Origin of the sequence: Serratia sp. 22264 (genome assembly GCF_052045345.1) — a bacterium.
Lineage (GTDB): Bacteria > Pseudomonadota > Gammaproteobacteria > Enterobacterales > Enterobacteriaceae > Serratia > Serratia plymuthica.
Map to the genome: position 1 here is coordinate 2,269,543 of NZ_JBQEOY010000001.1, position 57,118 is coordinate 2,326,660.

Below are 57,118 nucleotides of genomic sequence, written 5' to 3' on the forward strand. Positions count from 1 at the left end.
GGTGGTCAACAAGCCACCCGGCGTATCCCAGGCCGGCCAGGCTTTGGGGGTAGATTGCGCCAGCACGCTGCCGTTATTGGCCAGCGGCGCACGCAGGTTGTGGCGGCTCATCAACAGCACCTGTTCCAGTTGATAGTCGTTGGTGTCCGCCAGGGCATTCCCGGTCAATAATAAGGGCAAGCACAGCAATAACGTTTTTCTTCTCATCCGCAGAGGCTCCAGGAAAGTGATTATTTTGAATATGTTAGCTTTCGCCTCGCTATGATGGAGAGGTTATCCGGTGAAGTGTGTGACGAGTATCACGGGGAGAGGATCCGGCAAGCGGCCATCGAGAGATGGCCGCAGGCAACTCAATACCACAAACGCAGGATAGGCCAGCCGATCAACAGCAGCGCGGCGATATACACCACGCCGAGAATGCCGCCCATCCGCCAGTAATCTTTCGATTTCACGTAGCCGCAGCCGTAGATAATCACCCCCGGCCCGGTGGCGTACGGCGTCAGTACGCCCATGATGCCGATCGACAACACCAGCAGCATCGAAAGTTGCTCTAACGGCACGCCAGGCAGCCCTTTGCCGACCGCCAGGATCACCGGCAGCAGGGTGGCGGTATGCGCCGACAGGCTGGCGAACAGGTAGTGGGCGAAGTAGAACACCAGCACCAGCGCCACCACCGTCATGTTCGGCGAAAAGCCGTTCAGGTGGGTGCTCATGGTCTGGGCGAACCAGTCGATAAAGCCGGAGCGCGTCAGGCCGTTGGCCATCACCACCAACGTCGCCAGGTTAACCAGCGTGTTCCAGGCGCTGGAGTATTTGGTGATATCCTTCCACGACACCACGTGCAGCGCCAGCATCAGCGAAACCGCCAGCAGGCAGACCGTGGTGGCGTCCAGCCACTTGCCGCCGAACACCCACAGGCTCAGGCTGAACAGCACCAGGCCAATCAGGGTGCGCTCTTTGCGTGTCAGTTGGCCCATTTCACCCAGCGCGGTGTTGGCCCAGGCAGCCACTTCGCTGCTGTGGGTCACGCCCGGTTTGTACAGGTAATAGGAAATCAACGGCGCGACAATCAGCAGCAACAGCCCGACCGGCAGGAAGGCCAGGAACCACTGCATCCAACTGATGTGCACCCCGGCGATTTTGCCGACAAACTCAATCCCCAACACGTTGGGTGCCGCGCCGGTGACGAACATCGACGAACTGATGCTGGTGCCGACCACCATCATCCACATCAGGTAGCCGCCAATACGCCGCGACGAAGGGTCGTTGGGGAAGGAGTCAAACAGCGGCGGCAGGTTTTTCACCACCGGAAACACCGTGCCGCCGGTGCGTGCGGTGTTGGACGGGGTAAACGGCGCCAGCAGGATATCGATGATCACCACCGCGTAGCCGAGCGTCAGGGTACGCTTGCCCATAAACTTCACCAGGAACAACGCGATACGCCGCCCAAGCCCGGTGGCCTCGTAGCCCAGCGCAAAGATGAACGCGCCGAATACCAGCCAGACGGTGGTGCTGGAGAAGCCCGCCAGCCCCCATTTCAACGCCTCTTTACCGGCCTTGAAACCCGGTTCCGCCAGTTCCTGCGCACCAAACAGCACCCAGTTGGCGCTGAGCACGCTGAGAGTCACGGCGATAAAGCTGATGGCGGTAGCCGGGATCGGCTCCAGGATCATGCCGACAATCATCGCCACAAAGATGGCGAAATAGCGCCAGGCCTGCGGCGGCATGCCGTCGGGCGTGGGTATCAACAGCAGGATCGCGAGCACCAGCAACGGCACTATCGCTTTCCAGATTTTTTCCTGGGTTTGAGACATAAGACTCTCCTGATGAAGGGTTATTGTTTTTAGTTCGGTAATTGCGCCAGCAGCCAGGTGACGATCAACAGATCGGCGCTGCCGCCAGGGCTGAGGTGGCGAAGGATGCAGTCGGCGTCGAACTGCCGCAGGCGTTGCCTGCCCCGTGCGCCCTGCGCCCCGCCCTGCGCCAACAGCCCATCGGCACGCCGCTGCAACCAGCGCAACCCGGCCAGGCCGCCGCGCGAGGCGACGTTGGTGTCCTGGTTGTGGGCCATCAGCCACAGCAGGCTGTCCATCAGCGCCGTCTGCTCATCGCAGCCCGCCTTCAGCCGTTGTCGGTAGAACGGCAGCGCGCCGTTGATCACTCGCTCAAAGCCGGACTCCGCCTCGCCGCGTGCGCCGCTCAGGCCATGTTCGGCAAACAACCGCTGGCCGGCGGTCTGCAATGCGTTGCGGGTTTGCAGCTCGCGGGCCACCAGCCCACGACACATGGCCGCCACCTCGGCGCACAGCGTTGCGGCATCGATCTTCTTTTGCTGCTGATAACGGCGGCCAAAAGCGGCGCACAGCAGGCCGAGGGAAAACACGCTGCCTTTATGGGTGTTGACGCCGCCGGTGGCCCGGAACATATGGTTTTCGCAGGCCAGGCCCAGCGGGCGCAGCCGCAACAGCTGTTCGTCGGCCGGGCGCGCCGCATCGTCGCAACCCTGTTGGATAAAACGCGGCAGCCAGATGCCGATGGCGCGGGCGCTGCGATAAAAGTGACCGAGGTTCATATCGCGGTGAGCGCCGTTGTTATGGCGATCCACCAGCCCCGGTTTGGGCGTGAGGTTCACTTCCACCAGCAGTGCGCGGTAGGCGGTCCGGGCGAAATCCTGTACCGCCGTTTGCGGCGCACGCCTGGCAAGGTTAACGGGCTGAGAGCGCATCGTTGAGCATCCTTTCCATTTGCTGCAGCAGCTGTTCGCTGCCGTGTCGCCGTTGGCGGGCGCACACTTTGGCCGGCTGGCCGCACAACAGGCAGCGACGTTCCGCCAGCCCCAGATCGCGCCGCGACAAAATACGCCCCTGGGTGTCCAGCACGTCGATATCCCACAGCCGGCCAATCGGCTGTTGCACCTCTAACTGCATGGCGCAGTCCTTCACCCGCCGGGCATCGGCCTGCAACGCCAGAAAGCCTTCGCAGCCGGTGGCGAGCGCCAGCGTTTCGGCCTGCAGACAGCGCCAACCTTGCTCGCGCCATAGCTGTTGCAGCGCCTGCCAGCCGAGGTTGAAGATGTTGCGCGTCAACGCGCTGTCTTTTCGCGCACCGGGCACCACCAGCGTCAACACCAACAGCGTGGATTGATGGCGCGCCAGCCATGCCTGTTGGCGCGCCTGACGGCAATCGCGACTGGTGAGCAGTTCCGGCAGGCTTACGGCGCGGTTGGCGGCCAGTTCGGGGGCAACGTAAGCCATAGGGTTACTCCGCCACCTGATGCACCACGTCGATCACCGAACCGTCGCGGTAACGCACCACCGCCACCACCTTATCGGTAAAGGCGATCGGCTCAGGCTCGCCGGTCAGCAGCAAAGCGCGGCGGCGCAGCCAGTCGATACCGACCACCGGCAAACCGGCCTCCTGCAACCGCTGCGCCAGCTCCGGGCGTGTCGGGTTGACGGCAATACCGTGATCGGTAACCAAAATGTCGATGCTGAAACCCGGGGTCACGCAGGTAGTTACCTGCTCCACCAACGTCGGAATGCGCCCGCGCACCAGCGGCGCCACGATGATCGCCAGCCGCGCCGCCGCCGCGGTGTCGCAGTGGCCGCCGGAAGCGCCGCGCAGCACGCCATCGGAGCCGGTCAGTACGTTGACGTTAAAATCGGTGTCGATTTCCAGCGCGCTCAGCACCACCACGTCGAGCCTGTCGACCGTGGCCCCCTTCGAGCTGAAGTTGGCGTACTGGTTGGCGCTGATCTCAATGTGGTGGGGATTGCGCGCCAAAGACATCGCCGCCACGCGGTCAAAGCTCTGCACGTCCATCAGCCGGCCGATCAGCCCTTTTTCATGCAGATCCACCATGGTCGAGGTGATGCCGCCGAGGGCGAAACCGGCGCGAATGCCGCGTGCCCGCATTTTGTCTTCCAGAAAACGCGTCACCGCCAACGAAGCGCCGCCGGTGCCGGTTTGCAGCGAGAAACCGTCGGTAAAATAGCCGGACCCGGCAATCACCTCGGCGGCGCGGCGGGCAATCAGCAGCTCACGCGGGTTGGAGGTCATGCGCGTGGCGTCGGCGCCAATCTTGTCGGCGTCCCCCACCCGCGGCAGTTGTACGATCAGATCCACCCGATCCTGCGCCAGGCTGGCCGGATGGTGCGGATAAGGCACTATCGATTCGGTTAACAACACCACGGTGCCCGCTGCGTCGGCATCCACTTTGGCATAGCCGAGCGAGCCGCAGCAGGCTTCGCCGCTGTAACCGTTGGCATTGCCGAAATCATCGCAGGCCGGTACGCCGAGGAAGGCAACGTCAATCTTCAACTCGCCGGACTCGATCAGGTTGACCCGGCCACCGTGGGAATGGATTTGTACCGGTTCGGCCAGCAGGCCGCGCGAGATCGCTTCCGCCAACGGACCGCGCAGGCCCGAAGTGTAGAGGCGGCTCACGACCCCGTGACGAATGTGGTCGACCAGCGGCGCATGGCATTCGCTTAGCGAGCTTGAAGCCAGCGTCAGGTTGCGGAACCCCATCGCCGCCAGCGTCTCCATGACCTGATTCAGCGCCAGGTCACCGCCGCGAAACGCATGGTGGAAGGAGATGGTCATGCCGTCCTGTAACCCACTGCGGTGCACCGCCTGTTCCAGCGAGTCACAGCGTTTAGCATCACGCGATTTGCGGGCCTGTTGATTGGCCTTGGAGGCATCCTGATAGCAACGCAGGTCCGCCAGGATGTTCAAGGGCATCAGTCGTTGTTGACGTTTCATTATGCTTCTTCTCCCTGCTGAACCGGCTCTTCGCGGATGCCGGAAAGCGCTGCGCGTTGCAAGACCAGCCGGGCGCGTTCAATCACCGGGCTGTCGACCATTTTGCCGTTGAGCGACACCACCCCGCGCCCTTCCTGCTCTGCCGCTGCGGCGGCGTCCACCACGCGCTGGGCATGGGCCACCTCTTTGGCGGTCGGCGCATACAGGTTGTGCAGCAGTTCGATCTGCCGGGGATTGATCAGGGATTTGCCGTCGAAACCGAGCTGTTTGATCAGCGCCGCTTCCTGGAGGAATCCGGCTTCGTTGTTGGCGTCGGAATACACGGTATCGAACGCCTGAATGCCGGCGGCCCGCGCCGCCTGCAACAGCGAGCAGCGTGCAAACAGCAGTTCGATGCCCTCCGGCGAACGCTCGGTGCGCAGGTTGCGCACGTAGTCCTCCGCGCCCAGAGCAATGCCGATCAGGCGAGGCGAGGCATGGGCAATCGCCACCGCGTGGGTGATGCCCGCCGCCGATTCAATCGCCGCCAGCAGGCCGGTGCTGCCGACCGGGCGGCCGCAGTCGGCTTCGATGGCGGCTATCTCGCGTTCCATATCCACCACGTCCTGCGCGCTGTCGGTTTTCGGCAGGCGCACGATATCCGCCCCGCCGCGCACCACCGCCTGGAGATCCGCCAGCCCGTAGGCGGAATCCAGCGCGTTGACCCGCACTATGGTTTCCACTTCCCGGTACAAAGGATGTTGCAGCGCGTGGTACACCAACCGCCGCGCCGCGTCTTTTTCACGCAGGATCACCGAGTCTTCCAGATCGAACATCAGTGCATCGGCCTGATAGATAAAGGCGTTGCTCACCATGGCCGCATTGGCACCGGGAACGAACAGCATGCTGCGGCGCACGCGGTGTTTATTCAGCGTTTTCATCGCAGGCCCCCCACGGCAACTGGCCATTGTCGCTGGCGCGCATCAGTGCGGTTTCCAGCCGGGCGCGCAGCACGCAGTCGAGCGCGCCTTTGTCGTCCACCATCACCTGCACCGGCTCCACTTGATAACGCTGCAGCACCTCGAGCAGCGTGTGGCGGATGGCTTGGCCGAACTGTTTTTCCACGCTGCTGGCGATCAGTAGATCGTGCTCCGGCCCCTCGGCGGGTGCGATGCGCACCATGACATCGCTGGATTCCAGCGTGCCGGCCATTGCTTCTCGGATAATTTTCATCGTTCACCTGATTGTGCGGATACAAAGGGTTTGGCCGCCGGTTTGGCCCGGCGCTGCGTTTGCAAATCTTGCAGGTAATAAAGGGTGTCTGGCGGTACCAACGGCGCGGCGGCGTGGAAATCACCCGCCGCCAGCAGCTTGCGCACCCAGGAGGCGGAGATCGCCGTGCCCTGATATTGCAAACGCTCAATTTCCACCAGGGCGATCGGCGGGCTGGGCAGCTCCGGCGTTTCCAGCCAATAGCGCATATCGCGGTTGTACTTGGCCGTGACCGCGCAGAACGGCTCGTTGCCGACAAAACGGTGGGTAATGCCCAGCGCGGGCGCCAGATACTGCCGAAAGATCTTCAGATCGATCTCGGTGTAACAGTCATCGGCAATACCCTGATCTTTAATGAAATAACAAGGGAAGGTGGCGCGGGATATGACGTATTGCGATCCTTCGTGCACCTTCAGGTTGGCGATATCGGCAGTGCCCGCCAGCACCAGCCGCCGCCGGTCTTCATAGCTGAAACGCGAGGTGTCTTCTTTCACCAGAAACAGGTGCAGCCAGTCGCATTTCGCCGCCGCCTGGCGCACCAGATATTGATGGCCGCGGGTAAAAGGATTGGCATTCATCACGATACTGCCGATGCGCTTGCCTGGCCGCCGCTGGCCCGCCAACTGGGCCGCGTAGCGTTTCAGGCGGCATGGGCTGTTTTCCATCAGCACCACGATGCCCGGCACGCGGGCTATCGGATAGAAACCACACTGGCGGAACAACGGCTCATTTTGCAGTTTGGTGTAGATAAACAGTTGGGTGTAATGACGTTCATAGGCCAGGTTCACCAGTTCGGTCGCCAGCGTAAGCGCCAACCCTTCGCCACGCATTTGCGGGCTGATGGCGACGCATTTGATAATATTCTCTGCGATGCCGCCGCAGGCGACCAACTTATCGTCCTGGGTCACGGTAATAAAAACCTCTACCGTAGTATCAATATTCAGATCGTTGCTGCGCAGAAAAGCATTAATCTGCGCAATGTCTTTATGATCTGATCTTTTCACCCGATTAAATACGGCGCCGCCCAACATAATTGTCTCTCTGGAATAACCAATAAATAACAAAAAACCATTTTAATTAACATTAACAAGCGGAGATAAAACCTTTAAAACCATAAAGTTGAAATTAAAAATGGCGATAAATTCATTTAATGAAGCTATGGTAAACAGAAAAAAAACGCGAATTATTGACCTATTTCACAAACACTCATCCGGGAATAAGTTATTTAATGTTTTTTATTTACTTAATTATTTTTATGGTGTTTATTCATAAGGCGACGTTTATTTTAAGTCACGATTAACTTACATTGATTTTGCATCTTTATTGCAAGTATGGGTTTAATTATGGAATGGCTAAATATTCTTATCGTCGAAGATGAAACGCCGCTGGCGGAGATGCATGCGGAGTTCATCAAGCAGAACGGTGGCGGCCGGCAAATCTGGTTGGCCGGCACGCTGGGGCAGGCGCGCATGATGGTGGAGCGGTTCAGACCGGATCTGATCCTGCTGGACAACTTCCTGCCCGACGGCCAGGGCATTGAACTGTTGCGCGAGTTGACCCTGAGCGGCTACACGGGCGGTATCGTGTTTATCACCGCCGCCAGCGATAGGGATACGGTAGCCGAAGCGCTACGTTGCGGGGTGTTCGATTACCTGATCAAACCCCTGGCCTACGATAGGTTGGCCGCTACCCTGCAGCGCTTCAGCCAGCGGCGCCAGGCGCTGAAAGATAACGCGCGCCTTAACCAGCGCCGTATTGACGAGATGTTCAATACCTATTCGCGCGGTGAACGACAGGCGGCCTTGCCGGCGGGTATCGATGAGCTCACGCTGGAAAAAGTACACGCCCTGTTCGCCCAACCTTTGGCCAGCCACACCGCCGAAAGCGTGGCGAAAATCATGGGGTTAAGCCGCACCACCGCGCGCCGTTATCTGGAGTTTTCCACCGCCGCCCGGCAGCTCCGCGCCGAGATCCTTTACGGCAAGGTTGGCCGCCCACAGCGGGTTTACCGCGCCAAAACCGAGGATTAAGCGGTTATTCGGCTCATCGTGCAAGATTGAAGGCAACCCATTCATTTCTCTGCACCCGCCATCGATTTGGGGCATGAACGCAGAGGCAGCCTGAGGTATGACCGGATAAATCTGCCAAAAGCTCAACGGGTTGCGCATTCTGTAAGCAAACAGTCACAGAATGTGTAATCCGCCTTTGACATGCCGCCGACACCCCGTTAAGATTGCGGCCGTTCACACAATTCCTCTGTAGTTCAGTCGGTAGAACGGCGGACTGTTAATCCGTATGTCACTGGTTCGAGTCCAGTCAGAGGAGCCAAATTAGAAAAGCCCGCTCAGGGAAACCTGAGCGGGCTTTTTGCTTTTCAGCTCTATTTATCCTTTCGCAAAGTTCGCCTGAATGCGCTGTTGCAGATAGTCTTCGGCGCTGATGGCCGGATATTTCGCCTGCGGCCCCAGAATTTCGACGTCTTTGTTAGCCTGGCAGAAAAATGCCAGGCTGTAGCGCGCTCCCTGATATTCGCCGGGCAGAGGGCTTCTGACACGATGGAAATTTGACGGCAGCCGATCGTCGCTCCAGCGCATCAGCATGTCGCCGATATTGCAGGTGATCACGTCTTCACGCGGTTCGATGCTGGTCCACTGCTGGCTTTCGCGATCCTTACCCGGACAAACCTGCAATCCGCCCTGGCCTGGACGCTGGAAAAGCAGCGTCAGGCAGTCGAAATCCGTATGCGCACCCGCGCGCCACATCCCCTGCGCCGACTGTTCAGTGGCATAGTAGTGCAGCATGCGCAGCGTACTCTGGTAGGTTTGCTGGTCCGGATTATGTGCCTGTTCGAAAAAGTGCTCAGGGAAGCCCAGTTTGAGCGCAAAACAGGAAAGCAATTTCATGCCCAACTGCCAGCACTGGGATTCAAAGCCCAGCATGGTCTGTTTAAACGCCGGCAGTTCCTGTTCACTCGGCCACAGCGACTGCATCAGCGGACGGGTGATCTGGTAAGACTCTTTCTGGTCCGGCGTTCTGGTTGACGGACGCACCTGAGACTTATTCTCCCAGCCGGCGTTACGAGCCAGCGGATATTGCGCTTTTACCTCGTCGGGCAGCGAGAAGAAATCTTCTGTCATGCTGAAGGCCTGGCGGATATCGTTTAGCGCAATGCCGTGATTGCTGACCTGGAAGAAGCCAATTTCCACGGCTGCACTCCAGAGCTCGTCGGCAATCTCACTTTTACGGTTTTCGAAATCTGACAAGTCTATGCAACGAACTTCACGGGCAAACGTCTCTTCACCCATTGCGCCCATTTCCGCTTCTTTTTCCAGCTCCTGCAATGCATAGCCTTCTGTTTGTGTAGATTGAGTCATTTTTCTTATCCTTCTTAACCCATAGGGTTAGCGCGCAGCTCGTTGTTGCAGGGTACGGACGGCGGACATCGCCTCATGGCGCATGGTGTCAAGGTCGAGACCGGGGATGACATCGTTTTCGACGATAACGCGCCCCTTGACCATCAGCGCCTTCAGCGACGCGCGCCCCCCGCAGGCCACCGGGCCGATCGCCATGTCATGCAGACCGAAGTAGCGCGGGTCATCCAGCCGGTAAATGGCGATATCTGCCAGCATGCCCACCTGCACGGTGCCGCTTTGTTGCAGTCCGAGGATCTGCGCCCCGCCTGCGCTGCCCCAACGCACCACGTCTTCGATGGATGCTGCATCGCCGCCGCCTTCAAAAGTGCCGCCGTCATAGTGCGGTTTCGCCAGCATGCCTTTTCGGGCGCGCTGCAAAAGCCATGCGGCATGCGCTTCACTTTGCATATCAGCGGCTTCGTTCGATGCCGCACCGTCTACGCCCAGTGAAACCGGCACACCCGCCTGTTCCAGCGCCAGCAAGTCGGCGATACCGCTGCCCAGACGCCCGTTACTTTGCGGACAGTGCGCAATGCCGGTGCGGGTTTGGCCCAGCATCGCGATTTCCTGCGGCAGCAGTTTCACCAGATGCGCAAACCATACGTCGTCCCCCAACCAGTCGTGTTCCGCGCAAAACTGCACCGGCGTCATGTCAAATTTGGCGCGGGCCGCATCGAGATAATCCACCGTTTCCGACAGATGGCTGTGCAGCCGGATGCCCAAACTGCGCGCCAGTTTCGCCATTTCGCGCAACTGCGCACCGGGCGCAGAATGCAGCAAGGTGGTCGGTGCCATTACCACGCGGCGCAGCGACGTCGGTTTCGGATCGTGATAACGGCCAACCAACCGCTCCATATCCGCCATGTAATCATCGTAGTTTTCCGGGCGCAGTGCCTGCGGCACATCTTTCTCAATCGTCCGCCCCTGCGTTGCACCGCCCCGGCACAGCACAATGCGCATTCCCAGCGCTTCCCCTTCGCTGAAAAGGATTTCCGAGGTATCGAACGGCATATCCGGCCAGTAAAGGTAGTTGTGATCCGCCACCGTAGCGCAGCCGGAACGCAGCAGTTCGGTCAGACCGATACGCACCGCGAGGCGAAAGGTGGATGCATCGAACGTGGCGCGAAAGCGATAAGGCGTGGCACTTAACCACGCGGTCAGGCTTTTGTTCAGCCCCTGAGGTTCACCTTTTAACAATGACTGAAACAGATGATGGTGCGTATTAACCCAGGCGGGATAGACCACGCAATCGCGGGCATCGATCAGCCGCTCGTCGGGTCTTGCCGTCAGGGAACCTATCGCCTCAATGACCCCCTCACGCACACGAATGTCCGGCCCGGCGTGGCGCGCCGCGTCTCCCGGCAAGCCGGTCAGGATCGCGTGCGCATTTTTAATCAGTAAAGAGTCAGATGACATCGCACACTCCTCAGGGTTTAACCTGCATTTGGTCGACAAATTCGGTGGTATACGCCTGCTTCCAGTCGGTATCCGCGTTCAGCAGTTTGGCATTCACCATGAAATCACGGGTTTTCTGCCAGCGGGCTTCCGTCATGGTGCCCCAACCCTTCGTCGCCGCATCGCCGCCGTCGATCAGGTGATGCTCTTTGATTTGCTGAACGCCCCAGGCCAACAGGTCGTCCGTCATTTTCGGATTGTCCTTTTTGATCAGCACGTTGCCTGCCGCCGGATTTTGCAGATAACTCACCCAGCCTTCCATCGACGCCTGTACAAACTTAGCCATCGCCTCGTTCCGGCTGCTGATAAGGTCCGGACGGGTGATCAGAATTCCGCCGTAAGGGGGATAGCCGTGCTCCGAAAAGAGGAAGAAATTCGATTTCACCCCGGCCTTTTGCGCCTGAAAAACTTCAGAACTGACATAGGCTTGCTGCGCCACATTGTCGTCAGCCACAAAGGGCTGGATGTTGAAGGTGTAAGGACGAACCTGCGAATCGCTGAGCTGATAGCGTGCCTTCAGCCACGGCCACCAGGTCGATTGCCCGGAGCTGGAGACTAAAATGGTTTTGTTTTTCAGACCGTCGAGGGAAGTGACTGAATCATGCGTCAGCAAACCCTGAGGATCAAACTGGAAAGGGGCTGCGATGGCTTTGGCCTGAAAACCGCGTTGCACTGATTCGAGTAGCTGGAGATCATAACCGATAATCACGTCGGCGCGCTTTGCCAGCAGCAACTGCATGCCATTGACCTGCGGGCCGCCGGATTGAATGCTGACATCCAGCCCATAACGTTTGTAAATGCCTGTCGCCAGCGCCTGATAATATCCGCCCTGCTCCGCCTGCGCGTACCAGGATGTCAACAATGCAATTTTCTCATCAGCATGTACTGCCAGTGAAAAGGCTGCTGGAATCAGCGCGCTCAGCACGCAGCAAGACAGGGGAATGCGGGAAATAGACTTCATTGCTCCTCTCCTAATCATCGCCGGAGGGAGGATGAGCGAATGCGGCTCAGCCCCCTGACCGGCTCAAAATGAACCGCGAAATGGTTGCTGAGCAATGTCCCGCGCAGCTGCCTGCACTGACCGCTTCTACTCACTCTTGGCTATACAAGAAAGATGCCAACTTCACGGATGCGCTTTCCATGCGCTTTATCGGGGAATTTATCGCCTCACGCTCTGCAACCTTTGATTCATGACAGAGCATTAAGCACCAGAAGAGTGCAAATCAGTGCCGGTCATGCCCCGGCGTCTGGATCTGGCTGAACAACATCTCCAGCTGTTTGAGCATCATCGAGGCGGCCAGTGAAAGCTGTCTTGCAGGGGCGACGCACAACGAGAGCGTGAAGGTTTTTAACTGCGGATCGGTCAGCGGAATAAATTGCAGCTCATCGCTTTCCACCTCATCCATGATGTCGAGCCAGCATAGAATACCGATGCCCATTTTCTCTTTTATCAGCGAGCGGATCATGTGGATGTTATTGGATACCGCAACCTCGTTAATCATGTCGCCGTTGATATTCATCAGCGCCTGGACGGGTTCGGCCAGCATCAGCGGCGCAGCGGGCAGGATAAACGGATATTCCATGCACTGGTTAAAACGCACGCCGCTTCTGCCGCCGAGCGGATGCCCTTTCGGCACCACAATCCCCAGCTCGATTTCTGCAAAAGCGCGCACCTGCAACTCACGCGAACTTTGCGGATTCAGCATCAGCCCGAAATCGGCATCGCCGGACATTAGCGCCTGCTGAATATCCACGTTGTTCATGGTGGTCAACGTGAAGGAGATATTCGGGTAGTCGGCATGCACCTTCCTGAGCATCGCCGAGAAAAACTGCCGGTTGATGGCGTCGATGGTGGCAATCCGCACGTGCCCGCGCCGCAAACCGCGCAGGTCGTCGAGCTGCTCGCAGACGCGGGAGAAATCCTTTTTCCAGTTGTTGGCCGAGTGCAATAACAGTTCGCCCGCTGCGGTCAGCCGCAGCCCGGTGGGGTGCCGTTCAAACAGCGGCATCGCCAGTTCTTTTTCCACCCGCAGGATCTGCCGGTCAATCGACGAAGCGGCGACATGCAGGGTTTCGGACGCCTTGCGAAACGAACCCTGGCGGGCAACCTCAGTGAAGTACAGCAGAAACCGGGAAAATGCGAACATGATGGAGTGCTCTCTTTTATGCAACGGGATGTGCGAATCAAAGCGCTGGACGCAACAGTTTTATAACAATAACGTAGCTTTCATTGCAACGGGAACAATCGTTTCATCGCTCCTAAAGCCCGCCCAGCGCTGTTTCAGGCCGGATGACAACGGGTTATGCGGTGAATAGATGCCCCTTTTTATGAATGACTCATCAAAATGAATACGGTAAATGACGATGAAAGATGCCGGATTAATTCCTGTCACGATCAAGGCGATCGGTGAAAATGGTAAAGGGAATATTTCACTGCAACTTATTGCGCAGCAAGGCGGATTATTACCTGCCTATTTACCCGGTGCGCACATTGACGTTTTCATTCCAGAACTGGGCCCCCGCCAATATTCTCTCTGCACCGAAAATAACGGCGGGGAATATTATGAGATCTGCGTAAAACTGGCGGAAAACTCCAGTGGCGGATCGCACTTTATTCATCATCGTTTCAGCGTTGGCGACACGCTAAGCATCTCGATGCCACGTAATCATTTTCCGCTGCCATTTGCCGGTCGTTATCTGCTGTTTGCCGGAGGGATTGGCATCACGCCTCTGCTGGCTATGGCGGAACAAATGGCGCAGCAAGAAATTGATTTTGAACTGCATTACTACATTGCAGACCTGGATAAAGCGGCGTTTACATCGCGTCTGAATGCGCCCGCGCTGGCAAAACACGTCTTTTTGCATGACAGCGGCGCAAACGACTCCCTGCGACACAATACGCCGCTGAGTTTGCGTCAGCCGGATGAAAATACACGGGTGATGGCCTGTGGTCCGGATGGATTTATTCAGCGCCTTGAAGACATTATGCAAACGCACCACTGGCAGAAAAATCAATTATCTTTTGAGCGATTCAGCAATGAAAATATAAACAATAACACCGACGAACAGGAATTTCATATTCAGCTGAACTCCAGCGGAAAATGTTATTTAGTCGGCCCGAACCAGAGCATTGCAGAAGTCTTATTAAGCGCCAAAGTCGATATTATGCTGTCGTGCGAACAGGGTATTTGCGGCTCGTGTATTACTGATGTCATCGACGGTATTCCCGACCACCGGGACTGTGTGCTGACAGAAGAAGAGAAAGCGGAGAACACGCAGATTACGCTGTGCTGTTCGCGCTCCAAAAGTCCCGTTCTGGTCCTCGACCTGTAATGCCAACGCGGAGCCTCAAGATGAACTTTCCCCCCCCCGCCTCACCGCTTAGCGGCATTGCCAACGTTCGCCTCCCCGCGTGGCTGCTTCCTGCCGGGTGGCCTGTGCATACAGACGAACCGGTGACGGCGGATCTGCGCTTTGATGCAGGCAAAATTGCCTCGGTGACGCCTTGTCAGCCAGGACAAGATGATTTGTGGGACGCACAGGGCGCGCTGGCGCTGCCGGGTCTGGCCGAACCTCATGCGCATCTCGATAAAACCTTCACCATCGGCCGCAGCCGTCCGTCAAAGCCCGGTCTGCTGGCCGCTATCGAAACAATGCATCAGGATCGCCGGCACTGGACCACGGCAGATCTTCATCAGCGTGCCAGACAGGGAATGGCATGGGCCGCCGCCAATGGCGTGACCCGTTTGCGCACCCATATTGACTGGTTCGATGTCACCCCGCCGCTGGCCTGGACGGAGCTGGCCAATATCACGCAACCGGGCGTCGCGCTGGAGCGGGTCGCACTGGCCCCGCTAAGCTTCTTCGCGGATGCCGAAGCGGCTGACCGCATCGCCCGGACGGTTGCGCTAAGCGGAAACCACTGCCTGCTGGGCGGATTTATCCACTCGTCAAACTGGGATCCGGCAGCGATGACCAACCTGATGCGCAGCGCCTCGCGCTGGCAACTGAATCTGGATTTGCATATCGACGAGGAGCTTTCGCCGGTGGCACAGGGTCTGAGCTGGCTGGCGCATTACCTTTCAGAAAATAAATTCAGCGGCCACATCTGTTGCAGCCACGGCTGCGCGCTGGCCTCCGGCAGTGAACAACAGGCGCAGGAGGTGCTGGGTTTGCTGGCGGCACAGCGCGTCACGCTGATTGCGCTGCCGATGACCAACCTGCTGTTGCAGGACGCTGTCACCCACCGCACGCCACGCCGGCGGGGGATCACCCTGCTGAAAGAGGCGCAGACGGCGGGCATTCCGGTGCTGCTCGGCTGCGACAACGTGCAGGACGCTTTTTGTCCGGCTGGAAGTTATGACCCGCTGGATACGTTGGCCTGCGCCCTGTTCGCACTTCAGCTGGATAACGTTTTTGATCGGCAGTCGCGACTCATCTGCGATGTCGCCGCGCTGACCGGTGAGGCGCAGTCCGGCCTGCCGCTCGCCCCCGGCAACGATGCCAGTCTGATTCTCTTTCCGGGCAGCGACAGCCTGACCTGGCCTTTAAACAGCGCAGCCCGCCTGGTTTTCCACCACGGCAGGCTGACCCACCAACGCACCTGGAATCGGGAGTTATCCCATGAGTCTTGAAGCCGGAGCGGGTAAACCGCTCGCCAAATATGCCCCCTGGCGTCGTGCCGGTGATTTCGTTTTTCTCTCCGGCATTATTCCCGTCAATCCGCAGAGCGCGACAATTGTGCGCGGTTTTCAGGATATCCCCGCCGAAGCACGTCTGCTGCTGGGCGAAACCGGCGAATTCTCCACCGACGCCAAACAGGGGCCGATCCTCGCCCAAAGCTGGTATGTGCTCGAAAGTATCCGCCACACCATCGAAGAAGCCGGCGGGCAGATGAGCGATGTGATCAAGCTGGTGCAGTACTTTCGCAATCTCGATCACTTCCCGTATTACAGCCGGGTCAGAAAGCTTTTTTATGCCGGGCAACCGCCGGTTTCTACCGTGGTTCAGGTCAGTGAAATGTTGCCCTGCGCCGAGGTGCTGATTGAAGTGGAAGCTACCGCCTGGTTACCGCAATCCCGCTTAACCCAATAATGTCCGACCACGAGGCACAGCATGATTAACGGCTATATTCCCGCAGAACGTTTTCTTCCTTTCCTTAGCTGGACGGCCATCGCTGCCCTGCCCGACAAGGCCAACACCGTGATCGTATTGCCGACCGGCGCGATTGAGCAACACGGCCCGCATCTGCCGTGTTCGGTGGACAGCGTGATCTCCTCCGGCGTGGCGGGTCACGCACTGGCGCGGCTTTCAAAAGACATTCCTGCCTACGGTATTCCCCCTATCACTTACGGCAAATCTGACGAGCATCTGAATTTCCCCGGCACGCTGACCTTAACCGGCGACACGCTGCTGCAAACTGTTTTGGAAATTGCCGAATCCCTGTACCGCGCCGGGTTCCGCAAGCTGCTGATGATCAACGGGCACGGCGGACAACCGCAGGTGCTGCAAATGGCATCGCGGGAAATGCGTCTGCGTCACGGCGACATGATCATGATCCCGCACGACGTGTTCCGCGTGCCTAATGTCGAAAACCAGTTCCTGAGCGCGCAAGAACAAAAAATGGCGATGCACGCCGGTCACAGCGAAACGGCGGTGATGCTGGCACTGGCACCGGAATGCGTTCACATCGAGCACGCAGTCGCCAACTACCCGCCGGAATTCCCATGCCCGACACTGTCATCAAGCCGCCCTGCCGCTGCCTGGGCTTCCTATGATTTTGGTCCGAGTGGCGTCATCGGCGATCCGACCGGCGCGACCGCCGAACAGGGCCACGCGATCCTCGATTCGCTGGCGGCAAGCTGGGCGCAGGCCATCACTGAAATTCACCTCATGGAATGGAAAGTCCGCAGCGAACCGACCTGGGGCAAACACCACTGGAACGGTTTTGTACAAACCAGCTTCACTCCTCCTTCGTCTTCTTTTGTCTCTAAATAAAGGAGTTTTTACGATGAAAATACGGCGTTTACCGACTTACACCCTGCCGGCCCTGCTGCTGGCCGGGGTTTCCACCACCAGCATGGCGCAAGAGAAATTTACCTTCCTGACCAACTGGTACGCGCAGGCGGAGCATGGCGGATTTTACGAAGCACAGGCCAAAGGGTTGTACAAAAACGCCGGTCTGGATGTCAGCATCAAAATGGGCGGCCCGCAGGTTAACGTGATGCAACTGATGGCCGCCGGTCAGGCTGACTGTACGCTCGGCGACAACGGTCAGGCGCTGGAAACCTGGCAGGCTGGCGTGCATGCGGTGACCGTGGCGACGGTGTTCCAGCATTCGCCGACGGTGTTTATCAGCCATGACAAAGTGGAGAAAGGACAGGAGCTGAAAGACAAAACCTTCCTGCTGGCGACCGAGGCTTACACCTCTTTCTGGCCGTGGGCGAAGAGTGAACTGGGGCTGGCGGGCGCCAAAATCCGTCCGTACACCTTCAGCGTGCAGCCGTTCCTCGTGGACAATAATCTGGTGCAGCAGGGTTATGTGACTTCCGAGCCTTTCTCAATCGAAAAAGGCGGCAAACCGTTCTACGTCTACATGCTCAGCGACTGGGGTTACCCGCCGTACGGCAACTCGATTATCTGCATGGCCGACACCGTCAAAAAACGCCCGGTGGCGGTGACGGCGTTCGTGAAAGCGTCCATGCAGGGCTGGAAAGAATATTTGCAAGATCCGACCGCAGGCAATGCGCTGATCACCAAAGACAATCCGCGTATGGGCGCCGACCAGATTGCCTTCGGCATCGCGCAGATGAAGAAGTATGAACTGGTGACCGGCGGCGACGCGCAAACAGGGGGTATCGGCATCATCACTGAACCGCGACTGAAAAAGACCTGGGACATGCTGGTGAAAAACAAACTGATCGACGCGGAGAAAGTGCCGTTTGAGCAGACGTATACCCTCGATATGATCAAAGACGCGAAGGTCATGCCATGAATTCAGCCCCGAAACTGACCGTGATGAGCGAGGTCCGCTCAGCCAATCCTCCGCCGGTTCCGGCTATCGAAGTGTTGTCGGCGGAGAAAATTTACAGCAACGGCACCCGCGCCCTTCTGCCGGTCAATCTGACCATCAATCAGGGTGAGTTCGTCACCCTGCTCGGCCCGTCGGGCTGTGGCAAAAGTACGCTGTTAAAAATGGTCGCCGGTCTGGTGGAACCCAGCGACGGCAAGCTGGTGCTGTGGCGGCGCGACCGTCGCGAAAAGGCGCAGGTGCCGCTGTCTTTTGTGTTTCAGGAGGCCACGCTGATGCCGTGGAGCAATGTGCAAAATAACGTCCGTCTGCCGCTGGATCTGGCGGGCGTACCGCGTGCCGAAGCCAATACCCGCGTCAGTGAGGCGCTGGAACTGGTGGGGCTTGGCAAATTTGCCAACGTCCTGCCGCGCGAACTGTCAGGCGGCATGCAGATGCGCGTTTCTATTGCCCGCGGGCTGGTGACGCGCCCGAAGCTGTTGCTGATGGATGAACCTTTCGGCGCGCTCGACGAAATCACCCGCAACAAACTCGACAGCGATCTGCTGCGCCTGTGGCGGGAACAGGGGCTGACGGTGGTGTTCGTCACCCACTCGATCCACGAAGCGGTATTTCTGTCGCAGCGGGTGATCATGATGGCCGCACGTCCGGGGCGGGTGGTGGAAGATATCGCCATCACCGAACCCTTCCCGCGCAGCGAAGATTTCCGCGTCAGTCCGGCATTTTCACGCTATGCGAAGCAGTTGCAGGACAGCCTGCTGCAAGCCAGCCAATCGGGTATGGAGTAACGGTATGCAAACTCAAAAAGCTTCTCCGTGGATCAATAACCCCACGTTTCGCAAAGTGCTTTATCCGGCCGTGGTCGCGGTGGTGGTGATCCTGCTCTGGCAGGGATCGGTGAGCTATTTCAACATCCCCCAGTTTCTGGTGCCGTCGCCGGTGGTGATGCTGCAAAGTCTGTGGACCCATTTCGGTTCGCTGACGATGTCGCTGCTGTTCACGCTGAAAATCACTCTGATCTCATTTTTACTGTCGATTGTCATCGGTGCAGCCGTGGCGTTCGTGCTGGTGCAGAATCGCTTTGTTGAAACCGCGCTGTTCCCGTACATCGTGTTCCTGCAAGTGACGCCGATTGTAGCCATCGCGCCGCTGATCATCATCTGGGTCAAAGACACCACGCTGTCGCTGGTGGTCTGTTCTACGCTGATGGCGGTGTTCCCGATTATTTCCAATACCACGCAGGGGCTTCGCAGCGTGTCGCCGGGCCTGCTGAGCTATTTTCAACTGAACCACGCCAGCCGCCTGCAGATTCTCATCCGCCTGCGTATTCCTTCTGCCCTGCCGTATTTTTTCGGCGCGCTGCGCATTTCCAGCGGCCTGTCGCTGATAGGTGCCGTGGTCGCTGAATTTGTTGCCGGTACCGGCGGCAATAATACCGGTCTGGCCTACCAGATATTGCAGGCAGGATACCAGTTGGACATCCCTCTGATGTTTGCCGCTCTGCTGCTCATTTCACTCACCGGTATTGCGCTGTTTGGCGTGATGTCGTGGATGTCGAGACGCGTCCTGAGCGCCTGGCATGAAAGCGAAGCCGCGCCATCTCATTAACTTCAACTTCATTGATCTTTAGGCAGGAAGAATATGGACAGTGAACAACGTCAGCACGCGCTTGCCCTGATACAGCAGGCGCTTCCCGACCTCGACTGGACCTTGCAGGCAACCAAGGTCAAACGCCTTTCACGCGATTTTCACTGGTTCAGTCCGGTGCTCAAACAGCAGTTGGAAGATAAACAGGCTGATGCCGTGGTCAGGCCGCGCAACGAAGAAGAGCTGAGTCTGGTGGTTAAAGCCTGCGTTCGGCACCAGTTACCGCTGATCCTGCGCGGCGGCGCGACCGGCAACTACGGCCAGTTGGTGCCGCTGGAAGGCGGAATTCTGGTCGATATGACCGGATTCAATCAGGTATGTGAACTGGGTAACGGCGTGGTACGAGCGCAGGCGGGGATCCGGCTGGCCGAAATTGAAACGCTAACCCGACCCACAGGATGGGAACTGCGCTGCATGCCTTCCACCTACCGGCTCGCCAGTCTGGGCGGCCTTTACGGCGGCGGCTTTGGTGGCATTGGTTCCATCAACTACGGTCCTCTGGGCGCGCCGGGCAATGTGCTCAGCGTCAAAGTCATGACCATGGAGGCCGAACCGCGCATTTTGCAGGTTCCTGCCCCGCAGGCATTGCTGCTGCATCACGCCTACGGCAGCAACGGCATTGTGCTCGAGGTTGAGCTGGCGCTGGCACCGGTTCATCAGTGGATTGAACGGCTGGACGTGTTCGATGATTTCGCCGACGCGCTGGATTACGCCAACGCCTTTGCCCGTTCGCCAGGGCTGGTAAAACGCCAGCTGGCGCTGTTCGCCGCGCCGATCCCATCCTGGTTCAGCCATCTGAACGGGCATTATCAGGCCAGCCAGCACGCGGTGATAAGCGTGATTGCGCAGGAAAGCGAAGGGTTTTGTCCCCATCTGCTGGAAAAATATCGCGGGCACAGCGCCATACGTCAACCGGCCGACGAAGCACGCGCGGCCAATGCGTCACTGATGGAATATTGCTGGAATCACACCACGCTGCATGCGCTGAAAATCGACAGCTCCCTGACTTATTTACAGACGGCGTTTAATTATACGAGTTATCGTCAGCAGATTATCGACATGGCAAATTTATTCGGCGACGAAGTTATTTCGCATATTGAATTCCTGCGTGACAATGACGGAAACATCACCGCCAGCGGTTTACAATTAGTCCGTTACTCCACCGAAGAAAGATTGAAAGAAATAATGGCCACCTTCAATGATAATGACGTAAAAATAAATAACCCTCATGTCTTTCAGATTGAAGATGGCAAACAAGGGGAAATTAAGCCTGACGTGGTTTCCGTTAAAAAACACCTTGATCCCCATGGGTTACTGAACCCCGGCAAGCTACGCGGCTGGGAAGTACGCGACACACTGGTCTTGGATAACGATCCTCTTTTATTGACTGACAAATAAAAATAATCATTATCCGCCTCGCTTCTTAGCGACAGAAAAAAAGCGAGGCGGCAACCCTTTACGTGTGCCCTCATAAAAACAATTACCGGCAGTTTTACCGCCGGGCAGAATTTATTACATTTTAACAGGATGGTATTAATGAAAAATAATACATTCAGCTTTGCGCTGAAGTTGAGCGCTATTGTCGTTTCACACACATTATTAATCAACCACGCACAGGCGGCCACTCCGGGGGCGAGCGGTTGCTCCGCCGACGTGGCAGATTCTCTCACCGAAATGTTCACCTGCGGGTCGGTCAGCGGCAGCCTGCGCACCCTGTATTATTCCACCCATAATGCGTATTTCGTGCCGGGCTATTCTCAGGACACGGTCAGTTATGGCGGTAGCGTGAAATATGCCACGGCAGAATATTACGGCCTGAGCCTGGGCGTCAGCGGCATTCTCCAGCGCGGTATTTCACACAACGACGACCACCTGATTACCGAGCTGGGCCCGAACGAGACCGGCGTGGGCGAAGCCTATGCAAGCTGGCATTATCAGGACTTCCGCATCACTGCCGGCGATCAGCGCATTAATATTCCGTTCATCGGCGACTATGACTGGCGCATCACGCCCATTCTGTTCCGTGGTATCGACACGAACTATGGCGACGGCGATAACTTCCTGCACGCCACCAAAATCACGCGTTACAAACCATGGGGCGACGACCGGTTCCTCAACACCACGGCCTATACCGACGCCGACGGCACGACCAACGGCATGTGGAGTGCCGGTGGCGGGCGCGCCATCAAGCTGGATAATAAAAAATTGAACGGCCAGCTGTGGTATGAGGATTACGACAACTACACCAAGATGGTGTACGCCGACAGTTTCCTGTCGTGGACAGACAGCCCTTCCCAGCCGAAGATCGGCATTCAGTTTATTCGCGGTGTGAGCGAAGGCAAAGCGCTGGCGGGCAATGTGAACAGCACCAGTTACGGCGCGCAGTTTGCGATGAACTTCACACAGGCATTGAAATGGTCGCTCAATTACAACCATATCGCCGCCAACGGTGATGCTTACGGCAACGGCGCGCTGGTGACGCCTTACGCGCACAACACCTCCTCCGGCCCGTACTTTGCCCAGCCGTTCTTCACCAGTACGCAGGATCTGGGCAGCGGCAACGCCTACTCCACCGATCTGAACTGGAACGCGACCGAAAGCATCTCACTGGGCAGCCGTTACTCGTTTATGGATTTAACGCCGAGCAAAGGTGCATCCAGCAGCAACCAATCTGAATATCTGGTGTACGGCACCTACAACTTTGGCGGCGTACTCAAAGGCCTGAGCATCACCGACTTTGCCGGCGTGCAGACCACCTCGACGTCCGACAAAAGCTTCTGGCAGAACCGTCTGGCACTGGAATATGATTTCTAAATAAACATCAGCTTTCGCATAAAGAAAAGCCCGTCTGAGTTTCCTCAAGCGGGCTTTTTGCTTTCAAACCGTCAGTTCAGATCAGCGTTCGACTCTGTCCAGATTCATCGTCTTGGTCCACGCCGCCACGGACGGTATTTAGGCTTCACACATCCAACCGCCCTCCCAGACAACTCAGATGCCAGCGTTTTCCGTTACTGCGCAGCGTCGTTACGCTTAACGGCAGGATATCGATCAGTTGAAAGGCGCTAACGGGCGCATCGAGCAGTTGAATCACTATCGCCCGAATAACTGCAGAGGAAACAATTGCGCACTGACATTCCCGATCCGCCGCTCGCTGCGGCAACCATGTTCCCGTGCGCGCCATAACGTGCGCCATGCTTTCGCCTCCCGGCGGGGCCTCACCCGAAAGCCAGCGCTGAAATGCCCCCTCATCCTGCTCAATAACCGTTTTAATCGGGATGCCCGCCCAACGGCCGTATCCGGGTTCGGCAAGTTCCCGAACGGGCTCGCCGCGCAGGCCCAATTCAAGTTGCGTCTGCCGTGCTGCCAACGCCGGGGCGGTCCAGATTTTATTGAATGGCCCAACGCATTCCTTTAGCTGATGGGCCTGCTTCAGGGAAGTTTCGGTCAGGGGATCGTCAGAGGGGAACCGCGACTGTCTGTTTGCCAGGGTTTCCCCCTGGCAAATCAGTTGCATGATGGCGGTCATGCCTTCAGCATCCTTCCGCCCGGTAGCTGTGCACCGGCTTTCGCAGCGTTCTTTCCGCAAATGCCCCAAACAGCAGCCCCGTTGCGCACCACATTGTCAGTTGAGTGCCGAAAGCGCTCAGGCGAAAACGCCACAGAACATCGGCAGAAAATCCGTCCGGGATCTCATTCACTTCGGGCATCAGCGTGCAGACGGCAATCAACATCGCCAACCCCGCCACCCCGCCCCACAGCGCAGCATTCCAGCCGCCCAGTCTCGGTCTGAGTTGATGAGCGCTCCAGGCGGCGGTCACCACAATCACCGCTGAAACCAACAACATCGCGAAGTAGAGCGCAGTCCGGTAGCCTATCGTCGAAGGATCGCCCACCGCCGGCGGATTAGGAGGATATTTAAGCGCCGGCATCATGCTCATTATCAAGAATCCGCCCAGCGACAGTGCCAACGCCAGCGCTCTGGCGCCGCCCGGCCCGGTGCGTTGCCAGCACAGCGACCAGACCAGCGCCAAAGCGCCGCCCATGGCCGCACTGAACAGGATCATTCCGCTCAGCAGGCCTGCGCCGGACTGCGTCTTCCGGCTAAACACTTCGCCATCGGCCTCATGATCGTGATGATGAGCGCCCTCTTCACTCACCTGCTTTTGGGAAAGGATTTCTTCAAATGAAATCGCACGCTCGACCTGCGGCTCACCGAAAACGTGGGCAAAGCCGAAGGCGATAATGCCCGCGAGGATCCCGGCTATCATCCCCTGTAACAGAAGTTTTCCCGTCATGGCGCTGTCCTCAGTGGCAGGGGAAGCCCAGCAGATGCCGGGCATCATGGAAATATTCGTGTACCTGGCTGCCGGAAAAAACGGCGGTTGCCCCCTGCTCTGCCCCGATAAAATAGACGGACAGCATCACCATCAGCGTGACGAATGCAAGCCATGGCAATACGGCATTAAGCGGGATAGGCGCCTGTGCGACTTCAACTTCATTAACGGTATGGTCCATTTTTCTTCCTCATCTCTGGCTGCGGATACTATTCAGGGTTTCAGGCTGGCGGATGCCGGGCTGACCGCCACGGGGACACGAAGCGCCGGGTGGTGGTGATCATGTGCCGGTGGGCAGATCGCGCTGGCCAGCACAACCGGCATCCCATGTGGGGTATTCAGATAAGCCTGCCGCCATTCATCGGTACGGCGAGCAATATCCGGCTCCCCGGTCAGTTCCAGCGAGAGGAGCATTTTTTCTGCGGCGGATACCCACTGCCGGTAATAGGCATCGTTGATGCTTTCATGCTCCTGCATCGGGCTGGCTTTGATTTCATCGCTGAAAACATCAACCCACGCCTTCCAAGTGAACTGCCCGGCCTGATGCAGGTAAACGATCAGCGAAAAAACCTGTGCCTGCCACGGATGTTCAAAGGGGGCGTTGTCCGCTGCGGGAGCATCGGGGGTTATGCGGATTTCTGTACTCATAGCGCCTCCAGATAGTCATCCCACAGATCGATGCGCACCGTATCTTTAGGCGGTGCTTTATCGCCCCATAGCTCAGTCGCGGCAAAGCTGACGCTGTAAACATGCTGAGGATGTTCGCCCTGATCATGAGCAGCCGTATCCGGGGTGATGAATACCCCATGATCAATCACAATCGTGCCGATCTTCCCGCGGGCATAGCGCGGCAGGCGAGTATGTCCCAGTGGGTTGATATTTTTTGCTCGGACGCGGTCTCCAGGCCGGAAGCTGGCCGGGACATCGCTAGCCACTCGTGCAGATCCCCCCGTACTGACGACCGCCTGCACCATCTCCTGCCGCAGCACCGGCGTTTCCGGCGAGGCCGGCGCCGGTTTGACCGCACCGGAAAGCTCATCGGCGGTAATAACCCCCCTCTCAAGCAGAAGCGTCTCGAAAGCATGCATCCAGTGTTCGTAGTAGCTTTCTTCAAGGTAATTCGCCGGCTTCATGCGCTCGATGGCATGCCGGAACATATCGACATTGAAGTGACCGCCGACAAACAGAGAGGCAAAAAGCGGGAATGTGCGCCGCTCCCATTCATGATGAAAAGGCGGTTCGTTTTCTTCAGTAATGACGGCCCCCATACCCTGCATGCCGCCCAGATCGTGTATCCCGTTCATTGGATTCTCCCAAAAAAGTTGAATGAAATACCGGTTGTCAGTTACCGCCCGGCTGAAGTGCCACGCCGGTGCCAATCATGGCATCGCGGGTTACCAGCGCGACCAGTTGCTCTTCACTCCAGCCCTCGGTCCCGGTGGGTCTTTCCGGCAGAACCAGATAACGCAACTCGGCGCTGCTGTCCCACACCCGAATTTCCCGCTCCTCACCGATGTTCAGACCAAACTCGGCCAGCACGCTGCGGGGCTCGATAACGATGCGCGATCGGTAGGGCGCCGATTTATACCAGGCCGGCGGAAGGCCGAGCGTGGGCCAGGGATAGCAGGAGCACAGCGTACAGACCGTCACGTTGTGAACCTCGGGGGTATTTTCGACCACCATCATGTCTTCCCCCTGCACGCCAGAAAAACCCAGTTCGGCAATCGCCTCGGTGCCATGCGCCAGAAGACGGGCCTTGTAATCAGGGTCGCTCCAGGCTTTCGCCACGACAAGGGCACCATTACGAGGGCCAATGCGGTGTTCATAGGTGTCGATAAGTTCATCCAGCGCAGCGGGGTCTACCAGGCCTTTTTCCGTCAGCAGAGACTCCAGCGCTTTCACGCGCAGCGCGATCTCCTCAGGCGGTTCGGTATGGTCATGGTGGTGTTCGTGGTCGTGAGCCATGGTATTTCTCCGAAAGATTTCATGTCATTGCCGGTTTTTTCGTCCGGCGGTATCGCCCTGAACGACGGGCAGCTAACGGTTACATCTGCTCCCAGTTTCCGCTCGCTTCAAACGCGGCGGCGGCCTGATAAATCGTGCTTTCGGCGTAGTGGCGCCCTATCAGCATCATGCCGACCGGCAGCCCGTCAACCAGCCCGCAGGGTACGGACATGGCTGGATGGCCGGTCACGTCCAGCGCTGCCGTGTTGCCAATCATCTCGAATGCCCGGGAGATAAACTCGGTGATCGAACAACCGGGTTGCGGCAGCGGCTGAGCGGTCATGGGAACGGTTGGCATCACCAGCAGATCAAAATCGCCGAAGGCGCGGTCATAGTCTGCCCGAGCGCGGCGGGCCAGATTCTGCGCCTTGGCGTAATAACGACCGTTGTAGCGCGTCAGGCCATACTGGCCGATGAGCATGCAGATTTTCAGCGAGGGGGAAAGCGTGTCCGCGCTGTCACGCCAGGCCGCATGTTTGTCCAACAAGGCGACGTCGTAGAGCCCTTCCCAGTTAAACCCCATACCGTTGCCATGCATCATCTGCATGGTGAGGCCTTCACAACCGATGGGCGACCACAACGCGGCGGCAAGCTGATGACCGGGAACTGAGACTTCGCCGACGAGTGCGCCAAGACTTTCCAGCCGGGCAACGGCGCTACGGACCTTTTCGGCCAGCAAAGGCTGGAGATTGGGCAACTGGAATCCTTCCGTTACCACCCCGATTCTCAGGCCCCTGACCCCTTTATCGAGCGCAGAGGTATAGTTTCCGCCACGGGAGGCGTACTGCCGCGGGTCAAGCCCGTCCGGCCCGGCCAACACCTCCAGCATCAGGGCGTTGTCCTTCACGTTCGCGGTAATGGGCCCGGTGTGATCGAGGGTCGCTTCAATCGGCATAATGCCGGTATAGGGAACGAGTCCGTGGGTGGGTTTCATGCCGTACGCGCCGCAAAAAGCGGCCGGAATGCGGATGGAACCGCCCTGGTCACAGCCTAGCGCCATATCCGCTTCCCCGGCAGCAACCAGCGCTGCACTGCCCGATGAAGAACCGCCGGCGCTGTAACCCTGACGCCAGGGGTTATGTACCGGAGCCGGGTCTGAGGTATGGCTGCCTCCCGAGAGGCAGAAATGCTCGCAGGTCGCTTTACCCAGAATGGTGGCACCGGCATCAAGGAGGCGCGTTACCACGGTGGCGTCAAATGCCGGCACATGCCCTTCCAGCGAAGCCGCACCGTTCATCATCGGAACGCCGGCCAGAGCAATATTGTCCTTAAGCACCACGGTTTTCCCTGCGAGTTTGCCCTTTGCCGCCCCTTGCACCCGGCTTTTGTAATACCAGGCATTCAATGCATTCTCTTCGTTCCCGGGGCGGTATCCTTTTTCACGCGGATATTTAATCTGTGGGATTTCATCCGGTAACCCGTCAATCAGATCGTAGGCGTCAAGGTTTGGCTGCATAAGGGCAAGATATTCTGCCGCTTCACTCTCAGAAATCTGCAGGTGAAGCTGGCGGGCAAGTTGCTGGAGTTGACCGGCATCGGGGCGTTCAATAGCCATAATTATTCCTTCATCTGAAAAACGATTGATTACATCCTGACCTGAACATAACGCGACTGCGCAACGATGACCTGGCTTAGCCGGACAGTTATTTGGTCAGGAAAGACAGCGTCAGAAAACGCGTGCATAACGGAGATTCAACCGGAAATTCTCTTCGGCGCCGTTTTCAACGCGCAGATCCCTGCCCAGCTGTATCTGAAACTGATCGCGGGGTGTCACAAATTGGGTTGCGGTAATACGAACGTTGGTGGTCTGTGTCTGGTTATCCTGCTTTACGCCGTCAACGGTGGTTTCACCGCCCCAGCTCTGACCGAAACCCAGCCCGAGCGCCAGGGTAGGATCGGGCATGTAACGTCCCATAATCTGGGCCGTCCATGCGTTATCCTGCTGAAGGCGGGATGACGTGGTGCCATAATCGTTGTTTTCACCGTACCAGATGGCATCGCCGACCACGTCCAGCGCCCACTTTTCGGTAAAATACTTAACCCAGGCGGCCTGCAGGTCGACCTTCCAGCGGTTCTCCCCCAGATTCAGCGCATCGTTGTGGTCATAGTTGCCGCTAGGCACGTAGAGATAAGGCGCGAAGCCAAAAATGTCGCCGCCGCTGTTGAGCTTCACTTTTAAAGGCACGGTCAGGATCAAGTCGCCGGTACCGCTGGCCGAGCCGAGTCCGGAGGCGTCGCCGCCGCCAGATACCCGCCCGAAAGGCAACAGAAACTGCGGGTCCAGCGTTGCTGACTCAGAAATCTGTACGGTATGCAGCAGACGCAACATACCGATATCGGAAGTCAGGTTGTAATCAGAGCTGACTTTGTCACCGCGGGAGTACGCTGAGCCGGTTGAGGCATGCTGATAATAAAGCAGCCCCACAGTGGTGCCGTCAGGAAATTGGCTATAGTCGCCGGGTGCAACCTCGACGGCGAGTGCCGGCACAGAGCAAAGCAGCATGGCGGGCAGAAAAAAGCGTAATGCGTGCATAATGTAATCCCCGGAGAAATGATGAATGGATAAGTTATCGTCGTTTCGTTCAGCGCCGAGCGTCACGCAGCATCCCGGTCATGGGATGGCAGTTGATGTACTCAAAGGTTTGAAAGCGGGCGTCCGAGACGGAAACTTCGTGGTAGAGCCGCAGTTTCTGCAGACCGGTCACCACCCGGAAAAACGTGGTGAATATGCGAAGGTGTGTGGGGTGTGATTCCGCCCAGCGCTCCAGTTTGTCAAGCGAGCGCCAGAAGCCGATATCGTAGGCAATATCCAGCAGATTTCCGTTGATATCCACGTTGCGGACAAAGCGGTTGCTGTAGCAGCCGAGCGCCTGCCCTTCATCCCGAAGAAAATCCATACCGGCCTGCAAAGGGGGGAGCATTTCCGTGAAGTAAAGCTGACGCTCTTGCTCTTCCGCCTCCATCCAGTCCTGCCCGGAGCGGATAAGCGCGATGTTGTCATGGCCCTGCACCACCACTCTGCCCCCGGCATCAGGATCGCCTGAAATAATGCGCAGTTCATCGTCAGGCTGCAGCCAGTCATTCTGAGAAGCGGGAATACGGTCGCGCACGGATCCCCAGTAGCCATGCTCCTGGATCTCGCCGCTGATATTGTCCATCACCGCTCCGACGCCCGGCAGGTCTTCTTTAAAGGCATACAGCGTCTCGAACTGTTCGGCGCGCGGGGCGATAATTTCGCGAAAATAACCGATGCCCTCCTGCAGACGCTCATCGGAAGACCACCAATCGTCGATCTCTGGCTGACGGAGCCAATGGCAGTAAGCAGCCGGATCCCGCCAGTAGCCCACCACAATAAAGTTACCGTAGCCCTGGTTGTCGGTATGGAAAGAGATGTCATGATTGCCCGGCCCGTTGCTCAGGCTGAAGGTCGACACAATGTGCTGCATTGCCCGGACGGCGTCCTCACGGTGTTCTTCATGAAACTGAACGCCCAGATAAGCCATAACGACCTGGGTCAGATCATCACTGGCCCGTCCGGCAAACATCGGGAACGGTGGCTGATAGTCGTCGTGAACCCGCCGGGAAAGCGTGCGGGGGCATTTCAGATGTTTATCGATTGCAGATTCCATAAGGACTCCCAGGTTTATAGTTTTCAGCGATGGGTTAACTCACCACTGATACTAAGGAGAAATCTGCCGAATACCTGGCTCAGTCGGACAATCGTCTGGTTGGAAAGGACACCCCCGATATCGGCAAATCAGAGAGTGAAATGATGAAATCGCACAGTGCAGCACTGCCCTGCAATAGTGCGTATCTTCTCGCTTAACGCCGCTAAAAACTCAAAATATCCAGGAAATCCCTCGCAATACGGTCATGGCGCAAATATTGCTTTCGGTTTGAAACAATCCATCCTGAATTGCAGTTACTGCTATGAGGTGTCGCTGTGAACAGTCATTCAACTCCACGGGAGATCCGTTATTCCACCGAACATGTTTCAGCGTCTCACCGTTTCGAATACTGGAATGATGTCATTCTTCGCCACTGCATTCCTTCGGATGGCAAACCGCTTGCCGACGGCGGGTTCGACGGAGAACTTGCCGTGCGCGAAGTGGGGCTGTTGGATGTGTGCACTCTCACGTCAACGCTTCACCACTGGGAGCGAAAATCACGACATCTGAGAACGGGGCCGGACGACGATTTGTGGCTCGGTTATATGCAGGGTGGATACGGACAGTTGGAACAGGGGGGACGGAAGGCCTGTCTGTCATCCAATAATCTGGTGCTTTACGATGCCGCGCAGACTTTTCGCTTCAGCATCGGTGGCAGCAATAACCACCTCATTCGCATTCCCCGGCATCTGCTCACCGGAAAAGTGCCGGCCAGTGACGTTCTGACCGCCACCGTCCTTGACGATGCTCGCCCAGGCGTTATTCCGCTGCGTGAGATGATTTGCCAGGCGGTTCAGACGCCCGTGCTGGTCAGCAATCCGGATGTAGCCAGCCGCTTTTCACAAACGATGCTGGATCTGCTGATGCTGAGTCTGGAGCTTCAGGAACACAATACCGCGGCTTCAGAACGCGATTTATATGCGAGGATGAGAAACTACATCAGTAGAAATCTTACCAATCCTGAACTGAGCGTAGAGAGTATCGCTTTGGCTCATCACGTCTCAGTACGCACCGTGACCCGGACTTTTGCCCGCAATCAGAAAACGCCGGCAGCCGTTATCTGGCAAGAACGGCTTCAGGCCAGCCGCGACGCACTTGAACAAGGGCGTGTGTGCAGCGTATCCGAGGCTGCACTTGACTATGGGTTTTCTGATTTCACTCACTTCAGCCATGCATTCCGTAAAGCCTTTGGCGTCACGCCAAGCTCGGTCATGAAGCAGCAACGTCAGTTTTTCATACAACCCTGACGTTTAAGGATATTGTCGGCATATCCGTCGCCCTGATAACGGTCAGGCATGCTGATATGAAGGGGTTTTATTTCTATTTAAAATAATTGAAAAAACCTGCCTTTAGTTAAAGGCGGTCATGACATGGCCCCTCGGCGAACAACACCTAATGGAATCGCCGCGCTTGAGCCAACGCTTTGTTCAATGGGCTTATCCCGCCCGGTAAACGACCGTGTTGAAAAAGTGAATAAAACATATTTCATGGGGAAGATTAATAATAGAATAAAACTCTACCTACTCCCTAACTCTTTGACGTGAAACAAAACGGTTATCACTGGCATTGAGAAAAGCCAGGCTTTGAGATACAAAACTGTGTTGTCCTTTTTAAGCTAATTATTCATTGTGACGGAATAGGTTGCCGTAATTACTGGCGGCATGCGGCGGAAGCTCTGCCCGCAAAACCGATGCCTGTGGGGCATCCAAGCACTCTGTAGATCTCAGCAATCACCTGCATCGTTGCGTCTTCGAGAGTTCCTTCATTACGGCATAAAACCCAGCCGTGATTTGCAATTTCTCGCTCGAATGCCTTGGTACAAGCAACATGCTCTTCCAGTTTATAAATCACCGTGCTACTTAGCCCACGCGGTCGGGCCGCGGCTCTCGCCCATGAAGTCTCAGGCGCAGTAACAACCCCGACATGCAGGTCTGGCGTTCGCACGTTTCGTTCAATATTAAGCTGTAAAATCTCTGCAAATGGAACCATCCGGCGAAACGCGGCATCCGACGGGTACCAGCGATCCATCAAGATAATGCTGTCCGGTGGCTGTTTAGTCAGCACGTGCCGGGAAATCCAGGCACGGCTATCAGCAAAGCGCTCACACACTTCCAATTCCAAAGCCTGGGAGGGATTTCTGGCGAGCTTGTTAACGAGAGCCATTGTTTCCCCCCTGTAGGGATCGCTTTTTTTCTCGCAAAGCCGGACCACCTTCTTGTTGTCTGCCCTTAGTACTTTTGTAATGACCTCCAACAGTGTGGTTTTACCGGCTCCCTTGGGCCCATCCAGAGAAACAAACAGTTGACGACTCATTCTTGAAATGACGATTGATATACGGTTTTTGTAAAGCTCAAATCTGGCAAAAGCATCTTACTTCCTTCGTATGAATAGCTCCCCCCTCTTCGCTCGTCGGTGCCGCTCAGCACGTCAGCGCGAACCAAATGGAAGGCTCTTATAAACAGACACTGATGAACATTCTGGCAATGGTTCTAACTCACGGGTCTAAAAGACCAGGATTACAGCCGCTTATGGTCATTGCTCATATGCTGTGACCTGCGCGGTGTAGTTTAAGGGATCCGCTTAGAAAACGGAAAACATCCCACACCAAGCCTATTTTTTAAGCAGATAGGCGTTGGCGGGCAGCTTTGAGCGAGGAGCGGACGTTGCAACTATTCTCCCCATAACGTAAATAGTGATGTATTAAACATCGGGGCGTAAGTCACCGATATATGAGCTCGTATTTTTCTAATAGAAGGGGTGGACAGTTTGTCGTAGCTATTGCTGCTGCAACAATGCTCTCATTTCTGGAAAAAGGATCGAAACGAACGCATCATACTGTCGATCAAATTCTGTACCTTCATCAAGATAAGACATGAACCGAATAACGGTCTCAGCCTGCTTGTCTGTTGTTGGCGGTTGAAAACTTCTCCAACCCAACAAGAATAAACGCCTTAAAGGGTGTTTTCCATTTTTACCTCTGTTTAGGGCGGCAGCAAGAACATCATAAGCTGAAGGTAATTTGCTACCTACAGTACGAGCATGTTTGAAAGACAACAAGACGGGAAGAATTCCCTTTTTATTCCAAAAACCCCAACCTAAACACGGAGCAAAAGTCTCATCCCAGTAGGGGTAACGAGTTAAGGAAAAAAAGGTCGCAAATACAATTTCATGCATTTGTTCTGGAGAATCTTCATCGTAATATTTCAAGGCGACATCAAGAAAATTATCCAGAGCATCACCCCAGCTAAGCTCGTAATTAAAAGCTCTTTTTCCAAGCTCTGCCTGCTTTATACGCTCCCATACTCCATGAGCACGCAATTGTACTTCAACCAACCTCTGCTCTGTTTGAGTATAATAACCTCCTCTAACTTTACTGATACCGTGTTTAAGCATAAGTATAACAGTGGCTTCACTCTCTATTATTTCTGCTTCACGGGTATTTTTCGTTCCTGTATCGGTCACATACATCAGTCGAAGAGGAGTATTTAGTCGGGTCCACTCTGCACCTTTGCCATTAAAGTGCTCATCTATTCTCTTTTTTATATCTGCGGTCAACCCAACATAGTAACATCCATTCGACAACTCAAGGACATACAGGTAGATATCAACTGGCATCTGGGCATTAAACCAGTGCCCAGTTTTATATTTATAATAAGCTTCAGTACTAACATTGCCATCACTTAACCGAATAAATTCTTCCGCTGCTTCATCAGGAATTACCTTACCAATTATCCGCTGCTTCCATCCGCGAGTGGGCGGCCATTCTTCACCCAACAACTCAATCTGCCGCCGTTTATGTGAGCCTCTTTGAGTTGCCCCTGCCATCAATAATTCCATAGTGATAATCATCAGCGTCCTCATGATGATGAATGTTTTAGCCAACTTAGATAATTGTTGTATAGAGGTCAACTGTACCCATCACTATTTGGCGAAATTCGAGATATCTATAATGTCCGCTCTTGGCTGAGCAGACCTTCGTAGGAATGCTATATACGAAGAAAACTACAACATTTATGGTGTGTGTAAGGTCCAGCGGCAGCTAAAGCGTGAAGGCGTCTGTGTTGCCCGGTGCACCATTGAGCGCCTGATGAAAGTCCTACAGATGCGAGGGGTGACACGCGGCAAAGGTATCAGGAGCACCTGCAGCAGTAAAACCGAAACACCGCGGGATCGGGTAAACCGTCAGTTCGTGGCTGAACGGCCCAATCTCCTTTGGGTGGCCGATTTTACCCGAAATTCATCGAAACAGGAGGGTGTTGCGTACAAAAAAAATGTCAGAGACAATGGAGGAAATGAATGGATTGCGCAGTTAAGTGAAACTTTGATGAATGAAGTCAGCTCTGTCCAAGTTAACTTCCTTGGTAAACTTTTTAGAAAACCCTCAGTCAATGCGACTTCAGAGACGTTGTGGTTGTCCCTTCAGGGTAAAGAAGTGGCCCATTACCCTCTCAAGGCAATGCGCACGTTTGCACATGTTGATGAGTCGGTGCTGGGAAGTCAGTTGCGATTCAGTTCCGATGGCACTGAGATTAAAACCGGATTTTTGCAAAAAAAGGTAACAGCAAATTTTCTAAGGTTTATCAACCAATCTGTATCAGAACATATTCAGGATTACCTGAGGGCATGTTTTTCTGAATTTGATGTTTTAGCGATCAACCATTACCCCCGCGACACCTGGTCAGAGCAGATTGAAAGCATGCTGTCAGAACTGCACCAACATTACGTGGTGCAACCTGAAATCTGGAAGAAGTATTTACCCGCCTCAGTTATTGAGAGGATCGAGGTAATGTTAAAATTCTATCCATTAGATATGGCATCCCTGCGTGAATATCATGAGAGCTACCAACTTTATAAACGTGAAGCGTTCTTTGATGTTGTGGAAGCGAATCCTCTCACAACTGAGCAACGATTAGGCGTTTTAAGGTCTAATGACCGCAATATGGTTTTAGCAGCTGCGGGCACGGGGAAAACATCCGTTATGGTTGCTAAAGCTCTAGACCTGATCGACAGAAAACTCGCTGAATCTTCTGAAATTCTTGTTCTTGCTTATAACAAGGCTGCAGCAAATGAACTGAAAGAACGTCTGGAAAGCAAAGCGATTAATGGAAATGTAACTCTGGCCACCAAACCCTATATTTCCACTTTTCATGCATTAGGCAGACAGATACTCAGAGATGCAAGAATTCCCACTCAGATAAGTGTGTTTGCTGAGGACAGTTATAAACTTAAACAGTGGGTTACAAAATGGATTTATGAATATATCAGCGCCGACCCAGCGCGCGTTTTTGATTTGATTGAGCTGACGATCCCGCCCGTTGATGCTATGCAGTTCAATACAAAATTGGAGTATGAAAAATATTTACGTGATAATGATTTCAGAACGCTGGGTGGCGAAAAGGTGAGAGGTTACCAGGAGCTTTTGCTGGCTAACTTCATGCATGTTAATAAAATAGAATATGAGTATGAATCACCGTATGTAACGAAACGACGACTGGAACTGGGGTTCGACTATCGTCCCGACTTTCACATTAAAAATACAGATATTTATATTGAACACTATGGTACTGACCGGAACGGGAAAACTCGACCAGACATTGATGCCAGCCAGTACAGTGAAATTACAAATAAAAAGCGCGCGCTCCATGCGGAGTATGGAACTACGTTAATCGAAACATTTCATTTTGAATGGCAGGAGAAAAATTTACTGCCAGCGTTTAAGACTAAACTAGCTGCGGCAGGGATCAGTTTTGACCCTATGAGTCCACATGAAATTTTTGAAAAATTGAACCAACAGCAGGAGTTAGGAAGTTGGGCTGAATTGATGATGAAAGCTCTCAAGTCAATTCGCGTCGAAAGGTTAGATAAAAAAGGAATATTAGAGCGTTTAATCTCGGCAAAAATTTTCAATGCAGAAAAATACTCCGAAATATTGGATGAGTTGCATAGTGGTTATATCGATGAGCTCAAGCATCAGAATGCAATTGATTTTGATGACATGATCATCCGAGCGATAGAGGTTATTGACACTGGGGCATATGTTCCGCAATGGAAATATGTTCTGCTTGATGAATTTCAGGATATTTCTGCTGCCAGAATGGAATTCATTCAGTGCATTTTAGCAAAAGGGCCTACACCGTCTATGACGGTTGTCGGGGATGACTGGCAATCCATTTATCGGTTTTCCGGCGGTAAACTGGAGCTGACGACTCGCTTTGGGGATCTTGTTGGTCATTGCACGTTAACCAAGCTTCAGAAAACGTTCAGGTACAACAATAGCATTGCCAAAATTGCCGGGACTTTCATTATGCAAAACCCCGAGCAGTATAAAAAGGAGATTAACACTCATCACAAAGTTGAGGAGCCTCAGATTTATCTTCTTGATGATAAAGTCGGCGTTCAGAGGAGTTTGTACGACAAGGCGCTGGAGGTAGTTAAGAAAATAAGGTGGCACGAGCCCACCGCATCGATAGCTATTATCGCTCGCTATAATTACCTGTTAGCAGAAGCCAAACAGTCTGTATGGGGCGCAGAATTTAAAGAAAACATATTTTTCTGGAGTTTTCATAAGTCGAAGGGACTTGAAGCGGACTATTGTATTTTGATTGGCTTTTCTCAGGGGAAGACAGGATTTCCTAACGAAAACAGAGATGATGCTGTCATCGAAGCGCTGTTACCCTCTATGGACACCTTCCCACATTCTGAAGAGCGGCGACTCCTGTACGTGGGTATCACGCGTGCAAGGCACAAGTGCTACATCATTGCCGATCCAACTGCACCATCTGACTTTATTACCGAGCTTATTACGCCAAAATACGATTTGCAAATCGTCTCTGATACCTTCAAAGAGCGGTATCGCAAAATGTTTAAGTGCCCTTACTGCGAGTCAGGCTACCTTCGATTGGTAAAGGGCAAGTTTGGAGATTTTTACAGTTGTAGTACTGGACTGGGTTGTAAAGTAGGGAAGACAAGGGTATGTGAAAAATGCGCTGCACCTTCATTTGATATGCGAAGTCACAGCCAATGCAATAATCTTGCATGTGATAACAAAATGAAAATATGTGAAAAATGTGGCAGGCCTATGAAATTAAGGCAGGGTGAGTTTGGCGAGTTCTGGGGGTGCAGCGGCTATGGGATTAAAGACGACCAATGTACTCATACGTCAAAATGAGACCTGACTTGAGCATGCGAACTAAATATGATTTGGTTAGCTAAGCTCAGGGCTTCGGCAATACACATAGGGGTAAGACTGCCCTCTAATGAGAGTCACTAACGTCCTCCCCTGGCACAAAACCGACCGTCAGAGTAACAAAGCCCCACTACCGTATCGCCATAATTGGGTTGGGTAGTCATTCCGGTTACCAAGGCAGATTAATATTATTTATATTGTTATTTATCATAAAGTTAATATTAAATAAAATCCCTGTCAGAAACCCAATCAAGAAAATCCCGCTCAGGAAACCGGGCGGGATTTTTGCTTTGGCGTCATTAGATTGCCTACCCTCCTCCGCCAAAACTGCACGAAATAAATCGCCACTGCGGTAGGCACCTGAAATGCCCTTCAGGAGGGCTTAAAAGAGCGGCACCGGTTAGCGATAAACCAGCCCGCCGTCGGTCAAAATCGACTGACCGGTGATATAGGCGGCGTCGTCGCTGGAAAGAAAAGCGACAAGTGCCGCGACGTCAGCCGGGGTTTGTGCGCGCCCCAAGGCAATGCCATCAACGTACTTCTTATAGGTTTCGCCTTTCGGCGCACCGGTAATCTCCGAGAAACGCTGATCTATTTCCACCCACATATCGGTGCCGACCACCCCAGGGCAATAGGCGTTGACGGTAATGTTGTCGCTGGCGTATTCCTTTGCCGCAACCTGGGTCAATGCGCGTACGGCGAATTTGGTGGCGGAGTACACGCCCAGCAATGCAAACCCCTCATGGCCGGCGATGGAACAAGCATTGATGATCTTGCCGTTTTTGTTGAGCTGTTTAAATTTCGCCGCGGCGGCCTGGATCCCCCAGGTCACCCCCCCGATATTGATGTTCAAGATCTTCTCAAGATCTTCCGGCACCACGTCTGCTATGGGTTTTACCTGCGAAATACCGGCGTTATTAATCATCACATCCAAGGTACCCAGCGTACTCACAACGTGCTCGATGGCCGCATACACCTCCTCGCGCTTGCTGATATCGGCAACGTAGGTTGTCGCTTTTACCCCGAAAGACTCCACCTCTTTCCTGACTATACCAAGCTGATCTGCGGATAAATCCAAGAGCGCTAGGTTTACCCCCTCTTGTGCCAGGCGCAGTGCGATCCCCCGGCCAATGCCACGCGCTGCGCCAGTGATAATGGCTACCTTTCCGTTCAAACCTGTCGACATGATTATTCCTGTTTCGTTTTGTACTACGTCTAATGGAGAGTTTTTTGTTGGTTTCCGCTACCGAAAACGCAATCGGATCAGGCTGTTATCCTTTCCCGTATTGTCCTACTGATGCAGCGGTCGGCCAGCGGCCGCGAGGATCGATTCATGCATGGCTTCGGAAAGCGTCGGATGCGCAAAAATGACCGACAGCAGGCTCTCGTCCGTGGCCTCCAGATGATGGGCGATACCGAAGCCCTGGATCTGTTCGGTGACCTGTGCGCCAACCATGTGCGCCCCCAGCAGCTCGCCGGTTTCGGCATCGAAAATCGTCTTGACGAAGCCCTCCGCCTCACCGGCGGCCAGCGCCTTGCCATTGCCCTGATAGGCGAACTTACCGATCTTGAGTGGCCGTCCACCGGCACGCGCCGCCGCCTCGGTCAGGCCCAGGCTGGCAACCTGCGGCCGGGCATAGGTACAACCGGGCACATAACTACGGTCAAGCTTGTGCACGCCTTCGACGCCGGCCAGCGTCTCGACGCAGATCGTTCCTTCGTGGCTGGCCTTGTGCGCCAGGCACGGCGGGCCGGCGACGTCGCCGATTGCGTAAAGGCCGAAGACGTTGGTGCGGCAGGCGTCATCCGTCTTGATAAAACCGCGATCCAGCTCGACGCCCAGCGCCTCCAGCCCGAGGCCTTCGACATTAGGCTGGACGCCGGCCGCCAACAGCACATGTTCGACCTCCAGCACCCGTTCGGCACTGGCGTTTTTCAACGTGCAACGCCCTCCCGCCTCCGTGAGCTGCACCTGCGTTACCTGCGTCTGGGTATGCACCTGAATGCCGCGCCTCTCGAATGACTTGCGCACCGCCGCCGAGACTTCTGCGTCTTCAACCGGCAGTATCTGTGCCGCCACCTCCACCAGCGTCACTTCGCTGCCAAGATCGTTGTAGAGGCTGGCAAACTCGACGCCGATGGCGCCGGAGCCGATGATCAACAAGGATTTCGGCAATTTTTTGGGTTGCAGCGCCTCGAAGTAGGTCCAGATCCGCTCGCCATCCGGCACGATCCCCGGCAACGCACGCGGGCGGGCGCCGGTAGCCAGGATCACGTGGTCGGCCCGGTAGTCGCGCTCGCCCCCCTTGGCATCGACCACCGTCACCTGCCCCTTGCCACGCAGGCGGGCGGTGCCGTCGAACACCGTTACGCCATTCTTCTTCAACAGGTACTCGACCCCACCGGTCAACTGTTGCGACACCGAGCGGCTAAACTGCACCAGTTTCTGGAGATCGAAACTCACCTCGCCGACACTGAAACCCAGTTGGTCGGCATGGGCGATGCTGTGCGCCACCTCGGCACCGTGCAGCAGCGCCTTGGTTGGGATGCACCCCCAGTTCAGACAGATGCCCCCCAGATGCTGTTTTTCCACCAGCGCCGTACGCAGCCCGAGCTGGCCGGCGCGGATGGCGGCAACATAGCCTCCCGGCCCGCCGCCGATCACCAGTACATCGTATTTGTCGTGCATAGCTCGTCTCCTAGACAAACATCAGGGTCGGTGTTTCAACCAGTCGCTTGAGTTCCTGGAGAAAAGCCGCGCCCAGCGCCCCATCGATGACCCGGTGGTCGCAGGACAGCGACACCGTCAGTTGATGGCGCGCTACGATCTGCCCATCGCGAGCCACCGCCCGCACCTCGCCGGCACCGATCGCGAGGATCGCGCCCTGGGGCGGGTTAATGATGGCGTCAAACTGACGCACGCCGAGCATGCCCAGGTTCGACAAGCTAAAAGTGCCGCCCTGGAACTCTTCGGGCTTGAGCGTGCCGGCTTTCGCCCGGGTCACCAGGGAATGAATGTCGTGCGAGATCTCGCTGACCGACTTACGGTTGGCGGCGCGCACTATGGGGGTAATCAGCCCGGCCGGCAGCGCAACGGCCACCGAGATGTCGGCATCGGCAAAGCGGCGGATGCTCTGGCTGGCTTCGTCGAACTGTACGTTGACATCCGGCACCGCCACCAGCGCTTGAGCGCAGGCCTTAACCAGCAGGTCGTTAACCGAAATCTTGACGCCGGGCGCGCCGAGGTTGATTTCCTTGCGCAACGCCAACAGGCGCTCCAGATCGAGCTCGGCGATCAAGCGGAAGTGCGGCGAATGTTGCTTGGAAGCCTGCAAGCGGGTGGCGATCGCCCTGCGCATGCCCGACAGGGGCAAGTTCTCAAAGGCCGCCGGCGCCGCATTCGGTGCAGTCGCTGTCTGCGGCTGCCCGTCGAGCAGCAGAGCCGCCGCCTGCACATCCTCGCGGCTGACCCGCCCGTGTGAACCGCTGCTGCGGCAGTCGTGCAGGTTGATCCCCAGTTTGCCGGCCAGACGGCGCGCCAGCGGGGTTGCCGGTATCTGACTGTCGTCGGCGTGCGAACGTGGCGCTTTGCCTGAACGCGATGGCAACGTCGGCGATGCGATACGGCCTCCTGCGGCAAGGATAGCGCTCTCGAGATCGGCCACCGAGATACGTGCTTCACGTCCGCTGCCGCGCACCTTGCTCAGGTCGGCCCCCAGCCTGGCGGCCAGGCGCAACGCGTGAGGCGTGGCATTGACCTGTGCGGCATCGGTGCTTCCCTGCAGGCCGAGCGGTACCTCGGTCTGCCCACTGGCGGACACCGGTTGGGTGGATGGGGCCGATGCCGTGGGAAGTGCGTTGTCGAGTGTCGGAGCCGCCGCAGGGCGTGCGGGAGGCGGTGCGACAGACGCTGCCGGCCCCGCCGCGGCCAGACTGGCCGTGAAGGCGTCCAGTTCGGCATCGCTGATCGAAGCCTCAGCCACCAGCGCCAGCGCCGCCCCCACCTTAAGGGTATCGCCCTGCCGGGCGAGTATCCGCCGCAGGGTCCCGGCGAAGGGGGCCTCAAGCACGTTGACGATTTTGCTGGTCTCGATCTCGCAGATTTCCTGCCCCTTGGTGAAGCTGTCGCCTTCCCGGATAGACCACTGCGCGAGCAACCCTTCCTCCATCGAAAGGCCCCACTTGGGCATTTCAAGCGTTTTGATATCACTCATGGCTCAATCCTCCAGCACTTGGCGGACGGCGGCCTCGATCCGCTCGACGCTGGGGATCCAAAGCTTTTCGAGGGCGGGAGAAAACGGCACCGGGGTGTGCGGCGGTGTGACCAGCACAATCGGCGCTTTGAGGAAATGGAATGCCTGGGAAGCGATCAGTGCCGCGACATCATGGGCAAAGCCGAAACGCGCCGCCGACTCGTCGACGATCACCACACGGCCCGTCGACGCCACCGACTCCAGAATGCCTTCCTCGTCCAGCGGAGAAATCGTACGCGGATCGACCACCTCCACCGAGATGCCCTCTTTGGCCAGTTTGTCGGCCACCTCGTTGGCTTTATGCACCATCGCCGACAGCGCGATGATGGTGACGTCCTCCCCTTCGCGGGTGTAGTTGGCCACGCCCAGCGGAATGGTATAAATGCCTTCCGGCACTTCCCCCTTGAGGTCGTAAAGCATTTTATGTTCGCAGAACACCACCGGATCGTCGTCGCGGATCGACTGGATCAGCAGGCCCTTGACGTCATAAGGCGTGGAAGGCACTACCACCTTCAGGCCCGGCGTGGTGGCGAAGATATTGTAGGGCGACTGCGAATGCTGGGCCGCCGCAGAGAAGCCGGCGCCGATCATGCCGCGCATCACTAACGGCGCCTTGGCCTTGCCGCCAAACATGTAGCGGAACTTGGCGGCCTGGTTGTACAGCGCATCGTGGCAGACGCCGAAAAAGTCCATGAACATCAGCTCGGCCACCGGCCGCAGACCGGTCGCCGCAGCACCGGCTGCCATGCCGATGATCGCCGATTCGGTAATCGGCGTGTCGATCACGCGGTCAGTGCCGAACTGCGTCCACAACCCTTTGGTCACGCCGAGCACGCCGCCAAAGGCCTCTATCCTCGCCTCCTCCGGCGCGTTGCCGCCATGGCCGCCACGCAAGTCTTCACCGATCAGCACCACGCGCTCGTCACGCTCCATTTCCTGGGCCAGCGCTTCCTTGACCGCTTCACGATAGGTTTTTATAGCCATTGTTATCACCCTCAATAGGAAACGTAGACGTCGGTCAGCAGGTCTTCCGGAGCCGGATAGGCGGCTGCGCGGGCTTTCGTTACGGCATCCCCGACCAGCGTTTCCACTTCCGCGTCGATCGCCGCCAGCTCCTCCCGGGTGACCTGTTTTTGGATCTTGTCGGTAAAGATCTTCAGCGGATCGTGCTGTTCACGCAGGCGCTGGACCTCACCCTCGGCGCGGTACAATGCCGGATCGCCCTCGAAGTGGCCGTGCCAGCGGAAGGCCTTGGCTTCAATCACGCTGGGGCCGCCCCCCTCGCGAGCGCGCTTGACCGCCTCTGCGGCGGCTTCGTAGACGGCAAAGAAATCGGTGCCGTCGACCGTCACCGCCGGGAGGCCGAAGCCGGCGGCGCGTTTGGCGATATCGCGGCCGCCGACGGCGTAGTCATGGCCGGTCCCTTCGCCATAGCCGTTGTTCTCGAAAATGAAGACGGCCGGTAATTGCAGCACCACGGCCATGTTCATGGCTTCAAATACCAGGCCCTGGTTGGAGCCGCCATCGCCGGTGAAAGACACGCCGACGTTGCCGGTCTTCAGGGTTTTGGCCGTCAGCGCAGCGCCAATGGCCAACGGGGGGGCTCCGCCCACGATAGCGTTCGCGCCCAGCATGCCTTTTGACAGATCGGCGATGTGCATAGAGCCGCCTTTGCCGCGACACAAACCGCTGTCCTTACCGAAAATCTCGGCCATCATGCCGTGAATATCACAACCTTTGGCAATGCAGTGACCGTGCCCACGGTGCGTAGAACCAATGAAATCGGCGTCGGTCAAATTTTCGCAGACCCCCACCGCAATAGCCTCCTCACCGGTATAAAGGTGAATGAAGCCCGGAATGTCACCGCTGGTATTTTCCTGATGCAGGCGCTCCTCGAATGTCCTGATCTCGCGCATCTTTCGGTAAGCCTGCAGCAAAGCCTGTTTGCTCAGCGTCATCTAATTCTCCTCAGTAAGGGTCGGACAGGCGGGGCTATTTGACAGGGTGAAAACACCCTAACCACACCAATACAAAAAATGTACGGGTGTTTCAGGAAGCTGCGAAGCCACCTGAATGGGGGGGTAAGTGGGGGTTTTCATGCTCGAGGTCAAACTTTATGAATTTTGTTTATCTATCCGGAAGTACGGCCCCGCTTCACCCCGGGCTCTGGCGTACAATTGAAAAAACAAAATACGGGCAGGCAACCACGGATGAAGCAATCGGATTTTGCAGGTTCCCAATCTACATCGTTGGTCTCGGGGCCTTTGCGGCTGACGAGAGGCTTGCCGCTCATCCTGACCAAATTCGTCCCGCCCCGCTCTTCTATCCTGCTGCTACAGCGCCCGCGCCTGCTCAAACGCCTCGATCAAGCGCACCTGCGCCGTCTGGCCGTCGTTTGTGCAGGCGCGGGATTCGGCAAAACCACGCTGTTGGCGCAATGGCACCAGCAGTTGATCGGCCAGGGTGAACGCGTTGCCTGGCTCAGTCTTGATGAGGACGACGATGACGTCTGGCAGTTCATCCCTTATCTGCTGCATGCTTTGCGCCCGCTCTATGCCGACTGGGACGCCGATTTTTGGCAGAACATGGAAGAGCAAGCGCCCTCGAGCTCGCTGCAGTTGCTGGCTGGGCTGATTAACCAATTGCATTATTGTCCGCACGACCTGTATCTGATCATCGACGACTTCCATATGATCAATGACGCCGGCGTACATGAAGCCCTGAGCTATCTGCTCAGGCATGCGCCTGCGGCGCTGCATCTGATCATCGGCAGCCGGTTCCACCCGAGCCTGTCGTTGAGCCGCCTGCAGGCCCAGGATCAGTTGGTGGAAATCTATGATCAGGACCTGCAGTTCACGCTCGAAGAAACCCGGAACTATTTCAGCCAAACGGTCGCCGTGCCGCTCAGCAATCAGGATGCCCTTCGGCTGCGGTCCGCGACGGAGGGCTGGATCGCGGGCATGAAGATCGCCTCATTGTCCCCCGAATTGCGTGAAGATCCCGGGCACCTGATCCACAATCTGCGCGGGGGAACTCGGTCCATCGCCCGTTATCTGAAAGAAGTGGTGCTTGATCCGTTGCCGGCGGAAGTGCTCGACTTCCTGATGCAAACGGCGTTTCTCAATCGTTTAAATGCCGGGCTGTGCAACGCCGTCACCGGGCGTGACGACAGCGAGGCGATGCTGGAATGGATTGAACGGCACAACCTGTTCTTGTCGGCCCTTGACGAACAAGGTTATTGGTTCCGCTATCATCCTCTCTTGCAGGAAACCCTGAGCGCGGCATTGCGCCATCGCACCGATATCAACCTCAAACAGTTGCACGAACGCGCCAGTCATTGGTTCGCCGAACAGCTGTTGTGGGCTGAGGCGGTACGCCATGCGCTGGCCGCCGGCAAGCCGGTTCATAGCCCCGGCCAGGATGGCGCGAGCGCGCAATCCCTGGCTGAAGAGGGAGATATCGATACTCTGGTTTCCTGGATGCGTCACTTGCCGGCGAGCGTCGATCCGTCACGCATTGACCTTCAAATCAATTTGGCCTGGGCGCTGGCGCACTATTTCCGCTTCGATGAATCGCGACAGTTGCTCGACAGTCTCGACCAAATGGTGGCGGATCACCGTGACGGGATGGCCCGCAGCGCCTGGATCAAGTTGCGGGTAGTGCGCGCCATCTGCGAAGCCTTTGCCGAAAACATCCCCGAGAGCCTGGCGATTGTCGAGCCTCTGCTGGCCGAAGTGCCTTGCGGCGATACCTGGGTCGATGGCCTGATCTGCAATATTCTCAGCTACTGCCACGTGGTTAACCAGCGCTATGCCGAGGCCCTGGCGGTCCAACGCCATATGCCCAGCCCGGACAGCCCGCTGGACAATCTGTTCGTCTCGGTTTATCGCGCTTTCATCATCGCCCAATGCCATCTTTGCCAAGGCGATTTGGAGAACGCCGAGCGGTATGCCGGCAATGCCTTGCGCCAGGCCGAGCGTTATACCGGCCCCCAGTCGACCAGCGGAGCGACGCTCGCGCCGCTGCTGGCGGAAATCGCCTACGAGCGCAGGCCCCTTGAGTCGCTCGCTCCTCTGCTGGCGGATAGGCTCGAACTCATCGACCGTTTCAGCCCACCCGACGCGCTGAGCCGTTGCTACGCCTACCTTGCGCGGCAGGCCCTGCATGACGGCATGCCGCAGGAGGCAGAACGGCTGCTGGAACATGCGCAGCAGTTGGCGGTGTCTCGCGGGTGGCGCCGGTTGCAGGCTCTGTTGTTGGCCGAGCAAGTTAGAGTGCGTCTGCAACGTGCGGATCGCCCCGGTGCGGAGCAGTTGCAACGGCAGTTGGAACAGCTGGCGCGCCATGCCAGGATTGATGCCGAACATCCTTGTCAACGTGCGATCGCACAGCATGCGGCACTCAGCCGCAGCCGCCTGTTGCTGGCCGCCGGCCAGATGCCGCAAGCCTGCAAACTGCTGGCCGAGCTGGTTACCGAACAGGAAAACCGACGCGACTGGCTCACCGCTGCGCGCCTGCGTGCGCTCTGGTCATTAGCCTTGTGGAAAGCCGGTAAAAACGCGGCTGCCTGCACTGCGCTGCAACCGGTTCTGCCACTGGCCGAACACCCGCATCTCATGCGCAGCTTTCTTGATGCCGGCGACACCTTGCAACCTTTGCTTCTCCATATGCACGAAGGCCCTGCTGCCTGCAACGAGCAAGGTGCGCAGCTTCGCCTGGCAGATAAGGGCGCACTGACCGGGGAAAGACTACTTCAGAGCAGCCATGACGTTTATTGGGGGCTCAGTGAACGCGAACTTCAGGTATTACGCCTGATCGCCGAGGGCCAGACGAACAAAGACATCGCTCGTTCCCTGGCTATTTCTGCACAGACCGTGAAATGGCACCTCAAGAACACTTACGCCAAGCTCAACGTCAATAGCCGGACCCAAGCCATGAGCCGTGCACTTGAAATGAAATTGCTGGATTAACAGGACGTTAAAGAATTGCCCAGGGCAAGACCCCGGCATGAGAACGATAATCAACGAGAAGGAAAAGCCCTGTACATTCAGGGCTTTTATGCTTAACGCGTTGACTTAACGGAACGGTGAGCTGAGAGGAACTTCCGCATCCGGCTGGTGCGTTATTCTGTTGCGCAGGTCACGCCGAACAAGTTCGATCGCCCAGAACCAGAATGCATGCCCCAGTATTTCTGAAACATACTCCTCGACGGGCAGCATGGATAAAGGCGGCGTTAAGCCAAGCAGCGGGAAACTGATGCCGTGAACGCACACCGTGGCAATTAAGCCGGCGAGCACGCCCTGCCAGAGTTTTACTTTCGGGAAGACTTCGGCAACCACGCAGTAACCGATGGCAAACACCAACGAGAAAATAATGTGCGTCACCATAACCGGATTGATCACATGCTCCGAAAAGGTGTAAACCGTTGCCGTCGGATCTATGCCCAAATAATCTCTCAGGAAAAGATAGGGTGGATTAAACTCCGCGCGCCCATCCAGGATTGTCCTTGGCGGAAGCGGAACTTCTGCGCCCCACTTAACGAAGGCAGACAGCAGCCCGGCGATAACGCCGACAAAAAGCGCGACGCCATAACGGCGTCTTTCCAGCGGCGTTTGCACAAAAAAATCCCTGATTTTCATATCCATCCCCTAAAAGCCATTAGTATTTATCGTTCAGCAAACAGGTTATATCCTCGCCAAAGTGTGATATTGATCACGATCATTTTTTGTTACCTTTGGTCGTAAATTCTCAAAAGAAGGGAAACATGTTTAGATAATCAGTAGCGGAAACCTGAGCGCTTTTTGCTTTTGGTTGCCATGGTCTTCCCGGCAATGCCTATCAATCAACGCAAACCCAATAGCCTGTAACTATTACAGAATTCAACCATTCCTATTTTATCTCTCGCCCAGCACTGTCTAAGCTTACTACTGAGTTTCCTTCTACCCGCCGTTGGCTCAGGCTCAGGTGACGAAACCCAATAACGATCAGATTGACTCAGGGGTTCCCCCCATTAGCGCAACATCCGACACAAGCAGAGAGCGCATCATGACAACTGAAAGCAAATGCCCATTTTCGGGTGGCAACAACAAGACCCTTCCCCAGCGTGGTAATTCGAACCAGGACTGGTGGCCAAACCAACTTAGTCTGGAACACCTGCACCAACACTCCTCCCTGTCCAACCCGATGGACAAAGATTTCAACTACGCCGACGCTTTCAACAGCCTGGATCTGGCGGCGGTCAAACAAGATTTGCATGCCCTGATGACCGACTCTCAGGAATGGTGGCCGGCGGACTTCGGTCACTACGGCGGCCTGTTCATCCGCATGGCCTGGCACAGCGCCGGCACCTACCGCATCGGCGACGGCCGCGGCGGCGCAGGCTCCGGCCAGCAGCGTTTTGCCCCGCTCAACAGCTGGCCAGACAACGTGAGCCTCGACAAGGCGCGCCGGTTGCTGTGGCCTATCAAACAGAAGTACGGCCGCAAAATTTCCTGGGCCGACCTGTTGATCCTGACCGGCAATGTGGCGCTGGAATCGATGGGCTTCAAAACCTTTGGTTACGCGGGCGGCCGCGCCGACGTTTGGGAGCCGGACGACGTTTACTGGGGCGCGGAAAAGATTTGGCTGGAACCGAGCGGCGGCGAGAACAGCCGTTATTCAGGCGACCGTAATCTCGAGAACCCTTTAGCGGCGGTGCAAATGGGGTTGATCTACGTGAACCCGGAAGGCCCGGACGGCAACCCCGATCCGATCGCCGCAGCGCGCGACATTCGCGAGACCTTCGCCAGAATGGCGATGAATGACGAAGAAACCGTCGCGCTGATCGCCGGCGGCCATACCTTCGGCAAAACCCACGGCGCAGGCCCCGCTTCGCACGTCGGCGCCGATCCGGAAAGTGCAGGTTTGGAACAGCAGGGCCTCGGCTGGCAAAGCACCTTCGGTACCGGCAAAGGTAAAGATGCAATCACCAGTGGCCTTGAGGTCACCTGGACCACCACCCCGACCCAGTGGAACCATGACTTCTTCCGGCACCTGTTCGAATACGAGTGGGAGCTGTCGCAAAGCCCGGCCGGCGCGCACCAGTGGGTAGCCAAGGACGTCGGCGAAACCATTCCCGACGCGTTCGATCCGGCGAAGAAACATCGCCCTACCATGCTGACCACCGACCTGTCGCTGCGCTTCGATCCGGCGTACGAGCAGATTTCGCGCCGCTTCTTCCAGAATCCGGATGAGTTCGCCGACGCCTTCGCCCGCGCCTGGTTCAAACTGACCCATCGCGATATGGGCCCACGCGCACGTTATCTCGGCCCGGAAGTCCCGGCTGAAGAGCTGATTTGGCAGGATCCGATCCCGGCGGTGAATCATAAATTGATCAATCAGCAGGATATCGCCGATCTCAAAGGCAAAATCCTGGCCTCCGGCCTGCCGATTTCACAGCTGGTCTCCACCGCCTGGGCTTCGGCCTCCACCTTCCGCGGTTCCGACAAACGCGGCGGTGCCAACGGCGCCCGCATCCGCCTGGCACCGCAGAAAGACTGGGCAGTGAATCAGCCCGCTCAGCTAGCGCAAACGCTGGCCACGCTGGAAGGTATTCAGCGCACCTTCAACGATGCGCAGACCGACGGCAAAAAAGTCTCGCTGGCGGATCTGATCGTGTTGGCAGGCTGTGCGGGCGTTGAGCAGGCGGCGAGCAATGCCGGCCACCCGGTGGCCGTTCCTTTCACGCCGGGGCGCATGGACGCTTCGCAAGAGCAAACCGATATCGAATCGTTCGCGGCCATGGAGCCGGTGGGCGACGGTTTCCGCAACTACCTTGATACCCGTTACCGCATTTCCCCCGAGGCATTGCTGGTGGACAAGGCGCAGTTGCTTACCCTGAGCGCGCCGGAAATGTCGGTGCTGTTGGGCGGGTTGCGGGTGTTGAACGCCAACGTCGGCCAAAGCCGGCACGGCGTGTTGACTCAGCGGCCTGAAACCCTCACCAACGATTTCTTCGTTAACCTGCTGGATATGGGCACAACCTGGAAAAAGGCGGATGAGGACGGCGTGTTTGAAGGCCAGGATCGCCAGACCGGTGCGCTGAAATGGACGGCAACCCGCGCCGATCTGATCTTCGGTTCACACTCGCAATTGCGTGCGCTGGCTGAAGTTTATGGCAGTGCGGATGCCCAGGAGAGTTTTGTTCGGGACTTTGTCGCCGCCTGGAACAAGGTCATGAACCTCGATCGTTTCGATATCGCTTAAGCATCGTCAAAACGGCCCGCTTGAGAGCACTCAGGCGGGCCGTTTTGCATGTAGATTACGCTCAGCCGGCCGCGCGTATCCGTTTGATATCGCGTAAAGGAGGCGCGCCAAACAGGCGGGTATATTCCCGGCTGAACTGCGAGGCGCTCTCATAGCCTACCCGCACCGCCGCGCTGCCGGCGTCCAGCCCCTCATTCATCATCACCTGCCGAGCCTCCTGCAAACGCAGGCTCTTCAAATATTGCAGAGGGCTCATGCCGGTCAGAGCGCGGAAGTGCTGCCTGAATGTCGATGGACTCATGCAGGCTTTGGCAGCCAAGGCTTCCATCGACAAATCCTGCGCAAAGTTGAGTTTGAGCCACGACAACACCCGGGCGATTTGCTGGCTTGGCGATCCCTGCGCGACCAAATTCCGTAATGTCGGCCCATATTGCCCGTTCAGCAACCGAATGGTGATCTCCTGCAAGATCAGCGGGTAAATCGACGCCATCAACGCCGGTTCATCCAACAGGCTAACCAAGCGGCTCACCGCTTCCAGCAAGCCATCTTCCAGTTCGACTACCGATACCGCCCTGCCGCCGGACGCTTTCGCTCCGGCGACGACATCCGGATCGGCCGCCAGCTGCGAGATAAGCCGGGCGTCCAGTTCCAGGCGCAGCCCAAGATAGGGCTCGGCAACGCTGGCCTGGGTAACATAAGACACCACCGGCAGATCAACCGAGGTTATCAGCGACTGGCCAGGCCCGTAGTCGAAGATCTCATTGCCGAGCGTGACCCGCTTTCCCCCCTGAACGGTTAGCCCCAACCCCAGCCCGTAAATACAGGGCATCGGCGCCGTGACAGCATTTCTGCGGTAAATCGTCAGTGCAGGTATGGCGGTAGGGTAATCGCCATCGGCAGCGGCAATCTTCGCCACCAGACTGGCCAGCGCCGCGTTGTTTGCTCTGGTGTGGGTCAGCATTGGGTTCGTTCTCGTAATAAGCAGGGTCAGCAAAAAGTCTATCATCTCGCTGCCCTCTTATTGCAGGTATCAATGCCAATCCGTTGAATCAGGCAAGAATTGAATCGAATCCGGCAAGCGCTCCGCACCTTGTTCCGGCGATACTGTTCGCCATTGAGACATCGTCTTGGCCCTTCCCATCACACAGGTTCAATTATGAAAAACGTTCTGATAATCAACACGCACCAGTTATACGAAGGCATCTCGTCAGGCGGTTTAAATGCGACCCTGCTCGGCGTGATCCGCGACGAGATGGAAACGCGCGGCCATAAAGTGCAGCAGACCGCTATCGAGCAAGGTTACGATATTGCCGAAGAGGTGAGAAAACACCTTTGGGCCGACATCATTATCCTGCAATCGCCGGTCTACTGGTTCGGCACGCCCTGGATCTACAAAAAATATGTCGACGAGGTCTTTACCGCCGGGTTGATGCAACAGAGCATGCTGGTTGATGACGGCAGAACCCGCCAGGACCCGAACCGGCAATACGGCAGCGGCGGAAAAATGCAGGGCAAAAAATACATGCTGTCGTTAACCTGGAACGCCCCGCAGCAGGCATTCGACGATAATAATCAGCAGCTCTTCGCCGGCAAATCCGTCGATGACATCTTCGTCAGCAATACCGCCAATTATAAATTCTGCGGCGTCGATATCGTTCCCGCCTTCTCGTGTTTCGACGTGATCAAATCACCGGACATCAGCAATGACATAGAACGGCTGAAACAGCACCTGGCGAACGCATTCGGCTAAGCAGCGCAACATTTCCCGCTTCATCATTTTCGACCGCCGGCGATACCTGCCGCAATCCCCGCTTAAGGCAACTTAAGCGGGCTTTTTATTGCTCGACACCACTCACTGCAATAAAACTTTCGAAGAAATTATTTCAGTAGCTATTATTCAACTGAATTTATAGCAAGTGTGTAGTTTTCTCAATTTAACGAGGCTACAGAATGTAGTCATAAACGATTTCCAATCTCTTTACCTACTGAATAATAAAACAAGAATCATTATAAAAATAAATTTAAAAAATTATTATGTTACGCTAACAACCATCACCCTCATCAATTAACAATAAAATAATTAGCTACGATTAGTTTTTTATTACCATAAGAATCCAAAACAAAGAATTATCCAACGAAAAACACTGAAATATAAAAATAACAAATTGAATTAAGTAACAACAAATAAACAACATTGAAATAATAAGTTAAAAGTGATAATTTTAAATTCCATCGAGAAAATAAAATTTTTAATTATAACTATTTTGCATGACACCCAGGGGAAACGTCAGGGTCAGGAAAGTGAGGTTATACAAGAGCAAATTGATTTGAAGAGGATAATTTGACCAAGATTGCATCGAATTTAGAGTTAATGAGAAAAGAATGGTACAACGCATTTTTTTCTCTAAATATTGATATGCTCGACTATCTTGAAGCTGAATGGTTTTTTTCGACTAACGGCGAAATGTTGGTTTATAAAAAGCACCAACTCAGAAAACTATCTCTTTTAAAGTCAAAAGATCCAAGATCGATGGGTGGTATCAAGCGAAAGGAAATTGATGTTCATATCATCACCTTTGATGGGCTAGCATCTATAACTGGATCAGCTGAAATAACAGAAAGAAATGGTGATATTCGGAAAATAAACTTCATTGAAAGTTGGATGAAAATTAACGACTGCTGGAAACTTCAATTCCAAACTTTTGAAGATAGAAAATAACTAAGTCATCGCCCCTTTTTAGGGGCGTTATTTTAAAGTAAAAGCAAGATAAAGTTGCCTGAGTTGACTACTGATAATATCCCCATAGCAAGTATCTGTGTTGTACGACGACATCATAGATACATCACCCACATCATTGGTTATAAGCTTGCCATATCCTATCGATAATGTTGCGGGTGCTGCGGTAAAAAACGCACTACCAATCGGTGTTTATGCTATTGGGCCGCTTGCATGCGCATGACGGTGCGGTACAAGAAAAGTAAACGCCAACCGTCAGGCCCGATGCTGCAACAGACGCTCGCTGCGATAAAAGCTAAGCAGGCACCAGCCCAGAGCAATCAGCGCCAGCGGCGCGCCGACAAAGCCGATATTGCCCATGCCCAGGTGCAGGCTGACCTGATTGCCCAGCAGCGCACCCGCGCCGATACCGAAATTGTACAACCCGGAGTAGATTGACATCGCGACGTCGGTGGCATCCGGCGCCAGGTTCAACACCTTGGCCTGCATCGACAGGCCAATCGCCATGATCGCCACGCCCCATACCGCAAACAACAGCGTCAGGTGGGTCTCATCGCCGGAGGCCGGCAGCAGCAGTAACAGGCTCAACATCAACAATGCGATGGCGCCGATGAAAAAGCCCGACGGGAAACGTTCGCTGAAGCGGCTGAACAACAGGCTGCCGAAAATGCCGGCGGCACCGAACAACAACAGCATCAGGGTAGTAAAGTTTTCCGACAGCCCGGCCACGGTCTGGATAAAGGGTTCGATATAGCTGTAGGCGGTAAAATGCGCCGTCACCACGATAATGGTCAGCATGTACAGGCGGACCAGCGCGGGGCGCTTAAACAGCACCGGCACGCTGGCCAGGGAGCCGGAATGCTCGCTTTTCAGTACCGGCAGCAGACGCCACAGCAGCGCCAGCGCGAAAGTGGCGCAGACCGCGATGCCGATAAAGGTCATGCGCCACCCCAGCAGTTGGCCGACGATGCGCCCCAACGGCAGGCCAAGCACCATCGCCAGCGCGGTGCCGCCCGCCAGCATGCTCAACGCGTGCGCTTTCTTGCCTGCAGGGGCCACGCGAATCGCCAGCGAGGCGGTGATCGACCAGAATACCGAGTGGGCCAGTGCGACCCCGGCGCGGGAAATCACCAGCGTGGTGAAGTTCCACGCCACGGCGGTCAACACATGGCTGGCGATAAACAGAACAAATACCCCGATCAGCAGTTTACGGCGCTCAATCTTGCTGGTCAGCAGCATGCACACCAGTGAGGCGGCGGCGACGATCCAGGCGTAAATCGTGATGATCAACCCGACCTGCTCGGTTTGCATCGAGAAGCTTTGGGCGATATCGCTCAATAACCCGACCGGAATAAACTCGGTGGTATTGAAGATAAAGGCCGAGATGGCGAGGACAACCACGCGCAACCAGGCGGTTGAGCGCGAGACGTGGGTGTGTTCCATATTTAACGGGGTCCGGACAGATGCGAGCAGTAGCGATATTTTAACCAACTGCGGTTTAAAATGCGATATTCGTCACATTTTTATTGTGCTGTATTTTTCGAAAACCTGCTCAGGCCGACACCTGACTCGCTGCCGAACAGGCCCCCGTTGCCGGTAGATCTGCCTGGCCGCTCCCCCGCTTCCCCCCTCCTGTCTCAGCACAGGCCGTTACCACTCCCGCATGGCGAAATGCTGTGCTAATCTGTTGAACCCATACCTTTTTTTCTCACAGTATTTGATCACCCGGCAGTCGCACCTTATTAACGAGGAAACCATGTCATTTATCTATGATTGGGCAGTGCTGCGGTTACGCGGTATTTACGATCGCCGCATCTCCGGCGCGCCGGTACTCGACAGCGATCGCCTGTTCCCCGACGCACAGCGTTTTACAGCCGCCTGGCCGCAGATACGTGACGAGGCGCTGAGCGTTGCCCAGGATCTGCGCAATATCCCGCGTTTTCACGAGATCATGAGCGAACAGGCGTCGATCTCCGCCAATGACGCGCGCGACTGGCGGATGTTTATCATGCAGGCCTATGGCCAGCCGATAACCCGCAATCTTGAACGCTGCCCGACGCTTGCCGAATTGATCGCCACCTCGCCGGATGTGCTTTCCGCTTCGCTGTCTTTCCTGGCACCCGGCAAACAGGTGCCGGCGCACCGTGGCCCGTTTCGCGGCATTCTGCGCGGTTATCTGGTGCTGTCGATGCCCAAACGGGCCGACGGCGTTCCCGCTGCGGTGTTGAAAGTCGATGGACGCGAATACCGGTTGAACGAGGGAGAATTTATGCTGTGGGACGATACCTTCGAACACGAAGTGTGGAACGACAGCGAGGAAGTGCGTACCGTGCTGCTGCTGGATATTCGCCGCCGCGATTTGCCCGCCGGCCTGCGTTTGTTGTCCAACGGCATCATCGCGCTGGTGCGGCTGAACGTACGCTGGATCCAACGCCAGTTCTGAATCGATGGCCGGGAGCCTCCTGGCCCCCGGCATGAGGGTTCAAATCCCGCCCAGATAGGCTTTCCTCACCTCCTGATTGCTCAACAACTCCGCACCGCTGCCGGTCAGACGAATTTGGCCGTTGACCATCACATAGCCGCGATCGGACAATTTCAGCGCATGGTTGGCATTTTGTTCCACCAGAAACAGCGTCATGCCGCCACGGGTCAGCTCGCGCAGAATACTGAAGATCTGTTTGACGATAATCGGCGCCAGGCCCAGGCTCGGCTCGTCCAACAGCAGCAGCTTCGGCCGGCTCATCAGCGCACGGGCAATGGCCAACATTTGCTGCTCGCCGCCGGACATGGTCATCGCGCGCTGGTTGCGCCGCTCCTTCAGTCGCGGGAACAGATCGAACATGCGTTGCAAATCTTCATCCACATAACGGTTGCCGACAGTAATAGTGCCCATCAGCAGGTTTTCCTCCACGCTCATATCCGGGAAAATACGCCGACCCTCGGGTGCCTGGGCGATGCCGCTGCTGGCAACGTAGTGGGTGGAACGCTGGCTGATATCCTCGCCGCAAAACAGGATCTGCCCGCCGCTGATACGCGGCTGGCCGAAAATTGACATCAGCAGCGTGGATTTCCCCGCGCCGTTGGCACCGATCAGCGCTACCGTTTCCCCTTCGTTCACCTGCAGCGACACTTGCTGCAACGCCTGGATCGGGCCATAAAACACGTCTACGTCGCGAAACTCCAACATCGCATTGCTCATCCCGCCAGCTCCTCTTCATCTGCGCCAAGGTAAGCGGCGATCACCGTGTCGTTATGCTGAATTTCTTTCGGCGTACCCTCGGCGATGACGTCGCCGTGATCGAGCACTATCACCCGATCGGAGATCTCCATCACCATGCCCATATCGTGTTCGATCAACAGCACCGTAATGCCGTGATGCTGGCGCAGAAAACGGATAATGCGGCTCAGCGTCGCCGTCTCCACCGGGTTCAGCCCGGCGGCCGGTTCGTCGAGACAAATCATCTCCGGCGTGGTGCACATGGCGCGGGCGATCTCCAGCCGCCGCTGCTGGCCGTAGGACATCTCCCCCGCCAGCCGGTTGGCGCAGTCCGTCAGCTCCACCACCTCCAGCCAGTAGAAAGCGCGATTCAGCGCATCGTTTTCCGCCCGGCGATAACCGGGCGTATTGAGCACGCCGGCGATCAAATTGCGGTTGCTCAGCATGTGCTGGGCCACCAGCAGATTCTCCACCACCGACATCTCGCGGAACAGCCGGATATTCTGGAAGGTGCGCGCCAGCCCGGCGCGATTGACCAGATGGGTGCCGCCGAACATTTTATAGTAGACGCGCGACCCGAGCCGCTTTGGGTTAACCCAGTCGCCGGCGCGGAACTTCTGCCCCAACACCTGGATAACGTCGGTCGGCCGCTTATGGGTGTTGAGCAGGATCGCGCCGCCGGTGGCGCGGTAGAAACCGGTCAGGCAGTTGAACACCGTGGTTTTTCCTGCACCGTTAGGGCCAATCAATGCGGTGATGGAGCCGCGTTCAACCGACAGATTCACGTCGTTCAGCGCCTTGATGCCGCCAAAATGCATCATCAGGTGCTCAACCCGCAAGATAGCGTCGCTCATGGCACCACCCCCTTGCGCGGCGCAAAGCTGGTGCGGCTGATACGGACCAGCCCGCGCGGCCGCCAGATCATCATCGCCACCATCAGCACGCCGAACAGCAGCACCCGGTATTCGGCAAAGCTGCGCAGCAGTTCCGGCGCCACCGTGAGCACAAACGCCGCCAGCACCACGCCGATGGTCGACCCCATGCCGCCCAGCACCACGATCGCCAGGATTAACGCCGACTCAAAGAAGGTGAACGACGTGGGATTGACGAACCCCTGGTAGGTGGCGAAAAACACCCCGGCCAGACCGGCGGTTGACGCGCCCATCATAAAGGCCGACAGCTTCACCAGCACGTGGTTCAGGCCAAGCGAACGGCAGGCGATTTCATCCTCGCGCAACGCCTCCCAGGCGCGGCCAATCGGCATGCGCGTCAGCCGGTGTTTGATGTACAGCACCAGCAGCACCACCAGGAACAGCACCGCATAGATAAAAATAAACTTCAGGTTGGGATTGTAGGCAATACCGAGGAATTCGTGGATCGGCACGCCGCCGTCCTTCGCCCGCCGGCCAAACTCCAGGCCGAAGAGCGTCGGGGCCGGCACCGAAATGCCGTTTGGCCCGCCGGTCAGCGACATCCAGTTATTCAGCACCAGCCGGATGATTTCACCGAACCCCAGCGTGACGATCGCCAGATAGTCGCCGTGCATGCGCAACACCGGGAACCCCAGCAGCGCCCCCGCCAGCGCCGCCATCAGCGCCCCCAGCGGCAGCATCGCCCAGAACCCCAGCCCGAGATACTGGTAGCCCAGCGCCAGCCCGTAGGCGCCGATGGCGTAAAACGCCACGTAGCCCAGATCCAGCAACCCGGCCAGCCCAACCACGATGTTCAGCCCCAGCCCAAGCAACACGTAAATCAGCCCCAGTATCGCCACCGTCAACAGATATTTGGTGGCGACGAACGGGAACAACAGCGCAATCACCGCCATCAGCGGGATTATCCAGCGCAGGCTGGTCTTGGCCCCTATCGGCCGGACATACACCCCGTCATTGCCGCCGTCGAACCGCGCCAGTACCTT

Annotated in this window: 51 protein-coding genes, 1 tRNA gene and 1 pseudogene (2 of these 53 running past the window's edge); 19 read left to right on the forward strand and 34 right to left on the reverse strand. The window is 56.3% G+C overall.

All coding sequences use genetic code 11. The features are described from left to right. The 8 genes from agp to citC all read right to left on the reverse strand — a co-directional run. On the reverse strand, positions 1-207 hold the start of the coding sequence (gene agp / locus ACTJJ1_RS10585; RefSeq protein WP_064799782.1) for a bifunctional glucose-1-phosphatase/inositol phosphatase. Its footprint begins 1,023 nt before the window's first position; the window shows 207 of its 1,230 coding nt (coding positions 1-207); it begins with the start codon at positions 205-207; the stop codon falls past the left edge of the window. A gap of 143 nt (positions 208-350) precedes the next feature. Next, on the reverse strand, positions 351-1,814 hold the full coding sequence (locus ACTJJ1_RS10590; protein ID WP_006326512.1) for an anion permease: 1,464 nt from the start codon (positions 1,812-1,814) through the stop codon (positions 351-353). 29 nt (positions 1,815-1,843) lie between these two features. Beyond that, on the reverse strand, positions 1,844-2,725 hold the full coding sequence (gene citG, locus ACTJJ1_RS10595; RefSeq protein ID WP_020453895.1) for a triphosphoribosyl-dephospho-CoA synthase CitG: 882 nt from the start codon (positions 2,723-2,725) through the stop codon (positions 1,844-1,846). Beyond that, complete coding sequence (gene citX, locus ACTJJ1_RS10600; protein WP_004946804.1) at positions 2,706-3,254, reverse strand: citrate lyase holo-[acyl-carrier protein] synthase; 549 nt, start codon at positions 3,252-3,254, stop codon at positions 2,706-2,708. The genes citG and citX overlap by 20 nt, the downstream gene beginning before the upstream one ends. Before the next feature lie 4 nt (positions 3,255-3,258). After that, positions 3,259-4,764, reverse strand: coding sequence for a citrate lyase subunit alpha (gene citF, locus ACTJJ1_RS10605; RefSeq protein ID WP_004946808.1), 1,506 nt, complete (start codon positions 4,762-4,764; stop codon positions 3,259-3,261). Next, positions 4,764-5,684, reverse strand: a complete 921-nt coding sequence (gene citE, locus ACTJJ1_RS10610; protein WP_440833515.1) for a citrate (pro-3S)-lyase subunit beta — start codon at positions 5,682-5,684, stop codon at positions 4,764-4,766. Before citE ends, citF begins: the two co-directional genes overlap by 1 nt. Then, entirely contained in the window at positions 5,668-5,976 is a 309-nt protein-coding gene (gene citD / locus ACTJJ1_RS10615) for a citrate lyase acyl carrier protein (protein WP_004946813.1), read from the reverse strand. Before citD ends, citE begins: the two co-directional genes overlap by 17 nt. Then, complete coding sequence (gene citC, locus ACTJJ1_RS10620; protein WP_004946815.1) at positions 5,973-7,046, reverse strand: [citrate (pro-3S)-lyase] ligase; 1,074 nt, start codon at positions 7,044-7,046, stop codon at positions 5,973-5,975. The genes citD and citC overlap by 4 nt, the downstream gene beginning before the upstream one ends. A 312-nt stretch (positions 7,047-7,358) precedes the next feature. On the opposite strand from citC, the gene dpiA reads away from it, so the two are divergent. Further along, entirely contained in the window at positions 7,359-8,045 is a 687-nt protein-coding gene (dpiA, locus tag ACTJJ1_RS10625) for a two-component response regulator DpiA (RefSeq protein WP_325986788.1), read from the forward strand. 222 nt (positions 8,046-8,267) lie between these two features. Further along, positions 8,268-8,343, forward strand: a tRNA-Asn gene (locus tag ACTJJ1_RS10630). Between the two features lie 56 nt (positions 8,344-8,399). Here ACTJJ1_RS10630 and ACTJJ1_RS10635 read toward each other — a convergent pair. The 4 genes from ACTJJ1_RS10635 to ACTJJ1_RS10650 form a co-directional block, all read right to left on the reverse strand. Further along, the gene (locus tag ACTJJ1_RS10635) at positions 8,400-9,389 is read right to left on the reverse strand and encodes an isopenicillin N synthase family dioxygenase (protein ID WP_440833518.1); all 990 of its coding nucleotides are present in this window, start codon (positions 9,387-9,389) and stop codon (positions 8,400-8,402) included. Between the two features lie 27 nt (positions 9,390-9,416). Further along, positions 9,417-10,844: an amidohydrolase family protein gene (locus ACTJJ1_RS10640; protein ID WP_440833520.1), complete on the reverse strand. Its 1,428-nt coding sequence runs from the start codon at positions 10,842-10,844 to the stop codon at positions 9,417-9,419. A gap of 10 nt (positions 10,845-10,854) precedes the next feature. Then, on the reverse strand, positions 10,855-11,844 hold the full coding sequence (locus ACTJJ1_RS10645) for an ABC transporter substrate-binding protein (protein ID WP_325986790.1): 990 nt from the start codon (positions 11,842-11,844) through the stop codon (positions 10,855-10,857). Positions 11,845-12,106: 262 nt separating this feature from the next. Then, positions 12,107-13,030: a LysR family transcriptional regulator gene (locus ACTJJ1_RS10650; RefSeq protein WP_004946829.1), complete on the reverse strand. Its 924-nt coding sequence runs from the start codon at positions 13,028-13,030 to the stop codon at positions 12,107-12,109. A gap of 211 nt (positions 13,031-13,241) precedes the next feature. Here ACTJJ1_RS10650 and ACTJJ1_RS10655 point away from each other — a divergent pair, with 211 nt between their 5' ends. The 9 genes from ACTJJ1_RS10655 (at position 13,242) to ACTJJ1_RS10695 (ending at position 22,374) form a co-directional block, all read left to right on the forward strand. Next, positions 13,242-14,216 (forward strand): PDR/VanB family oxidoreductase, encoded by a 975-nt coding sequence (locus ACTJJ1_RS10655; RefSeq protein ID WP_440833523.1) that lies wholly within the window; start codon positions 13,242-13,244, stop codon positions 14,214-14,216. Positions 14,217-14,236: 20 nt separating this feature from the next. After that, the gene (locus ACTJJ1_RS10660) at positions 14,237-15,517 is read left to right on the forward strand and encodes an amidohydrolase family protein (RefSeq protein ID WP_440833525.1); all 1,281 of its coding nucleotides are present in this window, start codon (positions 14,237-14,239) and stop codon (positions 15,515-15,517) included. Then, on the forward strand, positions 15,507-15,977 hold the full coding sequence (locus ACTJJ1_RS10665; protein ID WP_004946839.1) for a RidA family protein: 471 nt from the start codon (positions 15,507-15,509) through the stop codon (positions 15,975-15,977). Before ACTJJ1_RS10660 ends, ACTJJ1_RS10665 begins: the two co-directional genes overlap by 11 nt. 21 nt (positions 15,978-15,998) lie before the next feature. Further along, entirely contained in the window at positions 15,999-16,880 is an 882-nt protein-coding gene (locus ACTJJ1_RS10670; protein ID WP_004946841.1) for a creatininase family protein, read from the forward strand. An 82-nt stretch (positions 16,881-16,962) separates the two neighbouring features. Beyond that, the gene (locus tag ACTJJ1_RS10675) at positions 16,963-17,877 is read left to right on the forward strand and encodes an ABC transporter substrate-binding protein (RefSeq protein WP_440833644.1); all 915 of its coding nucleotides are present in this window, start codon (positions 16,963-16,965) and stop codon (positions 17,875-17,877) included. After that, positions 17,874-18,701 carry an ABC transporter ATP-binding protein gene (locus tag ACTJJ1_RS10680; protein ID WP_006326536.1) on the forward strand — a complete coding sequence of 276 codons (828 nt, stop codon included), beginning with the start codon at positions 17,874-17,876 and terminating at the stop codon, positions 18,699-18,701. The genes ACTJJ1_RS10675 and ACTJJ1_RS10680 overlap by 4 nt, the downstream gene beginning before the upstream one ends. A gap of 4 nt (positions 18,702-18,705) precedes the next feature. Further along, positions 18,706-19,521 (forward strand): ABC transporter permease, encoded by an 816-nt coding sequence (locus ACTJJ1_RS10685; RefSeq protein ID WP_004946845.1) that lies wholly within the window; start codon positions 18,706-18,708, stop codon positions 19,519-19,521. Between the two features lie 33 nt (positions 19,522-19,554). Beyond that, positions 19,555-20,958: an FAD-binding oxidoreductase gene (locus tag ACTJJ1_RS10690; protein ID WP_440833529.1), complete on the forward strand. Its 1,404-nt coding sequence runs from the start codon at positions 19,555-19,557 to the stop codon at positions 20,956-20,958. Positions 20,959-21,096: 138 nt separating this feature from the next. After that, positions 21,097-22,374, forward strand: coding sequence for a TonB-dependent receptor (locus ACTJJ1_RS10695; RefSeq protein WP_409442805.1), 1,278 nt, complete (start codon positions 21,097-21,099; stop codon positions 22,372-22,374). 145 nt (positions 22,375-22,519) lie between these two features. Here the strand turns inward: ACTJJ1_RS10695 and ACTJJ1_RS10700 are convergent, their stop codons facing one another. The 9 genes from ACTJJ1_RS10700 to oxdA form a co-directional block, all read right to left on the reverse strand. After that, positions 22,520-23,086 (reverse strand): histidine phosphatase family protein, encoded by a 567-nt coding sequence (locus tag ACTJJ1_RS10700; RefSeq protein ID WP_330761177.1) that lies wholly within the window; start codon positions 23,084-23,086, stop codon positions 22,520-22,522. A 4-nt stretch (positions 23,087-23,090) separates the two neighbouring features. Next, entirely contained in the window at positions 23,091-23,855 is a 765-nt protein-coding gene (locus ACTJJ1_RS10705) for a CbtA family protein (protein ID WP_006326546.1), read from the reverse strand. 10 nt (positions 23,856-23,865) lie between these two features. Further along, positions 23,866-24,075, reverse strand: a complete 210-nt coding sequence (locus ACTJJ1_RS10710; RefSeq protein WP_020439426.1) for a CbtB domain-containing protein — start codon at positions 24,073-24,075, stop codon at positions 23,866-23,868. A 32-nt stretch (positions 24,076-24,107) separates the two neighbouring features. Further along, positions 24,108-24,542, reverse strand: coding sequence for a nitrile hydratase accessory protein (locus ACTJJ1_RS10715; RefSeq protein WP_440833532.1), 435 nt, complete (start codon positions 24,540-24,542; stop codon positions 24,108-24,110). Beyond that, positions 24,539-25,198, reverse strand: a complete 660-nt coding sequence (gene nthB / locus ACTJJ1_RS10720) for a nitrile hydratase subunit beta (protein ID WP_006326550.1) — start codon at positions 25,196-25,198, stop codon at positions 24,539-24,541. The genes ACTJJ1_RS10715 and nthB overlap by 4 nt, the downstream gene beginning before the upstream one ends. A gap of 37 nt (positions 25,199-25,235) precedes the next feature. Then, a complete protein-coding gene (gene nthA, locus ACTJJ1_RS10725) occupies positions 25,236-25,859 on the reverse strand; it encodes a nitrile hydratase subunit alpha (protein WP_020439429.1) in 624 nt (207 codons plus the stop codon). Between the two features lie 79 nt (positions 25,860-25,938). Beyond that, positions 25,939-27,453 (reverse strand): amidase, encoded by a 1,515-nt coding sequence (locus ACTJJ1_RS10730; RefSeq protein WP_006326552.1) that lies wholly within the window; start codon positions 27,451-27,453, stop codon positions 25,939-25,941. 111 nt (positions 27,454-27,564) lie between these two features. Then, a complete protein-coding gene (locus ACTJJ1_RS10735; RefSeq protein WP_020439430.1) occupies positions 27,565-28,497 on the reverse strand; it encodes a transporter in 933 nt (310 codons plus the stop codon). Continuing rightward, on the reverse strand, positions 28,481-29,527 hold the full coding sequence (oxdA, locus tag ACTJJ1_RS10740) for an aliphatic aldoxime dehydratase (RefSeq protein ID WP_440833535.1): 1,047 nt from the start codon (positions 29,525-29,527) through the stop codon (positions 28,481-28,483). The genes ACTJJ1_RS10735 and oxdA overlap by 17 nt, the downstream gene beginning before the upstream one ends. A 314-nt stretch (positions 29,528-29,841) precedes the next feature. On the opposite strand from oxdA, the gene ACTJJ1_RS10745 reads away from it, so the two are divergent. Further along, a complete protein-coding gene (locus ACTJJ1_RS10745) occupies positions 29,842-30,813 on the forward strand; it encodes a helix-turn-helix domain-containing protein (RefSeq protein ID WP_122288579.1) in 972 nt (323 codons plus the stop codon). A 403-nt stretch (positions 30,814-31,216) separates the two neighbouring features. On the opposite strand, the gene ACTJJ1_RS10750 is transcribed toward ACTJJ1_RS10745, so the two are convergent. Together ACTJJ1_RS10750 and ACTJJ1_RS10755 are read right to left on the reverse strand one after the other, a co-directional pair. Next, positions 31,217-31,879, reverse strand: a complete 663-nt coding sequence (locus tag ACTJJ1_RS10750) for a dTMP kinase (protein ID WP_440833537.1) — start codon at positions 31,877-31,879, stop codon at positions 31,217-31,219. A 462-nt stretch (positions 31,880-32,341) separates the two neighbouring features. Continuing rightward, entirely contained in the window at positions 32,342-33,415 is a 1,074-nt protein-coding gene (locus tag ACTJJ1_RS10755) for a GIY-YIG nuclease family protein (RefSeq protein WP_440833539.1), read from the reverse strand. Between the two features lie 139 nt (positions 33,416-33,554). Between ACTJJ1_RS10755 and ACTJJ1_RS10760 the strand changes: the two are divergent. After that, positions 33,555-33,815: pseudogene (locus ACTJJ1_RS10760) on the forward strand (IS3 family transposase); the annotation flags it as partial. A 447-nt stretch (positions 33,816-34,262) separates the two neighbouring features. Beyond that, a complete protein-coding gene (locus ACTJJ1_RS10765) occupies positions 34,263-36,734 on the forward strand; it encodes a UvrD-helicase domain-containing protein (protein WP_440833646.1) in 2,472 nt (823 codons plus the stop codon). Between the two features lie 418 nt (positions 36,735-37,152). Here the strand turns inward: ACTJJ1_RS10765 and ACTJJ1_RS10770 are convergent, their stop codons facing one another. The 5 genes from ACTJJ1_RS10770 to ACTJJ1_RS10790 all read right to left on the reverse strand — a co-directional run bounded on the left by ACTJJ1_RS10770 (position 37,153) and on the right by ACTJJ1_RS10790 (position 42,963). Continuing rightward, entirely contained in the window at positions 37,153-37,938 is a 786-nt protein-coding gene (locus ACTJJ1_RS10770; protein ID WP_004946858.1) for an acetoin reductase, read from the reverse strand. Positions 37,939-38,043: 105 nt separating this feature from the next. Continuing rightward, positions 38,044-39,441 (reverse strand): dihydrolipoyl dehydrogenase, encoded by a 1,398-nt coding sequence (gene lpdA, locus ACTJJ1_RS10775; protein WP_440833648.1) that lies wholly within the window; start codon positions 39,439-39,441, stop codon positions 38,044-38,046. Between the two features lie 10 nt (positions 39,442-39,451). Further along, complete coding sequence (locus ACTJJ1_RS10780; RefSeq protein ID WP_440833542.1) at positions 39,452-40,966, reverse strand: 2-oxo acid dehydrogenase subunit E2; 1,515 nt, start codon at positions 40,964-40,966, stop codon at positions 39,452-39,454. A gap of 3 nt (positions 40,967-40,969) precedes the next feature. Then, positions 40,970-41,989, reverse strand: a complete 1,020-nt coding sequence (locus ACTJJ1_RS10785) for an alpha-ketoacid dehydrogenase subunit beta (protein WP_440833650.1) — start codon at positions 41,987-41,989, stop codon at positions 40,970-40,972. Positions 41,990-42,000: 11 nt separating this feature from the next. Then, positions 42,001-42,963, reverse strand: coding sequence for a thiamine pyrophosphate-dependent dehydrogenase E1 component subunit alpha (locus ACTJJ1_RS10790; protein WP_440833543.1), 963 nt, complete (start codon positions 42,961-42,963; stop codon positions 42,001-42,003). A 252-nt stretch (positions 42,964-43,215) separates the two neighbouring features. Here ACTJJ1_RS10790 and ACTJJ1_RS10795 point away from each other — a divergent pair, with 252 nt between their 5' ends. Then, on the forward strand, positions 43,216-45,975 hold the full coding sequence (locus ACTJJ1_RS10795) for a LuxR C-terminal-related transcriptional regulator (RefSeq protein ID WP_440833545.1): 2,760 nt from the start codon (positions 43,216-43,218) through the stop codon (positions 45,973-45,975). Between the two features lie 105 nt (positions 45,976-46,080). Here ACTJJ1_RS10795 and ACTJJ1_RS10800 read toward each other — a convergent pair whose 3' ends face one another. After that, on the reverse strand, positions 46,081-46,644 hold the full coding sequence (locus ACTJJ1_RS10800) for a YagU family protein (RefSeq protein ID WP_004946879.1): 564 nt from the start codon (positions 46,642-46,644) through the stop codon (positions 46,081-46,083). Positions 46,645-47,050: 406 nt separating this feature from the next. Between ACTJJ1_RS10800 and katG the strand changes: the two genes are divergently transcribed. Further along, entirely contained in the window at positions 47,051-49,249 is a 2,199-nt protein-coding gene (katG, locus tag ACTJJ1_RS10805; RefSeq protein WP_004946884.1) for a catalase/peroxidase HPI, read from the forward strand. A 61-nt stretch (positions 49,250-49,310) separates the two neighbouring features. On the opposite strand, the gene ACTJJ1_RS10810 is transcribed toward katG, so the two are convergent. Then, on the reverse strand, positions 49,311-50,210 hold the full coding sequence (locus ACTJJ1_RS10810) for an AraC family transcriptional regulator N-terminal domain-containing protein (protein ID WP_440833548.1): 900 nt from the start codon (positions 50,208-50,210) through the stop codon (positions 49,311-49,313). A 195-nt stretch (positions 50,211-50,405) separates the two neighbouring features. On the opposite strand from ACTJJ1_RS10810, the gene ACTJJ1_RS10815 reads away from it, so the two are divergent. Next, positions 50,406-50,999, forward strand: coding sequence for an NAD(P)H-dependent oxidoreductase (locus ACTJJ1_RS10815; protein WP_440833550.1), 594 nt, complete (start codon positions 50,406-50,408; stop codon positions 50,997-50,999). A gap of 591 nt (positions 51,000-51,590) precedes the next feature. Next, complete coding sequence (locus ACTJJ1_RS10820) at positions 51,591-51,968, forward strand: nuclear transport factor 2 family protein (RefSeq protein WP_409442823.1); 378 nt, start codon at positions 51,591-51,593, stop codon at positions 51,966-51,968. Positions 51,969-52,241: 273 nt separating this feature from the next. On the opposite strand, the gene ACTJJ1_RS10825 is transcribed toward ACTJJ1_RS10820, so the two are convergent. After that, complete coding sequence (locus ACTJJ1_RS10825) at positions 52,242-53,429, reverse strand: sugar transporter (protein WP_037433339.1); 1,188 nt, start codon at positions 53,427-53,429, stop codon at positions 52,242-52,244. Positions 53,430-53,742: 313 nt separating this feature from the next. Between ACTJJ1_RS10825 and ACTJJ1_RS10830 the strand changes: the two genes are divergently transcribed. Next, positions 53,743-54,429, forward strand: coding sequence for an aspartyl/asparaginyl beta-hydroxylase domain-containing protein (locus ACTJJ1_RS10830; protein ID WP_004946902.1), 687 nt, complete (start codon positions 53,743-53,745; stop codon positions 54,427-54,429). Positions 54,430-54,468: 39 nt separating this feature from the next. Here ACTJJ1_RS10830 and ACTJJ1_RS10835 read toward each other — a convergent pair whose 3' ends face one another. The 3 genes in view from ACTJJ1_RS10835 to livM are tightly spaced (each overlapping or abutting the next) and all read right to left on the reverse strand, a layout consistent with a single transcriptional unit that may run on beyond the window. Continuing rightward, a complete protein-coding gene (locus ACTJJ1_RS10835; protein ID WP_004946905.1) occupies positions 54,469-55,185 on the reverse strand; it encodes an ABC transporter ATP-binding protein in 717 nt (238 codons plus the stop codon). After that, entirely contained in the window at positions 55,182-56,057 is an 876-nt protein-coding gene (locus ACTJJ1_RS10840; RefSeq protein ID WP_006319836.1) for an ABC transporter ATP-binding protein, read from the reverse strand. The genes ACTJJ1_RS10835 and ACTJJ1_RS10840 overlap by 4 nt, the downstream gene beginning before the upstream one ends. Then, a protein-coding gene (gene livM / locus ACTJJ1_RS10845) for a high-affinity branched-chain amino acid ABC transporter permease LivM (protein ID WP_006326582.1) crosses the window boundary here: on the reverse strand, positions 56,054-57,118 show its 3' portion. It continues 222 nt past the right edge of the window; 1,065 of the gene's 1,287 nt are visible here — the last part of the coding sequence; the start codon falls outside the window, past its right edge — the gene reads right to left on this strand; its stop codon occupies positions 56,054-56,056. Before livM ends, ACTJJ1_RS10840 begins: the two co-directional genes overlap by 4 nt.

Coding starts and splice junctions, on each gene's coding strand:
- ACTJJ1_RS10755 (WP_440833539.1), bottom strand. CDS start 33,415: ATGATTATCACTATGGAATTATTGATGGCAGGGGCAACTCAAAGAGGC.
- citE (WP_440833515.1), bottom strand. CDS start 5,684: ATGAAAACGCTGAATAAACACCGCGTGCGCCGCAGCATGCTGTTCGTT.
- nthA (WP_020439429.1), bottom strand. CDS start 25,859: ATGGCTCACGACCACGAACACCACCATGACCATACCGAACCGCCTGAG.
- ACTJJ1_RS10640 (WP_440833520.1), bottom strand. CDS start 10,844: ATGTCATCTGACTCTTTACTGATTAAAAATGCGCACGCGATCCTGACC.
- ACTJJ1_RS10635 (WP_440833518.1), bottom strand. CDS start 9,389: ATGACTCAATCTACACAAACAGAAGGCTATGCATTGCAGGAGCTGGAA.
- ACTJJ1_RS10655 (WP_440833523.1), top strand. CDS start 13,242: ATGACGATGAAAGATGCCGGATTAATTCCTGTCACGATCAAGGCGATC.
- ACTJJ1_RS10835 (WP_004946905.1), bottom strand. CDS start 55,185: ATGAGCAATGCGATGTTGGAGTTTCGCGACGTAGACGTGTTTTATGGC.
- oxdA (WP_440833535.1), bottom strand. CDS start 29,527: ATGGAATCTGCAATCGATAAACATCTGAAATGCCCCCGCACGCTTTCC.
- ACTJJ1_RS10790 (WP_440833543.1), bottom strand. CDS start 42,963: ATGACGCTGAGCAAACAGGCTTTGCTGCAGGCTTACCGAAAGATGCGC.
- ACTJJ1_RS10690 (WP_440833529.1), top strand. CDS start 19,555: ATGGACAGTGAACAACGTCAGCACGCGCTTGCCCTGATACAGCAGGCG.
- ACTJJ1_RS10770 (WP_004946858.1), bottom strand. CDS start 37,938: ATGTCGACAGGTTTGAACGGAAAGGTAGCCATTATCACTGGCGCAGCG.
- ACTJJ1_RS10785 (WP_440833650.1), bottom strand. CDS start 41,989: ATGGCTATAAAAACCTATCGTGAAGCGGTCAAGGAAGCGCTGGCCCAG.
- ACTJJ1_RS10675 (WP_440833644.1), top strand. CDS start 16,963: ATGGCGCAAGAGAAATTTACCTTCCTGACCAACTGGTACGCGCAGGCG.
- ACTJJ1_RS10715 (WP_440833532.1), bottom strand. CDS start 24,542: ATGAGTACAGAAATCCGCATAACCCCCGATGCTCCCGCAGCGGACAAC.
- ACTJJ1_RS10670 (WP_004946841.1), top strand. CDS start 15,999: ATGATTAACGGCTATATTCCCGCAGAACGTTTTCTTCCTTTCCTTAGC.
- ACTJJ1_RS10650 (WP_004946829.1), bottom strand. CDS start 13,030: ATGTTCGCATTTTCCCGGTTTCTGCTGTACTTCACTGAGGTTGCCCGC.
- ACTJJ1_RS10730 (WP_006326552.1), bottom strand. CDS start 27,453: ATGGCTATTGAACGCCCCGATGCCGGTCAACTCCAGCAACTTGCCCGC.
- ACTJJ1_RS10800 (WP_004946879.1), bottom strand. CDS start 46,644: ATGAAAATCAGGGATTTTTTTGTGCAAACGCCGCTGGAAAGACGCCGT.
- ACTJJ1_RS10685 (WP_004946845.1), top strand. CDS start 18,706: ATGCAAACTCAAAAAGCTTCTCCGTGGATCAATAACCCCACGTTTCGC.
- ACTJJ1_RS10840 (WP_006319836.1), bottom strand. CDS start 56,057: ATGAGCGACGCTATCTTGCGGGTTGAGCACCTGATGATGCATTTTGGC.
- ACTJJ1_RS10700 (WP_330761177.1), bottom strand. CDS start 23,086: ATGACCGCCATCATGCAACTGATTTGCCAGGGGGAAACCCTGGCAAAC.
- ACTJJ1_RS10750 (WP_440833537.1), bottom strand. CDS start 31,879: ATGAGTCGTCAACTGTTTGTTTCTCTGGATGGGCCCAAGGGAGCCGGT.
- lpdA (WP_440833648.1), bottom strand. CDS start 39,441: ATGCACGACAAATACGATGTACTGGTGATCGGCGGCGGGCCGGGAGGC.
- ACTJJ1_RS10660 (WP_440833525.1), top strand. CDS start 14,237: ATGAACTTTCCCCCCCCCGCCTCACCGCTTAGCGGCATTGCCAACGTT.
- citD (WP_004946813.1), bottom strand. CDS start 5,976: ATGAAAATTATCCGAGAAGCAATGGCCGGCACGCTGGAATCCAGCGAT.
- citC (WP_004946815.1), bottom strand. CDS start 7,046: ATGTTGGGCGGCGCCGTATTTAATCGGGTGAAAAGATCAGATCATAAA.
- ACTJJ1_RS10590 (WP_006326512.1), bottom strand. CDS start 1,814: ATGTCTCAAACCCAGGAAAAAATCTGGAAAGCGATAGTGCCGTTGCTG.
- ACTJJ1_RS10765 (WP_440833646.1), top strand. CDS start 34,263: ATGCTGTCAGAACTGCACCAACATTACGTGGTGCAACCTGAAATCTGG.
- ACTJJ1_RS10710 (WP_020439426.1), bottom strand. CDS start 24,075: ATGGACCATACCGTTAATGAAGTTGAAGTCGCACAGGCGCCTATCCCG.
- citX (WP_004946804.1), bottom strand. CDS start 3,254: ATGGCTTACGTTGCCCCCGAACTGGCCGCCAACCGCGCCGTAAGCCTG.
- ACTJJ1_RS10825 (WP_037433339.1), bottom strand. CDS start 53,429: ATGGAACACACCCACGTCTCGCGCTCAACCGCCTGGTTGCGCGTGGTT.
- katG (WP_004946884.1), top strand. CDS start 47,051: ATGACAACTGAAAGCAAATGCCCATTTTCGGGTGGCAACAACAAGACC.
- ACTJJ1_RS10830 (WP_004946902.1), top strand. CDS start 53,743: ATGTCATTTATCTATGATTGGGCAGTGCTGCGGTTACGCGGTATTTAC.
- ACTJJ1_RS10815 (WP_440833550.1), top strand. CDS start 50,406: ATGAAAAACGTTCTGATAATCAACACGCACCAGTTATACGAAGGCATC.
- citG (WP_020453895.1), bottom strand. CDS start 2,725: ATGCGCTCTCAGCCCGTTAACCTTGCCAGGCGTGCGCCGCAAACGGCG.
- ACTJJ1_RS10645 (WP_325986790.1), bottom strand. CDS start 11,844: ATGAAGTCTATTTCCCGCATTCCCCTGTCTTGCTGCGTGCTGAGCGCG.
- ACTJJ1_RS10705 (WP_006326546.1), bottom strand. CDS start 23,855: ATGACGGGAAAACTTCTGTTACAGGGGATGATAGCCGGGATCCTCGCG.
- ACTJJ1_RS10780 (WP_440833542.1), bottom strand. CDS start 40,966: ATGAGTGATATCAAAACGCTTGAAATGCCCAAGTGGGGCCTTTCGATG.
- ACTJJ1_RS10680 (WP_006326536.1), top strand. CDS start 17,874: ATGAATTCAGCCCCGAAACTGACCGTGATGAGCGAGGTCCGCTCAGCC.
- nthB (WP_006326550.1), bottom strand. CDS start 25,198: ATGAACGGGATACACGATCTGGGCGGCATGCAGGGTATGGGGGCCGTC.
- ACTJJ1_RS10810 (WP_440833548.1), bottom strand. CDS start 50,210: ATGCTGACCCACACCAGAGCAAACAACGCGGCGCTGGCCAGTCTGGTG.
- ACTJJ1_RS10795 (WP_440833545.1), top strand. CDS start 43,216: ATGAAGCAATCGGATTTTGCAGGTTCCCAATCTACATCGTTGGTCTCG.
- dpiA (WP_325986788.1), top strand. CDS start 7,359: ATGGAATGGCTAAATATTCTTATCGTCGAAGATGAAACGCCGCTGGCG.
- ACTJJ1_RS10665 (WP_004946839.1), top strand. CDS start 15,507: ATGAGTCTTGAAGCCGGAGCGGGTAAACCGCTCGCCAAATATGCCCCC.
- citF (WP_004946808.1), bottom strand. CDS start 4,764: ATGAAACGTCAACAACGACTGATGCCCTTGAACATCCTGGCGGACCTG.
- ACTJJ1_RS10695 (WP_409442805.1), top strand. CDS start 21,097: ATGAAAAATAATACATTCAGCTTTGCGCTGAAGTTGAGCGCTATTGTC.